The 56807-nt window shown below is 66.7% G+C and carries 55 protein-coding genes and 3 pseudogenes (2 of these 58 only partly in view); 32 read left to right on the top strand and 26 right to left on the bottom strand.

Features of this window, described 5'->3' with window-relative positions:
- On the top strand, window positions 1-931 hold the 3' portion of the coding sequence (locus tag SLQ33_RS22140; RefSeq protein WP_319456032.1) for a thiolase family protein. It extends 215 nt beyond the left edge of the window; 931 of the gene's 1146 nt are visible here — the last part of the coding sequence; its start codon lies off the left edge, out of view; the stop codon is at window positions 929-931.
- Between the two features lie 57 nt (window positions 932-988).
- Window positions 989-1897, top strand: coding sequence for an enoyl-CoA hydratase (locus SLQ33_RS22145; RefSeq protein ID WP_319456033.1), 909 nt, complete (start codon window positions 989-991; stop codon window positions 1895-1897).
- Between the two features lie 86 nt (window positions 1898-1983).
- On the opposite strand, the gene SLQ33_RS22150 is transcribed toward SLQ33_RS22145, so the two are convergent.
- Together SLQ33_RS22150 and SLQ33_RS22155 are read right to left on the bottom strand one after the other, a co-directional pair.
- Window positions 1984-3585, bottom strand: coding sequence for an FAD-dependent oxidoreductase (locus SLQ33_RS22150; RefSeq protein WP_319456034.1), 1602 nt, complete (start codon window positions 3583-3585; stop codon window positions 1984-1986).
- 17 nt (window positions 3586-3602) lie between these two features.
- Complete coding sequence (locus SLQ33_RS22155) at window positions 3603-4328, bottom strand: IclR family transcriptional regulator (protein ID WP_319456035.1); 726 nt, start codon at window positions 4326-4328, stop codon at window positions 3603-3605.
- Between the two features lie 119 nt (window positions 4329-4447).
- Here SLQ33_RS22155 and SLQ33_RS22160 point away from each other — a divergent pair, with 119 nt between their 5' ends.
- Genes SLQ33_RS22160 through SLQ33_RS22195 form a run of 8 tightly spaced genes read left to right on the top strand, consistent with a single transcriptional unit; the run spans window position 4448 to window position 13340 of the window.
- Window positions 4448-5311 (top strand): alpha/beta hydrolase, encoded by an 864-nt coding sequence (locus tag SLQ33_RS22160; protein WP_319456036.1) that lies wholly within the window; start codon window positions 4448-4450, stop codon window positions 5309-5311.
- A gap of 1 nt (window position 5312) precedes the next feature.
- Window positions 5313-7001, top strand: coding sequence for a bifunctional 3-(3-hydroxy-phenyl)propionate/3-hydroxycinnamic acid hydroxylase (locus SLQ33_RS22165; protein WP_319456037.1), 1689 nt, complete (start codon window positions 5313-5315; stop codon window positions 6999-7001).
- Window positions 6949-7866, top strand: a complete 918-nt coding sequence (locus tag SLQ33_RS22170; RefSeq protein WP_319456242.1) for a 3-carboxyethylcatechol 2,3-dioxygenase — start codon at window positions 6949-6951, stop codon at window positions 7864-7866. The genes SLQ33_RS22165 and SLQ33_RS22170 overlap by 53 nt, the downstream gene beginning before the upstream one ends.
- Window positions 7863-9623, top strand: a complete 1761-nt coding sequence (locus tag SLQ33_RS22175; RefSeq protein WP_319456038.1) for an FAD-binding protein — start codon at window positions 7863-7865, stop codon at window positions 9621-9623. The genes SLQ33_RS22170 and SLQ33_RS22175 overlap by 4 nt, the downstream gene beginning before the upstream one ends.
- Window positions 9624-9625: 2 nt before the next feature.
- On the top strand, window positions 9626-10948 hold the full coding sequence (locus SLQ33_RS22180; RefSeq protein WP_319456039.1) for an LLM class flavin-dependent oxidoreductase: 1323 nt from the start codon (window positions 9626-9628) through the stop codon (window positions 10946-10948).
- Between the two features lie 4 nt (window positions 10949-10952).
- Window positions 10953-11780, top strand: coding sequence for a coniferyl-alcohol dehydrogenase (locus SLQ33_RS22185; RefSeq protein WP_319456040.1), 828 nt, complete (start codon window positions 10953-10955; stop codon window positions 11778-11780).
- A complete protein-coding gene (locus SLQ33_RS22190; protein WP_413467704.1) occupies window positions 11777-12760 on the top strand; it encodes a cyclase family protein in 984 nt (327 codons plus the stop codon). Before SLQ33_RS22185 ends, SLQ33_RS22190 begins: the two co-directional genes overlap by 4 nt.
- 7 nt (window positions 12761-12767) lie before the next feature.
- Complete coding sequence (locus tag SLQ33_RS22195; RefSeq protein ID WP_319456042.1) at window positions 12768-13340, top strand: NADPH-dependent FMN reductase; 573 nt, start codon at window positions 12768-12770, stop codon at window positions 13338-13340.
- A 3-nt stretch (window positions 13341-13343) separates the two neighbouring features.
- On the opposite strand, the gene SLQ33_RS22200 is transcribed toward SLQ33_RS22195, so the two are convergent.
- Together SLQ33_RS22200 and SLQ33_RS22205 are read right to left on the bottom strand one after the other, a co-directional pair.
- The gene (locus tag SLQ33_RS22200) at window positions 13344-14069 is read right to left on the bottom strand and encodes an alpha/beta fold hydrolase (protein ID WP_319456243.1); all 726 of its coding nucleotides are present in this window, start codon (window positions 14067-14069) and stop codon (window positions 13344-13346) included.
- Window positions 14069-14824, bottom strand: a complete 756-nt coding sequence (locus tag SLQ33_RS22205; RefSeq protein ID WP_319456043.1) for an SDR family oxidoreductase — start codon at window positions 14822-14824, stop codon at window positions 14069-14071. Before SLQ33_RS22205 ends, SLQ33_RS22200 begins: the two co-directional genes overlap by 1 nt.
- A 125-nt stretch (window positions 14825-14949) precedes the next feature.
- On the opposite strand from SLQ33_RS22205, the gene SLQ33_RS22210 reads away from it, so the two are divergent.
- The gene (locus SLQ33_RS22210; protein WP_319456044.1) at window positions 14950-15780 is read left to right on the top strand and encodes an alpha/beta hydrolase; all 831 of its coding nucleotides are present in this window, start codon (window positions 14950-14952) and stop codon (window positions 15778-15780) included.
- Complete coding sequence (locus SLQ33_RS22215) at window positions 15777-16601, top strand: SDR family oxidoreductase (protein ID WP_319456045.1); 825 nt, start codon at window positions 15777-15779, stop codon at window positions 16599-16601. The genes SLQ33_RS22210 and SLQ33_RS22215 overlap by 4 nt, the downstream gene beginning before the upstream one ends.
- Window positions 16602-16608: 7 nt before the next feature.
- Here SLQ33_RS22215 and SLQ33_RS22220 read toward each other — a convergent pair whose 3' ends face one another.
- Window positions 16609-17088 carry a helix-turn-helix domain-containing protein gene (locus tag SLQ33_RS22220; protein ID WP_319456046.1) on the bottom strand — a complete coding sequence of 160 codons (480 nt, stop codon included), beginning with the start codon at window positions 17086-17088 and terminating at the stop codon, window positions 16609-16611.
- 96 nt (window positions 17089-17184) lie between these two features.
- Here SLQ33_RS22220 and SLQ33_RS22225 point away from each other — a divergent pair, with 96 nt between their 5' ends.
- From SLQ33_RS22225 to SLQ33_RS22265, 9 genes are all read left to right on the top strand, one after another.
- Window positions 17185-17664 (top strand): tautomerase family protein, encoded by a 480-nt coding sequence (locus SLQ33_RS22225; RefSeq protein ID WP_319456047.1) that lies wholly within the window; start codon window positions 17185-17187, stop codon window positions 17662-17664.
- An 83-nt stretch (window positions 17665-17747) separates the two neighbouring features.
- Window positions 17748-18419: a TetR/AcrR family transcriptional regulator gene (locus SLQ33_RS22230; RefSeq protein ID WP_319456048.1), complete on the top strand. Its 672-nt coding sequence runs from the start codon at window positions 17748-17750 to the stop codon at window positions 18417-18419.
- On the top strand, window positions 18416-18610 hold the full coding sequence (locus tag SLQ33_RS22235) for a ferredoxin (RefSeq protein WP_319456049.1): 195 nt from the start codon (window positions 18416-18418) through the stop codon (window positions 18608-18610). The genes SLQ33_RS22230 and SLQ33_RS22235 overlap by 4 nt, the downstream gene beginning before the upstream one ends.
- A gap of 10 nt (window positions 18611-18620) precedes the next feature.
- A complete protein-coding gene (locus tag SLQ33_RS22240; protein WP_319456050.1) occupies window positions 18621-19856 on the top strand; it encodes a cytochrome P450 in 1236 nt (411 codons plus the stop codon).
- 50 nt (window positions 19857-19906) lie between these two features.
- The gene (locus SLQ33_RS22245; RefSeq protein WP_319456051.1) at window positions 19907-21088 is read left to right on the top strand and encodes an amidohydrolase family protein; all 1182 of its coding nucleotides are present in this window, start codon (window positions 19907-19909) and stop codon (window positions 21086-21088) included.
- A 62-nt stretch (window positions 21089-21150) separates the two neighbouring features.
- Window positions 21151-22326: a M24 family metallopeptidase gene (locus SLQ33_RS22250; RefSeq protein WP_413467705.1), complete on the top strand. Its 1176-nt coding sequence runs from the start codon at window positions 21151-21153 to the stop codon at window positions 22324-22326.
- A complete protein-coding gene (locus tag SLQ33_RS22255) occupies window positions 22326-23468 on the top strand; it encodes a M24 family metallopeptidase (RefSeq protein WP_319456053.1) in 1143 nt (380 codons plus the stop codon). The genes SLQ33_RS22250 and SLQ33_RS22255 overlap by 1 nt, the downstream gene beginning before the upstream one ends.
- A 10-nt stretch (window positions 23469-23478) precedes the next feature.
- Window positions 23479-24441: an enoyl-CoA hydratase/isomerase family protein gene (locus SLQ33_RS22260; protein WP_319456054.1), complete on the top strand. Its 963-nt coding sequence runs from the start codon at window positions 23479-23481 to the stop codon at window positions 24439-24441.
- 3 nt (window positions 24442-24444) lie between these two features.
- Window positions 24445-26874, top strand: a complete 2430-nt coding sequence (locus tag SLQ33_RS22265) for a CaiB/BaiF CoA transferase family protein (RefSeq protein WP_413467697.1) — start codon at window positions 24445-24447, stop codon at window positions 26872-26874.
- Here SLQ33_RS22265 and SLQ33_RS22270 read toward each other — a convergent pair.
- From SLQ33_RS22270 to SLQ33_RS22315, 10 genes and pseudogenes are all read right to left on the bottom strand, one after another.
- Window positions 26871-28013, bottom strand: coding sequence for an amidohydrolase family protein (locus tag SLQ33_RS22270; protein WP_319456055.1), 1143 nt, complete (start codon window positions 28011-28013; stop codon window positions 26871-26873). The two genes, SLQ33_RS22265 and SLQ33_RS22270, sit on opposite strands and share 4 nt — an antisense overlap.
- Before the next feature lie 146 nt (window positions 28014-28159).
- Window positions 28160-28544 (bottom strand): annotated as a pseudogene (locus SLQ33_RS22275) (VapC toxin family PIN domain ribonuclease).
- A gap of 97 nt (window positions 28545-28641) precedes the next feature.
- Window positions 28642-28794: pseudogene (locus SLQ33_RS22280) on the bottom strand (type II toxin-antitoxin system VapB family antitoxin); the annotation flags it as partial.
- Between the two features lie 132 nt (window positions 28795-28926).
- Window positions 28927-30258: pseudogene (locus tag SLQ33_RS22285) on the bottom strand (AMP-binding protein); the annotation flags it as partial.
- Between the two features lie 84 nt (window positions 30259-30342).
- Complete coding sequence (locus SLQ33_RS22290; protein WP_413467698.1) at window positions 30343-31239, bottom strand: mycofactocin-coupled SDR family oxidoreductase; 897 nt, start codon at window positions 31237-31239, stop codon at window positions 30343-30345.
- 72 nt (window positions 31240-31311) lie between these two features.
- A complete protein-coding gene (locus SLQ33_RS22295) occupies window positions 31312-32112 on the bottom strand; it encodes an acyl-CoA thioesterase (protein ID WP_319456057.1) in 801 nt (266 codons plus the stop codon).
- Between the two features lie 49 nt (window positions 32113-32161).
- Window positions 32162-32878, bottom strand: coding sequence for a TetR/AcrR family transcriptional regulator (locus SLQ33_RS22300; protein WP_319456058.1), 717 nt, complete (start codon window positions 32876-32878; stop codon window positions 32162-32164).
- 206 nt (window positions 32879-33084) lie between these two features.
- The gene (locus SLQ33_RS22305; RefSeq protein WP_319456059.1) at window positions 33085-34248 is read right to left on the bottom strand and encodes a sulfotransferase; all 1164 of its coding nucleotides are present in this window, start codon (window positions 34246-34248) and stop codon (window positions 33085-33087) included.
- An 8-nt stretch (window positions 34249-34256) separates the two neighbouring features.
- Entirely contained in the window at window positions 34257-35288 is a 1032-nt protein-coding gene (locus tag SLQ33_RS22310; RefSeq protein WP_319456060.1) for an NADPH:quinone oxidoreductase family protein, read from the bottom strand.
- Window positions 35289-35359: 71 nt separating this feature from the next.
- Window positions 35360-36001 carry a TetR family transcriptional regulator gene (locus SLQ33_RS22315; protein WP_319456061.1) on the bottom strand — a complete coding sequence of 214 codons (642 nt, stop codon included), beginning with the start codon at window positions 35999-36001 and terminating at the stop codon, window positions 35360-35362.
- Window positions 36002-36036: 35 nt separating this feature from the next.
- On the opposite strand from SLQ33_RS22315, the gene SLQ33_RS22320 reads away from it, so the two are divergent.
- Window positions 36037-36885, top strand: a complete 849-nt coding sequence (locus SLQ33_RS22320) for a ferritin-like domain-containing protein (RefSeq protein WP_319456062.1) — start codon at window positions 36037-36039, stop codon at window positions 36883-36885.
- A 23-nt stretch (window positions 36886-36908) separates the two neighbouring features.
- Here SLQ33_RS22320 and SLQ33_RS22325 read toward each other — a convergent pair whose 3' ends face one another.
- Genes SLQ33_RS22325 through SLQ33_RS22355 form a run of 7 tightly spaced genes read right to left on the bottom strand, consistent with a single transcriptional unit; the run spans window position 36909 to window position 42675 of the window.
- Entirely contained in the window at window positions 36909-37724 is an 816-nt protein-coding gene (locus SLQ33_RS22325; RefSeq protein WP_319456063.1) for an acyl-CoA dehydrogenase family protein, read from the bottom strand.
- A gap of 2 nt (window positions 37725-37726) precedes the next feature.
- The gene (locus SLQ33_RS22330) at window positions 37727-38860 is read right to left on the bottom strand and encodes an acyl-CoA dehydrogenase family protein (RefSeq protein ID WP_319456064.1); all 1134 of its coding nucleotides are present in this window, start codon (window positions 38858-38860) and stop codon (window positions 37727-37729) included.
- Window positions 38857-39291 carry a nuclear transport factor 2 family protein gene (locus SLQ33_RS22335; RefSeq protein ID WP_319456065.1) on the bottom strand — a complete coding sequence of 145 codons (435 nt, stop codon included), beginning with the start codon at window positions 39289-39291 and terminating at the stop codon, window positions 38857-38859. Before SLQ33_RS22335 ends, SLQ33_RS22330 begins: the two co-directional genes overlap by 4 nt.
- Window positions 39272-40495, bottom strand: a complete 1224-nt coding sequence (locus SLQ33_RS22340) for a metal-dependent hydrolase family protein (RefSeq protein ID WP_319456066.1) — start codon at window positions 40493-40495, stop codon at window positions 39272-39274. Before SLQ33_RS22340 ends, SLQ33_RS22335 begins: the two co-directional genes overlap by 20 nt.
- Before the next feature lie 2 nt (window positions 40496-40497).
- On the bottom strand, window positions 40498-40827 hold the full coding sequence (locus tag SLQ33_RS22345) for a hypothetical protein (RefSeq protein ID WP_319456067.1): 330 nt from the start codon (window positions 40825-40827) through the stop codon (window positions 40498-40500).
- Window positions 40820-42145, bottom strand: coding sequence for an aromatic ring-hydroxylating dioxygenase subunit alpha (locus SLQ33_RS22350; protein ID WP_319456068.1), 1326 nt, complete (start codon window positions 42143-42145; stop codon window positions 40820-40822). Before SLQ33_RS22350 ends, SLQ33_RS22345 begins: the two co-directional genes overlap by 8 nt.
- A gap of 2 nt (window positions 42146-42147) precedes the next feature.
- Complete coding sequence (locus SLQ33_RS22355; protein WP_319456069.1) at window positions 42148-42675, bottom strand: carboxymuconolactone decarboxylase family protein; 528 nt, start codon at window positions 42673-42675, stop codon at window positions 42148-42150.
- A 294-nt stretch (window positions 42676-42969) separates the two neighbouring features.
- Between SLQ33_RS22355 and SLQ33_RS22360 the strand changes: the two genes are divergently transcribed.
- The 9 genes from SLQ33_RS22360 (at window position 42970) to SLQ33_RS22400 (ending at window position 52031) form a co-directional block, all read left to right on the top strand.
- On the top strand, window positions 42970-44262 hold the full coding sequence (locus SLQ33_RS22360) for an amidohydrolase family protein (protein ID WP_319456070.1): 1293 nt from the start codon (window positions 42970-42972) through the stop codon (window positions 44260-44262).
- Window positions 44263-44373: 111 nt separating this feature from the next.
- Window positions 44374-45540: an acyl-CoA dehydrogenase family protein gene (locus SLQ33_RS22365; RefSeq protein ID WP_319456245.1), complete on the top strand. Its 1167-nt coding sequence runs from the start codon at window positions 44374-44376 to the stop codon at window positions 45538-45540.
- A complete protein-coding gene (locus SLQ33_RS22370) occupies window positions 45540-46343 on the top strand; it encodes an SDR family NAD(P)-dependent oxidoreductase (RefSeq protein ID WP_319456071.1) in 804 nt (267 codons plus the stop codon). Before SLQ33_RS22365 ends, SLQ33_RS22370 begins: the two co-directional genes overlap by 1 nt.
- Window positions 46340-47566: a CaiB/BaiF CoA-transferase family protein gene (locus SLQ33_RS22375; RefSeq protein WP_319456072.1), complete on the top strand. Its 1227-nt coding sequence runs from the start codon at window positions 46340-46342 to the stop codon at window positions 47564-47566. The genes SLQ33_RS22370 and SLQ33_RS22375 overlap by 4 nt, the downstream gene beginning before the upstream one ends.
- Window positions 47563-48375, top strand: a complete 813-nt coding sequence (locus tag SLQ33_RS22380; protein ID WP_319456073.1) for an enoyl-CoA hydratase/isomerase family protein — start codon at window positions 47563-47565, stop codon at window positions 48373-48375. The genes SLQ33_RS22375 and SLQ33_RS22380 overlap by 4 nt, the downstream gene beginning before the upstream one ends.
- Entirely contained in the window at window positions 48375-49520 is a 1146-nt protein-coding gene (locus SLQ33_RS22385; RefSeq protein ID WP_319456074.1) for a thiolase family protein, read from the top strand. The genes SLQ33_RS22380 and SLQ33_RS22385 overlap by 1 nt, the downstream gene beginning before the upstream one ends.
- Window positions 49521-49546: 26 nt before the next feature.
- Window positions 49547-50695, top strand: a complete 1149-nt coding sequence (locus SLQ33_RS22390) for an acyl-CoA dehydrogenase family protein (protein ID WP_319456075.1) — start codon at window positions 49547-49549, stop codon at window positions 50693-50695.
- A gap of 191 nt (window positions 50696-50886) precedes the next feature.
- Window positions 50887-51525, top strand: coding sequence for a TetR/AcrR family transcriptional regulator (locus tag SLQ33_RS22395; protein ID WP_319456076.1), 639 nt, complete (start codon window positions 50887-50889; stop codon window positions 51523-51525).
- A complete protein-coding gene (locus tag SLQ33_RS22400; RefSeq protein ID WP_319456077.1) occupies window positions 51522-52031 on the top strand; it encodes a hypothetical protein in 510 nt (169 codons plus the stop codon). The genes SLQ33_RS22395 and SLQ33_RS22400 overlap by 4 nt, the downstream gene beginning before the upstream one ends.
- Here the strand turns inward: SLQ33_RS22400 and SLQ33_RS22405 are convergent.
- From SLQ33_RS22405 to SLQ33_RS22420, 4 genes are read right to left on the bottom strand one after another with little or no spacing between them, the layout of a single operon-like run.
- Window positions 52024-52989: an NADPH:quinone oxidoreductase family protein gene (locus tag SLQ33_RS22405; protein ID WP_319456078.1), complete on the bottom strand. Its 966-nt coding sequence runs from the start codon at window positions 52987-52989 to the stop codon at window positions 52024-52026. The genes SLQ33_RS22400 and SLQ33_RS22405 overlap by 8 nt on opposite strands.
- Before the next feature lie 6 nt (window positions 52990-52995).
- Window positions 52996-53982: a phosphotransferase family protein gene (locus SLQ33_RS22410; protein WP_413467706.1), complete on the bottom strand. Its 987-nt coding sequence runs from the start codon at window positions 53980-53982 to the stop codon at window positions 52996-52998.
- Window positions 53983-54020: 38 nt separating this feature from the next.
- Entirely contained in the window at window positions 54021-55319 is a 1299-nt protein-coding gene (locus SLQ33_RS22415) for an acyl-CoA dehydrogenase family protein (RefSeq protein ID WP_319456080.1), read from the bottom strand.
- Window positions 55320-55334: 15 nt separating this feature from the next.
- The gene (locus tag SLQ33_RS22420; protein WP_319456081.1) at window positions 55335-55991 is read right to left on the bottom strand and encodes a TetR/AcrR family transcriptional regulator; all 657 of its coding nucleotides are present in this window, start codon (window positions 55989-55991) and stop codon (window positions 55335-55337) included.
- A 275-nt stretch (window positions 55992-56266) separates the two neighbouring features.
- On the opposite strand from SLQ33_RS22420, the gene SLQ33_RS22425 reads away from it, so the two are divergent.
- Window positions 56267-56807: the 5' portion of a cytochrome P450 gene (locus SLQ33_RS22425; RefSeq protein WP_319456082.1), read on the top strand. 761 nt of this gene lie beyond the right edge of the window; 541 of the gene's 1302 nt are visible here — the first part of the coding sequence; the start codon lies at window positions 56267-56269; its stop codon lies off the right edge, out of view.

Below are 56807 nucleotides of genomic sequence, written 5' to 3' on the forward strand. Positions count from 1 at the left end.
CAACGTCTTCAATGCCTGTGCCACTTCGGCAAGCGCCATCCAGCAGACCGCCGACACGATCCGGCTGGGCAAGTACGACATCGGCATCGCGATCGGACTGGACAAGCATCCGCGCGGCGCCTTCACCGACGACCCCGCCAAGCTGGCGCTGCCACAGTGGTACGCCGAGAACGGCCAGTTCGTCACCACGAAGTTCTTCGGCATCAAGGCCAACCACTACCTGCACGAGCACGGCATCTCCGAGGAGACGCTCGCCCGGGTAGCCAACAAGAACTTCCGCAACGGTGTGCTGAATCCGAATGCGTTCCGCCGCAAGGAAATTTCCGTCGACGACATCATGGCGTCGCCGGTGCTGAACTACCCGCTACGGCAGTTCATGTTCTGTGCGCCCGACGAGGGCGCGGCCGCCGTCATCATGTGCCGCGGCGACCTCGCCCACAAGTACACGAAGACTCCAGTCTTCGTACGGGCCACCGAGATTCGCACCCGCCGCTTCGGCGCCTACGAGGTGCATGCCACGTCGGCGCCACTCGAAACGGACACGTCGCCCACGGTGTACGCGGCGAAGGCGGCCTACGAGGTGGCCGGCATCGGACCCGAGGACGTCGACATCGCGCAGTTGCAGGACACCGACGCAGGCGCCGAGGTCATCCACATGGCCGAGACCGGTCTGTGCGCTGACGGCGACCAGGAGAAGCTGCTGGCCGATGGTGCCACCGAGATCGGCGGCGAGCTGCCGATCAACACTGACGGCGGGCTGATCGCCAACGGCGAGCCCATCGGCGCGTCCGGCCTTCGGCAGATGCACGAACTGGTCCGCCAACTCCGCGGCGAGGCCGGCGACCGCCAGGTTCCGAACAGCCCGCGCGTCGGATTGGCGCAGGTCTACGGCGCGCCGGGCACCGCGTCGGCGACCATCCTGTCGCTGTAATCACCGCGGCAGTACCCGCTGCGGTAATGCCATTCTCATGGGAATAGAGTGCGATTCATGGCTGACTTTCGCTTCGTGACGTACGAGACCCTCGACGAGGGCACGATCGCCCGCATCATGCTGAACCGACCGAACCAGCGCAACGCCCAGCAACGCGGCCTGCTCGTCGAGTTGAACGAGGCCTTCCTCAAGGCGGAGGCCGACGACAACGTCCGCGTCGTCATCCTCGGTGGCAACGGGCCGATGTTCTCCTCGGGTCACGACCTGGGGTCGAAAGACATGATGGCGGAGTACACGCCCGGCCCGGATCAGCACCCGAGCTTCCGCGAGAACGGCGCGACGCGCGAGGGTGCCGAGAAGCTCATCCTCCAGGAGTGGCACTACTTCTTCGAGAACACCCGCCGGTGGCGCAACCTGCGCAAGATCACCGTCGCGCAGGTGCACGGCGACGTCTACGCCGCCGCGCTGATGCTGATGTGGGCGTGCGACCTGATCGTCGCCGCCGACAACACCACCTTCGCCGACGTCGTCGGCACCCGGCTGGGCATGTGCGGCGTCGAGTACTTCGCTCATCCGTGGGAGTTCGGGGCGCGAAAGACCAAGGAGCTCATGCTCACCGGCGACTCGCTGTCGGTGGAGGAGGCGCACGCGCTCGGCATGGTCTCCAAGATCTTCCCCGCCGACGAGCTGGCCGACAAGACCCTGGAGTTCGCCCGTCGCATCGCCAAGGTGCCCACGATGGCCGCGCTGCTGATCAAGGAGTCGGTCAACCAGACGCAGGACAACCAGGGCTTCTACAACTCGCTCAACGCGTGCTTCACCATGCACCAGCTGAACCATGCCCATTGGGCCTGGGTCCATCAAGGTGGCTTCCCGGTGGCGAATGAGACCGACGGGCTTCCGAACTGGCGCGAGGCGCCGCCGGTGGTGCCCGCCGTCAAGGACAAGGTCCGCGCCGACGACTAGGTGCTCCTCGCGTTGAGGTAGCGCCTACGTGGCAGAAGTGCGAGTAGGGCTATCTGTGAGCGCTATGTCAACGGAGGACGACGGCGTCAGGACTTCGTGACGGCCAGTCCGGCGCGGTAGCCGAACACCATTGCGGGGCCCAGGGTTCCGCCCGCTCCGCCGTATGCCTTGCCGGTCACGCCGGCCATCGCATTGCCCACGGCGTAGAGCCCCGGGATCGGATCGCCGCTGACGTGCAGCACGCGACCGTCGGCATCGGTGCGCGGCCCGCCCTTGGTGCCCATTGCGCCGACGGTGACCGGCACCGCGAAGTAGGGCGGCGTATCGATCGGGCCCAACGTCTGCAACGCCGGGGTGGCCGCCGAGGTGTCGCCCCAGTAGCCGTCGTAAGCGCTTGAGCCACGGCCGAAGTCGGGGTCGACCTCGTTCGCGACGCCGTGATTCCAGGCGGCGACGGTGCGGGTGAGCCCCTCGACGGCGATCCCGGTCTTCTCGCTCAGCTCGGCGAGATCGGCGGACTTGCAGTACCAGTCGGGCACCACTCCGTCGGGCTCGACGCCGAGGAAGCCGTACTTCTTCAGGTGCAGGGAGTCGAACACGATCCACGCCGGATCGTTGACGTACCCGAACCGCGGATCGAGGTGATGGAACGGGCCCGCCATCGAGTTGTACTCGCCCGCTTCGTTGAGGAACCGCTTGCCCGCGCGGTTGACGATGATGCTGCGCGGACGGGTGCGCTCGAGCCGCACGCTTCGGCTGCGCTGATGCCCGTCGATGGTGTCGCCGGGCAGCTGAACTATCGGCACCCACCACGCCTCGCCCATGTTGGCCAGGTCGGCGCCATGCGCCATCGCCATGCGCAGGCCGTCGCCGGTGTTGTTCGGCGGCGAGACAGGTCCGTGCATCGGCCCGCGAAGGTAGGCCTCCACCAGGGTCGGGTCCCACTCGAAGCCACCGGTGCCGAGGATCACGCCGTGGCGGGCACCCACGCGAATGTCCGTGCCGCCGTGGTCGATTCGTACCCCGACGATGCGCCCGTCGGACGCGATGAGCTCGACCGCGCGGGCCTCCGTCACGGGCGCGATGCCGTGGTCCAGCAAGCCCTTCAGCAGGCCAGCGATGAGCGCGGTGCCCGCGACGCAGTAGTCGCCGTCCATGTCGTCGACGGACGCGTGGATCCGCGCCCGCGTCTCGGCGTCGATGCCGACATTGCTGAAGTCCACCGGGAACGACGTGATGCGGTCGCTCCATTCGCCGAGCCGGGCGAGGTCGAACGGCTTCGCGTTGTGCGAGCGGCCACCGGTGGGCCTGCCGCCGGGAAGTTCCGGCTTGTAGTCCGGGAAGCCCGCGGCGATCTCGAACTGCAACTCGCTGTGCGCCTCGACGAAGTCGAGCATCTCCGGGCCGGTGCGCACGAACGTCTCGACGAGTGCGGTGTCCATGGCGCCGAGGGACTGTGCCTCGAGGTAGCGCATCGCATCCTCGACCGTCAGCTCGCCGTCGGGGGAGCGGTGATGCGCGGGGATCCAGACGATGCCTCCAGATACCGCCGTGGTCCCGCCGACCGTCGCGGCCTTCTCGTAGACCGCCACCGAGGCGCCGCCGACCGCGGCCGTCAGCGCCGCGGTGAGGCCCGCGCCACCCGTACCGAGTACGACGACGTCGACTTCGTTGTCCCAATCGGACACGCTCTCAATCCCTTTCGCTAGCCGAGTATGTCGGACAGCCGCTTGGCCGCCGTGATGACCGCGTCGCGGCCGTCGAGCAGCACGTCCTTGCGGTGTGAGATGAGGTTGATGCACGTGGGGGGTGACGGCGGCCTGCGGCGCACCGGCACCGCCAACCCATAGGTATCGGGCTCGACCTCGCCGTGCGTCATGACCCAGCCCTGCTCACGCGTGAGCGGAACCAGGTCCCGCTCACCGGGGCGCGGCGGCATGCTGGCCAGCAGGGCGATACCCGCCGAACCGCGCTCGAGCGGGTACCGGCTGCCCTCGTGGAACGACAGTTGGTAGAAGACCAGCGTCGGCACGATCACCGCGATGGCCACCTGCTGATCGCCCTCGGCGACGAGCAGGGAGACGGTGGCGCCGAGGTCGTCGGCGAGTGTGCGCAGGGTCGGCACGCTCAGTGCCCTCAGGTTGTTGTCGAACGACGCGCCGAGCACGGCCAAGGCGGCCGCCGGGCGGTACTTGCCGTCCTCGCCCTTCACGACGAACCGGTGCTGCGCGAGCGTGCCGAGGAGTCGGTAGGCGATGGTGCGGTGCACACCGATGTGGTCGGCCACCTGCTGCGCGGTGATCCCCGTCGGCGAGCTCGCGACGGCCTGCAGCGCCGTCAACCCCCTGGCCAGCGTCTGCGAGCCAGCCGACAGCCGCTCGACAGGCTCCGCGCCGCGGCCCGAGCCGGCGCCGTCCTTGACAGACGTCATCGTGAGAGCGATGCTCTATACATAGTGCACATTAGTGTGCGATATTAGCACACATCGATTGCACTTCAAGAGAATGAGATTTCCATCACCGGATACTCACTACCTCAGGAGGGGGCTTGATGCAGGAGCACGAGAGCGTCTGGAGTGACCTCCAGGGCGTCCCGTTCTCGCAGGGCTACCTCGACGCAGGGGGGGTGCGCACCCGCTACCTGCATGCGGGGGATACCGCGAACCCGACGCTGGTGCTGCTGCACGGGTCGGGGGGTCATGCCGAGGCATACGTCCGCAATCTCGAGTCCCACGCCGAGCACTTCTCGACCTGGTCGATCGACATGCTCGGCCACGGCTACACCGACAAGCCGGGCCATCCACTCGAGGTCGCCCACTACGTCGACCACCTGCTCGCCGTCTTCGACGCCATCGGTGCGCAGCGGGTGCTGTTGTCCGGCGAGTCGCTCGGCGGCTGGGTCGCCTCCAAGGCCGCCGCCGTGCACCCGGATCGCATCGAGCGCCTCGTGCTCAACACCGCGGGCGGCTCCCAGGCCGACCCGGAGGTGATGAAGCGGATCATCACGCTGTCGATGGCCGCGGTCGAGGATCCCACCTGGGAGACGGTGCAATCGCGGATCAAGTGGCTGATGGCCGACAAGTCCAAGGACTACGACGACATCGTCGCCAGCCGCCAGCGCATCTACCGCCAGCCGGGCTTCGTGGCGGCCATGCGCGACATCATGGCGCTGCAAGATCCGCAGATCCGGGCCCGCAACCTCATGTCGCCCGCCGACTACGGTGCGATCGCCGCGCCCACCCTGGTGCTGTGGACCAGCGACGACCCGACCGCCGACGTGAGCGAGGGCCGACGGATCTCCGAGATGATTCCCGGCGCTCGCTTCGAGGTGATGGAAGGCTGCGGACACTGGCCGCAGTACGAGGACGCCAAGACGTTCAACGCCCTGCACGTCGACTTCCTGCTGGGGCGCTGACGTGGAGATTGAGCTGGACGTCCTGATCGTCGGTGCGGGCCCTGTCGGGCTGACACTGGCGAACATCCTTGGCGCGCAAGGTGTTCGGACGCTGGTGGTCGACGAGCGTGAAACGCTCATCGACTACCCGCGCGGCGTCGGGCTCGACGACGAGGCACTGCGTGCGTTCCAGTCCATCGGACTCGTCGACCACGTGCTGCCCCACACCGTGCCCAACCAGATCCTGCGCTTCTTCGACGGCAATCGGCGCCTGCTCGCCGAAATGGCGCCGCCCGACGCGCGTTTCGGCTGGCCCAAGCGCAACGGCTTCGTCCAACCGATGGTCGACGCGGAACTGCTGCGCGGGCTGGAGCGCTTCGACTGCGTCGAGGTGCGCTGGAGCAGCCGCATGGAATCGTGCGCCGAGCACGCCGACGGCGTCAGCGTCGACGTCGTCGGGCCGTCCGGTGCCGAATCCATCGGTGCCCGCTACGTCGTGGGCTGCGACGGCGGCCGCAGCGCCACCCGTCGCCTGATGGGCGTGACCTTCGAGGGCACCACCTCGCCGACGCGCTGGCTGGTCATCGACGTCGCGACCGATCCGCTGGGACACCCCAACAGCGAAGTCGGCGCGGACCCTGCCCGGCCGTATGCGTCGATCTCGATCGCGCATGGAATTCGCCGGTTCGAGTTCATGATTCACGCCGACGAGACCGACGAGCAGGTCGAGCGGCCGGAGTTCATCGCCCGCATGCTGGCTCCGTTCGTGCCCCATCCCGACCGCGTCGACGTCATCCGTCACCGCGTCTACACCCACCACTCCCGGATCGCGGGCGCGTTCCGCAAGGGCCGCATGTTCCTCGCAGGCGACGCCGCTCACCTGATGCCGGTGTGGCAGGGCCAGGGCTACAACAGCGGCATCCGCGACTCGGCCAACCTCGGGTGGAAGCTCGCTGCGGTGGCCACCGGCAAGGCCGGCGACGGGCTGCTGGACACCTACGACGCCGAGCGGCGCAAGCACGCCAGGGCGATGATCGACCTGTCCACCATGGTTGGGCGCGTCATCTCACCGACCAACCGCAGGGTAGCTGCCTTGCGCGACAGGGTGATTCGCGGCGCTTCCGTCGTTCCGACGCTCAAGCGCTACATCCTGGAGATGCGCTTCAAGCCGATGCCGCGCTACGAACAGGGTGCGATCGCCCATGTCGAACCGCGCAGCGCCACCTCGCCGACGGGCACGCTGTTCATCCAGCCTCGCGTCGACACCCGGGAGGCACAGAACGTCCTGTTGGACGACGTCATCGGTCCCGGCTTCGCGGTGCTGAGTTGGAACAACAACCCCCGCCTGCTGCTGGGTGACGTCGCCTTCGCACGGTGGAAGGCGTTGGGGGCGAGCTTCATCGCCGCCCGCCCGTCGACACAGCTGCACTGGACGGGTCACGACGACCCGGAGGTCGTCATCGTTGGCGACCGGACCGGTGCACTCAAGGCGTGGTTCGACGGCCACGCCGAATCCGTGCTCTTCCTCCGGCCGGACCGGTGCATTGCCGGTGCGAGCATCGCCCAGCTCGCACCCGAACTGAGTGAGGCGTTGTTCGAGGTGCTCTGCATAGCGAAGGGAGGCAATGAATCCCATGAGTTCGATAGCCCTGTGCTGCATGTCGCACAGCCCGCTGCTAAATCTTCCGGGACCGTCACGGGAGCTTCTTGACGACATCGACGCGGCACTGGCCGGCGCACGCGACTTCGCGCGCGCCTTCGATCCGGAACTCGTCGTCATCTTCTCCCCGGACCACTACAACGGATTCTTCTACCGCACCATGCCGCCCTTCTGCATCGGAACCGCCGCGCAGGGCGTCGGCGACTACGGCTCGCATCGCGGACCGCTGAACGTGCCCGCCGACCTGGCCACCGCCTGCGCCCAGTCCGTCATGAATGCGGGCGTCGACGTCGCACTCTCGGCGAGCATGGACGTCGACCACGGCACCGTCCAACCGTTGCAGACGCTCTTCGGCGACCTCACGGAAATCCCGGTGATCCCGATCTTCATCAACTCGGTGGCCACTCCGCTCGGCCCCATCCGGCGGGCAAGGGCGCTCGGCGCCGCCGTCGGCGACTTCCTTGCGACGCTGAGCAAGCGGGTGCTGATCGTGGGATCCGGTGGGCTGTCGCACGATCCGCCCGTGCCGACGTTGGCCACTGCGCCCGCAGCGGCGTTGGGTCGCATCGTGCACGGCGAACCCATGACGACGGAGCAACGCGCTGCGCGGCAGACGGCGGTGATCGAGGCCGCAGAGCACTTCGCGCACGGCGAGGGGCCGCTGCGTCCGCTGAATCCGGACTGGGACCACGCCCTGCTCGAGCTCATCGACACCAACCGAGTCGCTGAGGTCGACGCGTGGTCGAACAAGTGGATCGCCGCCGAGGGTGGTAACTCGGCCCACGAGATCCGCACCTGGGTGGCGGCCTTTGCCGCGCTGGCAACGCAGGGCGCCTACGAGACCGGCACGCGGTACTACCGGGCTGCGCCGGAACTGATCGCCGGCTTCGCGGTGAGGACGGCGGTGCTCTCGTGACCGACAACGGCTTCGATCATGAGGTCGACGTGCTCGTCGTCGGGTCCGGCGGCGGCGGCATGACCGCAGCGCTGAAGGCCGACGCCGCAGGCCTCGACACATTGGTCGTCGAGAAGTCCGCTCAGTTCGGCGGTTCGACCGCGCTGTCCGGCGGAGGGATCTGGGTGCCCGGCGCACCGTCACAGCGCCGGGCCGGGTACACGCCGCCGCCCGACGGCGTCTTCGAGTACCTCAAGCGCATCACCGGTGGCCTGGTCAGCGATGCCCGGCTGCGCACGTACGTCGACGAGGCGCCGGAGATGATGGAGTTCCTCGAGAAGTCCAGTCCCTGGTTCGAATTCGTCTGGAAGCCGGGTTACGCCGACTACTACCCCGAACTGCCGGGCGGCTCCGAGCAGGGCAGCACCATCAACGTGCCAGCGATCGACCTGCGCAAGCTCGGTGACGAGGAGCGCAACCTGCTGACCCCGTTGGCGCTCGCGCCGAGGGGAATCTGGTTCGCGCCCAAGGATCTCCGGCTCTTCTACCAGGTACGGCAGAACTGGCGCGGCAAGGCCGTCCTGGTGAAACTCATCTGGCGGATGTTCCGTGCCCGCGTCTTCGGCGATCGGATGGCGGCCATCGGTCAGTCGTTGATGGCGCGGATGCGGCTGGCGCTGCGAGACCACGGCATCCCGCTGTGGCTGTCCGCGCCCATGACCGAGTTGCTCACCGACGTCGACGGAAACGTCATCGGCGCCGTCGTCGAACGAGACGGTGCCCCTACGCGTATCGGCGCGCGCCGCGGTGTCGTGCTCGCCACCGGAGGCTTCGATCACGACGTGGCCTGGCGCCGCGAGCACCTGCCCGAGCTCGAGAAGGATTGGAGCTTCGGCAATCCCGCTGCCACGGGCGACGGTATCCGGGCGGGTGAGAAGGTGGGTGCCTCCACCGACCTGCTCGACGAGGCGTGGTGGTTCCCCGCGATGTGCTGGCCCGACGGGCGGTTGCAGTTCATGCTCAACGAACGCATGATGCCGTCGCAGTTCGTGGTCAACGGCGCAGGCAAACGCTTCATCAACGAGGCGGCGCCGTACATGGACTTCGCGCACGCCATGATCGACGGCCAGCGCACCGGCGTCACCCACATTCCGTGCTGGCTGGTGACCGACATCCAGTCGTTCCATCGCTACGTGGTGGGCGGACACCTACCCATTCCGAAGATCCCCTTCGCGCCGGTTCCGACCGGCTGGAAGGTGCCCAAGGCGTGGCTGGACTCCGGGATCGTCAAGGAAGGCGCGACCTTCGAAGAACTCGGGATCAAGATAGACGTCCCGCCTGCCCAGCTGCGCCAGACCGCGGACCGCTTCAACGAGCTTGCCCGCAACGGGCACGACGACGACTTCAACCGCGGCGACAGCGCCTACGACAACTACTACGGCGACCCGACGCTGCCGAACCCGAACCTGCATCCGCTCGGCGCGGGGCCGTACTACGCGTTTCAGCTCATCCTCGGCGACCTGGGCACCTCGGGCGGGTTGCGCACCGACGAGCACGCCAGGGTGCTGCGTGACGACGACTCGGTGATCGGTGGCCTCTACGCGACGGGGAATGTCACCGCCGCCGTCATGGGCCGCAGCTACGCGGGCGCGGGCGCCACCATCGGACCCGCCATGACCTTCGGCTACGTCGCCGCCAAGCACCTTGCCGAAATCAGTGCAACCAACCAGACCAACAGCCCCACTACCGATTCCACGCTCAACACCCATCGGAGGTAAAGATGAAGATTTCCCTGTTCTACGAGTTCGCGCTGCCGCGGCCGTGGTCCGACGACGACGAGCACGAGCTCTTCCAGGACGGGCTCAAGGAGGTCGAACTCGCCGACAAGGCCGGCTTCTCCACGGTCTGGCTGACCGAGCACCACTTCCTCGAGGAGTACTGTCACTCGACCGCACCGGAGATGTTCCTGGCCGCGGCGAGCCAGCGCACCAAGGACATTCGGCTCGGGTTCGGCATCATGCACCTCCCGCCCGCCGTCAACCACCCAGCCCGTGTCGCCGAACGCATCTCGACACTCGACCTGCTATCCAATGGGCGCGTCGAGTTCGGCACCGGTGAGTCGTCGTCGGTCGGCGAGCTCGGTGGGTTCAACATCGACCCGGCCGACAAGCGCGCCCAGTGGGAGGAGGCGCTCGAGGTCGCCATCCGGTGCATGATCGAGGAGCCGTTCACCGGCTTCAAGGGTCAGCACATCGAGATGCCAGCCCGCAACGTGATCCCCAAGCCGTTGCAGCGCCCGCACCCGCCGGTCTGGGTGGCCTGCACCCGGCCGTCGTCGGTGCAGATGGCGGCCCAGAAGGCCATCGGTGCACTGAGTTTCGCCTACACCGGGCCCGGTCCGCTGAAGGATCGCGTGAACGGCTACTACACCGAACTCGAGGAGAAGGGGTCGCCCGTCACTCCCGTGATGAACCCCAACATCCTGGCCATCGGCGGCGACCTGTCGATGATGGTCGCCAAGACCGACGACGAGGCGGTCAAGCGGCTCGGTCTCGGCGGCGGGTTCTTCTCGTTCGGGATCATGCACTACTACATGACCGGCATGCACACGCCGGGCCGCACCGGCGTCTGGCAGCGCTACCTCGACGAGGTCGACGCCGACCCGACGCTGGCCTACGGTCCCGGCCGCGGCGCGATCGGCTCGCCGGACACCGTGCGCGAGTTCCTACGCGGTTACGAGGAGAGCGGTGTCGACGAGATCATCCTGCTGCTCAACCCGCGCAGCCACGAGGGCACGATGGAGTCCATCGAGTTGATGGGCAAGCACGTGCTGCCCGAGTTCATCGAACGCGACGAGAAGGCCGTCGCCGCCAAGAACAAGCGGCTCGAACCCGTCTTGGAGAAGCTCGAGAAGCGCCGCGAGGCGTCGCTGGCGCCGGAGTTCGACGAGAACTACTCGTTCGGCGGGCTGCCTACCGGCCAGGGTGGAAAATTCACCTCGAGCGAGATTCCCGAGGCGATGGCCGAGATCAACGAGGGCCGGGTGCAGGCCGCACAGTTGGAGAAGGAGCAGCGCGAGGCGGCGGAGAAGGCCGGAGCGTAATCCGGTGAGTCAGTTCGCCGAACTGCTCGACTACGCCGGTCGCCGCGTCGTGGTGACCGGGTGTGCATCGGGTATCGGTGCGGCACTCGTCGGCCAGCTGACTGGCCTCGGCGCCGAGGTGGTCGGGCTCGACGTGCGGCGACCGGCGTTCGAGCTCTACGACTTTCACCCGGTCGACCTGTCCGATCCGGCGTCCATCGACTCCGCGGTCGGCTCGATCGACGGCCAGGTCGACGCGCTGTTCAACGTGGCCGGAGTGTCGTCCGGCATCGGCGACCCGCTGTTGGTCGTGAAGATCGACTTCCTCGGCACGCGCCAGCTGACCGAGTCATTGGCCCCACGCATGCCCTCCGGGGCGGCGATCGCCAGCGTGTCGTCGCTGGCGGCCTCAAACTACGAGGCGAACGTCGCCGAGGTGGCCGGACTGCTCGCCACCCGTACCTTCGACGACGGCGTCAGATGGTGCGGGGAGCATCCCGACGCGCTGGCCGACGGGGGCTACCGGCTGGCCAAGGAAGCGATCATCCTGTACGGCATGAAGAGTGCCGTGCCACTGGGGGCGCGCGGAATCCGGATCAACTGCACGGGACCGGGCGTCACCGAGACGCCGATCCTCGACCAGCTGAGGACCAAGTACGGGCAGGCCTACCTCGACGACATCCCAAAACCCCTTGGGCGGGTGTCCAATCCCGATGAACAGGCCGCCGTGCTGGTGTTCCTCAACAGCCCGGCAGCCGGTTACATCACCGGTCAGGTGGTCTGGGTCGACGGTGGCAACATCGCGAGCCGGCTCGCCGCCACCATGGAAGGAGCCTCATCGTGGCCAGCATGAACGACTTTCGGCGCGTCGCCGACGACGTCCGAAACTGGGGTCGCTGGGGTGACGACGACGAACTCGGCACGCTGAACTTCATCACCGCCGAGAAGGTGGCTCAGGCAGCGAGTCTGGTCAAGCACGGCAAGGTCTTTCCGCTCGGCGTCGACTTCGGCTCGTCCGGACCGCAGGGCGCGTTCCACTACCGGCAGAATCCGATCCACGTGATGACGGTCGACGGCGGGGACGCCAACACGCTGCTGGAGTACGGCCCGAAGTGGCTGCAGAACCCGACGGCGGTTCAGCTGAGCGGGTACTCCGAAGCCGGACCGATGCGCTTCAACGACGATCTGATCATCATGCCTCTGCAGGCCGCGACGCAATGGGATGCGCTCTCCCACGTGTACTACGAGGAGAAGCTCTACAACGGGTTCCCGGCGAGTTCGGTGACCAGCCTCGGTGCGATCCATTGCGGGATCGACAAGGTGGGCGTCAAGGGCATCACCTCGCGCGGCGTGCTGCTCGACTTGGTGAAGCTGCGTGGTGTCGAGACCTACTGCGACGACGTCGCCGAGCCGATCACGCCTTCCGAACTTGATGCGGCGGCCAAGGCGCAGGGCGTCACCGTCACTCCCGGTGACATCGTGCTGATCCGAACGGGTTGGTGGGCACGGTTTCTCGAGACCGGCGACGGCGCCGAACCCGGCGCAGGGCTGGACTGGACGTGCGCGTCGTGGCTGCACGACCACCAGGTCGCGGCGGTGGCCGCAGACAACCTCATGGTCGAGAATCCGGTGTCAGGGGTGGACGGCACGATCCTGCCGATGCACATGCTGTGCCTGCGCGACATGGGCATGATGTTCGGTGAGTACTGGAACCTCACCGGGCTGGCCGAGGACTGCGCCGCCGATGGCAGCTATGAATTCCAGCTCGTGGCCCCACCGTTGAGCGTCACTGGCGGCGTCGGATCTCCACTCAACCCCATCGCGATCAAGTGAGCCCACTGTGACTGCTACCAAGACCCAACCCTTCATCGTCGGCGTCGGCGGCACCCTGCGGTCCAACTCGTCGACCGAACGCGCCCTGCGGCACTGCCTTTCGGCCGTCGAGCGCCAAGGCGGGCGCACGGCGCTGTTCTGTGGCGACGACATCGACCTGCCGATGTACAACCCGCACGAGGCCGATCGCACTGAGAAGGCGTCGGCGTTGGTCGCGGCGTTGCGGGACGCCGATGCCGTCGTGGTCGGCTCGCCCGGCTACCACGGCGGGGTGTCCGGCCTGGTGAAGAACGCGTTGGACTACATCGAGGATCTGCGTGGCGATTCGCGTGTGTACCTGGACAACACGCCATGGGGCTGCATCAGCTGCGCGTACGGATGGCAGGCGGCAGTGGGCACCCTCGGACAGTTGCGTGTCATCGGGCACGCGCTGCGCGCGTGGCCGACACCCCTTGGCGTGGCGATCAACTCGGCCGACCCGGTGTGGGACGAGACGGGGCAGTTGGTGGATGGCACCGTCTCGGGTCAGCTCGACATGCTCGCCACTCAGTTGCTCGCGGGTGCCGTGCGGGTGGCGTAGGGCTCAGGCGCCGACCCCGTCCGCGCGATCCGTGTGCTCTTGGACGAGCCGAGGGTAGCGGCCGCGGTCGGGGCGGAAGATGTCGTGCGGTGAGTCGTGAAACTCGACAAGGTGAGCGTGCGGGAATAGCCCCGCGTACCGCGCCCAATCTTCTTCGCGGACAAGGATGCTGTCGCCGCTACGTACGACGAGCAGCGGAAGTCCAAGCCCGGCAAGCTCATCCCAGAACGACCGTTTGTGAGCCGCCTGGAAGGTCTTGGTCCCGGCGTCGACGTCGATGCGCTCGCTCACGGGGGTTCCGCGCCAACGGCCGCTGAGCAGGCGGCGCGAGATGTCGGTCGTCAGGACCTTTTCCTCGGGGACGTAGTCGCCGATCGCGAGCGATCGAACGCGGTTGGGGTTGGCGAGCGCCCACGCGATTGCAGCAGACGTGCCGCGGCTGAACGTCACCACGTGGACCGGCCCATCGGTCACTGCGTCGACGACGGCGCCGACGTCTGTACTCAACGTCGCGAGGTCGTACCCGCTGGCCGGGCTGCTGCTTCGTCCGTGGCCCCTGACCTCGACGACTACCGTCCGACGCCCGAAGAGTGGCAGCACTTCGACGTAGTCGTCGGCGATGTCGGTCATGCCGGGCACGAAGACGATCGGCGCGCCGCGATCGTCACCACCCGAGTCGAGGTAGTGAATGCGGGCGTCGCCGTTGTGGACGTAGCGCGAGGTCGCCATCACGCGCCGAGCATCATCAACCCGCCGTCGACGGCCAGCAGTTGGCCCGTGATGAAGTGCGACCCGTCGCCGGCCAGGAACACCAGCAGTGGCCCGACGTCGTGTACGGGGTCGCCGAGTTTGCCGCCGATGGGGATGGTCAGCTGCATCTGCTGTTCGATGAGCGGCGCCAGATCGGGCCCGAGGAAGTCCCGAAGGCGTTGGGCACCAGGTGTTTCCACGGCAGGAGCGAGCGCGTTGACGGTGATACCCTGCGATGCCCAGCATTTGGCCGCCGACCGCGTCCACGATGCGACGGCGGACTTGGACGCCGCGTAAATCGCCGACATCGGGCTGCCCATGACACCTTCACTCGACCCGAAATTGATGATGCGCCCGCCACCGGTCTCGCCCATCACGGCGGCAGCCGCCTGGTTGGTCAGCACCGTCGAGGTGAAGTTGGTGTCCATCACGTGGCGTACGTCGTCGACGCCGATCTGGCCGGGCACGCCGGGGTGCCACAACCCGGCGGCGTGGACGAGCACGTCCAGTCCGTGCAGGGCCGCTACCGCGGAGCGGACCGTCTGGTCGACCGACGTCGGGTCGACGGCGTCGCACTGAAGCCAGGTGGTGTCGGAACGTTCCGGGGGAGGGGTGTGGTGAAACGTCGCCGCGACCCGGGCGCCGGCGGCGCTCAGCACCTGCACGGCGGCCGCTCCGATACCCGTCGCGCCGCCGGTGACCAGGACGCGCTTGCCGTTGAGTTGTGCGGTCATGTCCGAGACTGTACGGCCGCCCAGCTTCGTCGCCCGAGCGACGCTAGGAATTAAGCACTTTGGACAATCGGAGCAAATGGAGAGCGCGGTTCTCCGATTCCGAAAGTGCCAGTATCGTGCCTCACGTGGAGTTCGAGCGGAAGTCCGTCGTTGTCGACGGACTCGTCACCGGCTATCTGGCAGCGGGCGTCGGCGATCCCGTCGTGCTGCTGCACGGCGGCGAGTTCGGCGCGAGTGCAGACCTCGGGTGGGAGCGCACCATCGGCGCGCTGGCCGCGCACCACCGGGTGCTGGCCCCAGACATGTTGGGCTACGGGCACTCCGCGAAGGTCGTCGACTTCGTTGACGGAAGAGGCCTGCGCATCCGGCACGTCGCACACTTCTGCGAGGCGATGGGCGTCGACTCCGCGCACTTCGTCGGAAACTCGATGGGCGCCATCAACCTGCTCACCGACCTCGTGTCGGACGCGCCCGTACTGCCCGTCCGGACCCTCGCGCTGATCTGCGGTGGCGGCACGATCCAACGCAACGAACACGCGGAGGCGCTCTACGAATACGACGCCAGCGTCGAGGGCATGCGCCGCATCATCACCGCGCTGTTCTTCGACCCCGCCTATCCGGCGGACGACGACTACGTGCAGCGGCGGTACGCCTCGAGCACCGCCCCCGGGGCGTGGGAGGCGATCGCGGCGGCCAGGTTTCGGCGGCCAGGGCAGTCGCCGCCCGCGACACCGTCTGCCGAGCGTGCGTACCACCGCATCACGGTGCCGACGCTCGTAATCGAAGGGGGCGGCGACAAGTTGCTCCCCGCAGGCTGGGCGGCCGACATCGCGGGCCGTATCGCCGGTGCTCAGTCGGCGGTAGTGGATGCCGCAGGCCACTGCCCGCAACTCGAACAGCCCGAGGTCGTCAACGACCTGTTACTGCGCTTTCTCGAAGGGACGTCCACGTCATGAGTAATGAATTGGCAGGCAAGGTTGCGATCGTCACCGGCGGCGCGTCCGGCATCGGCCGGGGCGTCGTCGAGCGGTTCGCCGCCGAAGGGGCCAAGGTCGTGATCGCCGACGTGCAGGACGAGCTTGGCGAGAAACTGGCGGCGGACCTGGGTCCCGACGTGCACTTCCACCACACCGACGTCGGTGACCAGGAGCAGGTCGCCTCACTGGTCGACGCGGCAATCGAGCAGTTCGGTGGCCTGCACGTCATGGTCAACAACGCCGGACGGTCCAGTCCGTTGAAGAAGGGCCTGTTCGACGAGGACTTCGCCGAGTTCGACTCGGTTATGCGGGTGAACGTGCTCGGCGTGATGGCAGGTACCCGCGACGCCGCGCGGCACATGGCCGAGCACGGCGGAGGTTCGATCATCAACATGTCCTCGATTGGCGGGATCCTCGCCGGTGGCGGCGTCGCCAGCTATCGAGCCTCAAAGGCCGCGGTCATCCAGTTCACCAAGTCCGCGGCAATCGAGTTGGCGCAGTATGAGATACGGGTCAATTGCATTGCCCCGGGCAACATCCCGACGCCGCTGCTGCAATCCGCCGCCAGCGACGAGGACCGCGCTCGACTGGAGAAGTTCGAGGCGAGGATCCGCCAAACGATGCGGGACGACCGGCCTCTGAAGCGCGAGGGCACCCCCGGCGACGTCGCCGAGGCCGTGCTGTACTTCGCGACCGACCGGTCGCGTTACGTGACCGGCACCGTGTTGCCCGTCGACGGCGGCACCGTCGCGGGGAAGGTGCTGGCGCCGCGCAAGCCGACGCCGACGGCCGAAAAGTAGCGCGGCGCTAGCCCGTTCGCGCCGGATGGGCTCCCGGCCCTGGTACGGGTTGCGTGTCTCGCGCGCCAAGCTCGATGTGGTGATGGCTGCACCGAAGCACCAGCTCCGCTGGTTCGCCGCAATCGCGGTGCGTGATCGCGACCGGTGGTCCTGCAGGATCGGCCTCCCAGCGGTCACCCCACTGCATGAGCGCAACGATGGCGGGCAACAGGTCGAGTCCCTTGTCGGTGAGGCGGTACTCGTGGCGCTCCCGTTGGCTGGGCTCGCGATAGGGCACGCGCCGCATGACACCCGACTCGACGAGGGTGTTCAGCCGCTCGGTCAGTAGGTTCCGCGCGCAGCCCACCGAGGCCTGGAACTGCTCGAACCGTCGTGCGCCGTAGAAGGCCTCGCGCAAGACCAACAGCGTCCACTTCTCTCCGAGGATGTCGAGCGCCCGCTTGATCGAGCAATTGTCGGCGCTGTAGCTCAGCCGGTCGACGAACATGGCAATCACGCTATCAGAGTTTGACATTGCAACTCAGCTATATCTAGGCTGAGTTGTGAATCACAACGCATCATCCCACGGCGGAAGGTCCACGAAATGCCCATGCTCGATGCCTACATTCCCGACGGCGCGCTACCGGCCGACGTGGAGCGCGCGCTCCTCGGCACGCTCACCGATCTGCTGCTCCAGCACGAGGGGGCCGACCCACTAAACCCGGCGGCCCGGGCACTGGCGAAGGTCTGGCTACACCGGCCCACGGCGGTGCTGCACGCAGGCGAGCAGCCCGCGGCGCCGCACTATCGGGTGATTGCTTCGGTGCCCGAGGGGCAGTTCGACGACGAGCGCCGCGCCAGCATGGTCGCCGCGGTCACCGACGCGATACTGGCGGCCGAGGGCGGGCGCTATGACGCCGACCCGCTGCGTGTCTGGGTGTTCGCCAACGAGATCCCGGAGGGTACGTGGGGCGGCGGCGGACGGATTGCGCGGTTGGCCGACATTGCCGGCCTCGTGCTGGGTGACCCAGAGGCGGGCCGGGCCTACGCCGCGCGCCGCCTGGCCAGCCGGGCCGTCGGCTGAGCCGAACGTGAGTGACGGTGTGCCGACACCGCCATTTAAATCAATCGCTTGACTTAATTGGCCGCACGGCGTTGACTGTACCCGTGACCGCAGCCCGGCCATTGCGTACCGAACGCGCCAGCACCACGCGCGAGGCCATCCTGACCGCCGCCGAACGGCTCTACGCCGAGCACGGCGTCTATGCCGTGTCCAACCGGCAGGTCAGTGAGGCTGCGGGACAAGGGAACAACGCCGCCGTCGGCTACCACTTCGGCACCAAGACCGACCTCGTCCGGGCCATCGAGGAACGCCACCGCGCGCCGATCGAGGAGCACCGCGAGCGGCTGGTCGCCGACACCGACGCCGACACCGACATGCGCGGGTGGGTGTCCTGCCTGGTGCGCCCACTGACCGACCACCTCGCCGATCTCGGCAATCCCACCTGGTACGCGCGCTTCGCCGCCCAAGCCATGACCGACCCGGCTTACCACGGCTTCGTGGTCAAGGACGCGCTCAGTTCTCCGTCGCTCGTCCAGGTCGTCGACGGCATCAACCGATGCCTGCCCGACCTGCCGCTCGACGTCCGGTTCGACCGCAACATCATGGCCCGCAACCTGCTGATGCACAGCTGTGCGGACCGCGAGCGCGCGCTCGCCAAGGGGGCCGGCGTGGCGTCCCGCACGTCGTGGCAGGCCGCGGGTACCGGCCTGATCGACGCGATCGTTGGCATGTGGCTGGCGCCGGTGACCACCCGCGGCCACGGTGGCGCGCAGTGAAGGTGACCGTCAACCAGGACAAGTGCGTGTCGTCCGGAATGTGCGTGATGAACGCCGCCGACGTGTTCGACCAGAACGACGACGACGGCGTCGTCGTGCTGTTGAACGCCGAACCCGGTCCCGAGTACGCCGAAAACACCCGCAAGGCCGCGGCCGCGTGCCCCGCCCTGGCGATCCACCTCGAAGAATGACGGAGTACTGATGTCAGAAACGCTTGCCGCCGAGAAGGTTTCGGCCGACGTACCCGAGTACCCGATGGAGCGGTCCCCGCGCTGCCCGTTCTCCCCGCCACTGCAGATGCTCGAGATGGGCCAGTCCAAGCCGCTTTCGCGGGTGCGGATCTGGAATGGCAGCACGCCGTGGCTGATCACGGGTCACGAAGTGGCACGGGCGCTCTTTGCCGACTCGCGTGTCAGCGTCGACGACCGGATAGAGGGTTTCCCACACTGGAACGAGCACATGCTTTCCACGGTCGAGAAGCGACCGCGCTCGGTGTTTACCTCCGACGCCGAGGAGCACACGCGGTTCCGGCGGATGCTCTCGAAGCCGTTCACGTTCAAGCGCGTTGAGGGCTTGCGCACGACCATCCAGGAGGTGACCGACGAGAGCATCGACGCGATCCTGGCCGGCCCGCAGCCTGCCGACATCATCGCCAAGCTCGCACTGCCGGTCCCCACCAAGGTGATCAGTGACATGCTCGGCGTCCCCTACGAGGACCACGAGTTCTTCCAGGAGCACGCCAACGCTGGGCTGGCTCGCTTCGCGGCCGCGGATGCCATGCAAAAGGGCGCGATGAGCCTGCACCAGTACCTCATCGACCTAGTCGAAAAGAAGCAGGCCAACCCGGCCGAGGACGCGGTCTCCGATCTCGCCGAGCGGGTCACCGCTGGCGAGATCAGCGTGAAGGAAGCTGCGCAGCTGGGTACCGGATTGCTGATCGCCGGCCACGAAACCACGGCGAACATGATCGGCATCGGCGTGCTGGCCCTGCTCGAAAACCCCGAACAGGCTGCACTGCTCCGTGATTCGGACGATCCGAAGTTCATTGCGAACGCCGCCGAGGAACTGATGCGCTACCTGTCGATCATCCAGAACGGGCAGCGCCGTGTCGCTACCGAGGACATCGAGATCGGTGGCGAGACCATCCGCGCCGGCGAGGGCATCATCATCGACCTGGCACCCGCCAACTGGGACCCCGCTGCGTACCCAAATCCCGACAAGCTGGACTTCACCAGGGATGCGGGCCAGGAACTCGGCTTCGGCTACGGCCGCCATCAGTGTGTCGGGCAACAGCTCGCCCGCGCCGAACTTCAGATCGTGTTCCAGACGCTGCTGCGCCGTATCCCGACCTTGAAACTGGCGATCCCGTTCGACGAAGTCCCGTTCAAACACGACCGGCTCGCCTACGGCGTCTACGAACTTCCGGTGACTTGGTAGTCACCACCAGACCTACAGTCCTGCACCACAGCCCGATTGGAGTGCCACAGATGTCAACCCCAACCAAAGCCCAAGGCGCACTTGCGTATCCCCCCGAAGGGTGGGGCGCGCCCAAGGACCGCCAAGGGCACGCCCAAGGCACCGTCGTTGGACTTCCGGCAGGAACCGAGGTGTTCTCGGCCGACAACCACATCTCCGTCGCCGACGACATCTTCTTCGAACGCTTCCCCGACGACCTCAAGGGGCAGGCGCCCCGAATCTGGTACGAGGACGGCGCCTACATGGTCGGGGTGAACGGCCGGTCCTTCGTGGCGGGTGACTTCGGCCGCGTACTCATGCAGTACGACGACCTCGCTGGGGCCGCCACCAACAACATCGAGGCCCGCATTCGCGAGCTCGCCGAGGATGGCGTCCAGCGGGAGCTGGCCTTCCCCAACGCGGTCCTGGCCCTCTTCCACTACCCGGACAAGGCCCTGCGCGAACGGGTGTTCCGCATCTACAACGAATACATGGCCGAGCTGCAGGAGCGCAGCAACGGCCACTTCTACGGCGTCGGACTGATCAACTGGTGGGACGCCAAGGGCGCCCGGAGCACGTTGGCGGAGTTGAAGTCGCTCGGGCTCAAGACGTTCCTGCTGCCGCTGAACCCCGGCAAGGACGACGAGGGCAACATCTACGACTACGGCAGCGCGTCGATGGATGCGGTGTGGGACGAGATCGAGGAGGCCGGTCTGCCGGTCACCCACCACATCGGCGAGACGCCGCCGAAGACGCCCTGCGAGAACAACAGCGTCGTCGTCGGCATGATGATCAACGTCGACTCGTTCCGCGAACAGTTCGCCAAGTACGTCTTCTCCGGCATCCTCGACCGGCACCCGAAGTTGCGGATCGGCTGGTTCGAGGGCGGAATCGCTTGGGTACCAACGGCGCTGCAGGACGCCGAACACCTGTTTGCGTCCTACCGGCACATGTTCAACCACCAGTTGGAGCACGATGTCCGCTACTACTGGGACAACCACATGAGTGCGTCGTTCATGGTGGATCCGCTGGGCCTTCGGCTCATCGACCAGATCGGCGTCGACAGGGTGATGTGGTCCTCGGACTACCCGCACAACGAGAGCACCTTCGGCTACTCCGAGAAGTCGCTGGCGTCCGTCGTCGAGGCGGTCGGACCCGAGGACGCGGTCAAGATCGTCAGCACCAACATCAAGAAGTTCCTGGGTATCTCGTGACCGCGACATTCGCAGCGGGGTCGTCGCTGCTCGACATCCCCGACCTCCCGGACCGGACCAGGATGTACCGCGAATGTGGGGCCCGGCTGCGAGCCTCCATGAAGGAGAAGGGCGTCGACGCAGTCGTCCTGCTCGGCAACGGCAACGTCGTCTACGCGACCGGCGCGAGTTGGCCGCTGCTCGACGCGGGCCTTTCCCACGTGGAACGCCCGGTGGCGATCGTGCTCGCCGACGACGAGCACCCGCACCTGTTCATGCCGTTCCGCGAAGGCAGCGCCTTCGAGTCGGAGCTTCCCGACGACCACGTCCACGGTCCGCTCTATCTCGAGTTCGACGAGGGTGTCGAGCATTTCGCGAAGGTGCTGTCCGGCCTGGTGCCGTCGGGCGGGACCGTCGCGGTCGACGAACTGACCGGAGCGATGCGGCGGGCGGCGGGCCGACTGTTCCCCGCGGGCCCGCCGTCGGACGCGGCGTTGGTGGTCGGCCCGGCCAAGCTGGTCAAGACCGTCGACCAGATCGCGTGCATCCGCAAGGCGTGTCGCATCACCGAGCAGGCGGTCACCGACGTGCAGAAGTCGCTCGCGTCGGGCGTGCGGCAGATCGACCTGTCGGCCGCATTCGTGCGGCGGGCATTCGAGCTTGGCGCCACGGCCAACATGCTCGAGGCCATCTGGCAGGTAATGCCCACCACCAGGGACAGCGGCGGGGTCTGGACCACCACCGGCGATCTGGCGCTGCCGCTGTTGACGACGGAGAAGGAACTCGCCAAGGGCGACGTGCTGTGGACCGACGTCAGCATCACCTACGAGGGGTACTGCTCGGACTTCGGGCGGACCTGGGTGGTCGGCGAGGAACCGTCGCCCCGGCAGCAGGCGCAGTTCGCCAAGTGGCGCGACATCCTCGACGCGGTGCTGGCGGTGACGAAGGCGGGCGCATCCTGCGGTGACCTTGCCCGCGCGGCCATCGCGGCCAACGGCGGCAAGAAGCCGTGGCTGCCGCACTTCTACCTGGGCCACGGCATCGGCACCAACGCGGCCGAAATGCCCATGATCGGAACCGATCTGGGCCAGGAGTTCGACGACAACTTCGTCTTCCCGGCGGGCATGGTGCTCGTACTCGAGCCGGTCGTCTGGGAGGACGGCACCGGCGGATATCGCAGCGAGGAGATCGTGGTCATCACCGAGGACGGTCATCAGTCCATCACCGACTACCCCTACTCACCGTATGGAGCGTCGTAATGGTTGAACAGATCCTGCCCGACGACCTTGCACTGCGCACCGGCCGACGTGAGCGTGCGCTCGCGCAGATGGAGGCAGCAGACCTCGACATCCTCGTGCTCGGCCGCCAGGCCAACGTCCGGTACGTCACCGGGGCTCCGCAGCTATGGGTGGCGGGCACGCGTCCGTTTGCACCGATCTGTGTGCTGGTGCGGGCCAGCGGGGAGATCCACCTCAACAGCAGCTGGGACGAGGGCATCCCCGAGGAGATCGGGCACGACCACCTCTACGGACTGGCGTGGAACCCGATGACGAACATCGACGTGCTCAAGCAGATCGCGGGCGCCTCGACGGCTCGACGCGTCGGAACCGACGCCATGTCACCCTCATTCGACCAACTGCTGCCGATCGCCTTCCCCAATGCGGAGCTCGTCGACGGCGAGGTCGCGATGCGGGCGGCGAGGCGCACCAAGACCGCTGAAGAGATCCGCGTGCTCCGCGGTGCGCTCACCGTCGCCGAGATCGGGCTGGCCGCAGCGGTTTCCGAGCTCGCGCTGGGTACCACGGAGCAAGCGCTGACCGGCGTGATGCTGGAGGCGATGGCCGCAGGCGGCGTCAGCACTTCCGCCACTCAGGACGGAGCCTGGGTGACCTCCCGCGAGCATTCGTGGCGGGTGGGACGGCGTGACGTCCGAGTTCAGGACGGCGATTTGGTGGCGTTCGCCTCTGGCGCGCTTGCCGACGGCTACGTGGGCGAGGTCGCTCGCACCTGGCCCGTGGGTGAGGTCAGCGGAGCCGACGCGCTGTACCGACGCTCGAATGACCTGTGGGAGCGGCTCGTTGACGCGTGCCGGCCGGGCGCGCCCGCAACTGACCTGTTCACCGCGTACGAGGCCGCGGGCGAGTCGCTGCCACCGATGCCGGTGGCGCACGGGCTCGGGCTTGGCTTCGACCCGCCGGTGATATCCCCGGACCTGCCGCAGACGTCCGCAGGGGAGGTGCTCGACCCAGGCATGGTGTTGGCCGTCACGGCGTACGTGTGGGAGCCCGGCGTCGGCGCGGTGTTCAGCCGCGACGCCGTGCTGATCACCGACGACGGACCCGAGGTGTTGACGAAGAGCGTGACCCCGTTCCACGGCAGCGCTGCCGTCGGAACCAACTGAGAGCGCGGGTATGTCGAAGAAGCCGAAGAAGCGGCCGTCGGCCGAGGAGATCATCCGCTACGAGAAGGACCCGAAGACCAAGATCGCGACGATTACGTTCGATCGGCCCGACTTCCTCAACGCGCCGACGTCGGACGCACGGTTGCGCTACGCGGACCTGATTCGCGCATCCAGCGTCGACAACGACGTCAAGGTGGTCGTGATCCGCGGCGTCGGAGACAACCTCGGCAGCGGGGCCGACCTTCCAGAGTTCATGGAGGGCAACGACGATCCGGAGCTTCGGCTGCGGGAGCTCAAGGTCGAGGGCATGGGCGTCGAGTATCCGCCGAAGGGGTCGTTCCGCAACGGCGCGACGATCAGCGGGTGGTACGCCAACGTGCAGGCAGGCAACCGGCCACTGCAGGAGCTCAAGAAGATCAGCATCGTCGAAGCCAAGGGGTACTGCTACGGCTGGCACTTCTACCAGTGCGCCGACGCCGATCTGGTGATCTCGTCCGACGACGCGCTGTTCGGCCACCCGTCGTTCCGCTACTACGGCTGGGGTCCGCGCATGTGGACCTGGGTTCAGATGATGGGGTTGCGCAAGTTCCAGGAGATGGTCTTCACCGGAAGGCCCTTCACCGCCGAGGACATGGAGAAGTGCAACTTCCTCAACAAGGTGGTGTCCCGCGACGAACTCGAAGCCGAGACCCAGAAGTACGCCTTGGCGTGCGCACGCAACCGACCGGTCGACACCGTCTACATGCAGAAGCTCTTCTTCGAGGTGTACAAGCAGCACCAGGGCGAGTACATGGGCAGCCTGTTGTCGGCGTTCTTCGAGTCGATGGGCAGCGGCGTGACCAACGACGACGACCACGACCTGGACATGCACGAAGCCATCGGCAGCGGCCTGGCCGCTGCGGTGAACGCCAACGACGACAAGTTCCCTCCCGACTTCAGGCTCAGCAAGAAGAACCGGGCGAAGAAGGACTAGCTGGTGACCGAGCATCCGCTCGACGGGTACGTCGTCATCGATCTTTCGAGTGGGATCGCCGGGGCGTACGCCACGAAGCTCCTTGCCGACGGCGGCGCGGACGTCGTCAAAGTCGAAGCACCGGACGGTGATCCGCTGCGCCGCTGGTCGGCGTCGGGCGCGCCGATCGAACCGGACGACGATGGCGCGCTCTTCGCCTTCCTGGCGTGCTCGAAGCGCAGTGTCGTCGTCGACCCCACCGTTGCGGCGGACGTCGAGTCGCTCGAGCGGCTGTTGGCGTCGGCCGACGCGGTCGTCTGGTCGCGTGGCTCGGCCGTCGCCGAACTCGCCACAATGGCACCTGACGAGCTTCACCGTCGGCACCCGCAGCTCATCGTCACCGCCATCACGCCGTTCGGCCTCGAGGGTTCGTGGCACGACCGACCTGCGACCGAGTTCACGCTTCAAGCGTGGTCCGGCGGTGCCATCGGCATCGGGCGCGGCACGCAGGACCGCGCGCCGGTGCACGTCGGCGGCCAGGTGGGGGACTGGGTGTCTGGTGCGTATGCGGCCGCCATGACGTTGGCGTTCCGCGCCAGGGCCCTTCGCGACGGGCATGGGGAACTCATCGACCTGTCGATGCTGGAATGCCAAATCCTTTGTCTCACGTATTATCCCGTGACGTACTTCGAGACGCTGGACCGCCCGTGGCGCACCGAGCGCAAGCCAACGGTGCCGGGCGTGGCTCAGGCGCAGGACGGTCTGGTGGCGCTCGGATGCGGCACTGCCCAGCAGTGGCACGACCTCTGCGCGATGTCGGGCCACGACGAATGGATCGACGAGGGTACAGAACTCACCATCACCGAGCAGGCAAACCTCCACGCCGAGGAGCTCTACGAGTGGCTGCGCGACCAGAAGGTCGACGACGTCCGCGAGCTCGCATCGGCGTTCCGGATCCCGAACTCGCCAGTGGGCAACGGCGAGAACGTGACTGCCATGGATCACTTCGTCGAGCGGGGGGCGTTCGTCCGCAATCCGCGCGACGGGTTCGTCCAGCCCAACCACCCGTACCGGCTGAGCGGCGTCACGCTGCGCGCCCCGACACCCGCCCCCCGACTCGGCGAGCACACCGCGATCGTGCGCGCCGGTCCGCCCAAGCCGGCGCCCGTCAATCCGGCTGGCCGAGATCGGTTGCCGTTCAGCGGGCTTCGCGTGCTCGACATGACGACCTTCTGGGCGGGACCGTCGTGCACCCACGCGCTGGCGATGCTCGGCGCCGAACTGATCCACTTGGAGTCCACACCGCGCCCGGACGGCACCCGGCTCATCGCGGGCATCCCCGCCACCGAGGATCTGTGGTGGGAGCGCTCACCGATCTTCTCGGCACTCAACACCAACAAGAAGAGCGTGACGCTCGACTTCCAGACCGAGCGCGGCCGCGAACTACTGCGCGCGCTGATCGCGACGTGCGACGTCGTGGTCGAGAACTTCACGCCGCGCGTCATCGACCAGTTGGGGTTGGACTTCGACACCGTGCGGGGGCTGCGCGACGACATCGTCATGGTGCGCATGCCGGGCTTCGGTCTCGACGGGCCGTGGAAGGACAATCCGGCGTTCGCCTACATCATCGAGGACGCGTCCGGATTGAGTTGGCTGACGGGCTATCCCGACCGCAGCCCCTACGAGCCCTATTCGGTAGGTGACCCCAACGCCGGCGTCCACGCGCTCAACGCGCTGCTCCTTGCGCTCGAGCATCGGCGGCAGACCGGCCACGGTGTGCTCGTCGAAGCGGCCATGGTCGACGCGGCACTCAACATCGCCGCGGAGCAGGTGATCGAGTACTCCGCCTACGGAACCCTGCTGCAGCGCAACGGAAACCGTGGGCCCACTGCGGCACCGCAGAACGTCTACCAGTGCGCGGGCGTCGACGAGTTCGGCAGGCCCGACTGCTGGGTGGCGATCGCGGTGGCGACCGACGCGCAGTGGGTCGCGCTGCGCGACGGCATCGGCGGGCCGGACTGGGCACGCGACGAGCGGCTCGCGCGTGTCGACGGGCGGCGGGCGGCGCACGACTTGATCGATGAGCGGCTCGCGCAGTGGTGTGCTCAGCGCACCGGTGACGAGATCGTCGAAATACTCTGGCCCGCAGGTGTTCCCGTGGCCAAGGTGATGCAGCCGCACCGACAGACCGAACTAGCGCCGCTGCGCGAGCGACGCTTCTTCGAGCACGTCGGCCACCCCGTGAACATCGCCGCGCCGCACAGCACGCTGCCCGTCCGGTTGGCCAGTGGACCGTCGACCTTTCACCGGGAGCCAGCGCCACTGCTCGGCGAGCACAATAGCGAAGTGCTTGGCGCGCTTGGCGTGACCGACGACGAGCTCGCCGCGCTCGAGGCGGACGGCGTGATCGGCACTGCGCCCGCGCTGGGTGGCCGACGCAAGGCCGCCCGTTAGAAGACTCTGACCTGACCTTCGAGCGCGGGGACGGTGTCGGGCAGCTTGTAGGTCTCGATCCCGTTGCGGAACATGATGGTTTCGCGGGCGTGCTCGGGTAGGTGCTTGACCAGCCAGCGCGGGTCGTCGAACGTCCAGTGCGGGTAATCCGAGGAGAACAGCAGGATCTTCTCGCACTCCATCCACTCGAAGGCCCGCATCAGCTCGGTCTTGTCCTCCGGGTAGTCCAGGGGCTGGGTGGTGAACTTGATGTGGTCCTTTACGTACTCGCTGGGCTTGCGCTTGATGTCCATCCACGACTTGCGCTTGGCGTAGATGGCGTCCATGCGCCACATCAGCGGCAGGATCCAGGTGAAGGCGTGCTCGACGAAGACGATCCGCAGCGTGGGGAAGCGGTCGAAGACCCCGTCGAAGATCAGGCTCATCACCTGATTGGCCGCCAAAAGCGAGTAGGTGGTCATGAAGTCGTGGTTGTAGCTGGGCAACCCGACCGGCGGGATGGGCAGTTCCTCGAAGTGGCTGCGCGAGAGGTGGCAGCTGACCGTGATGTCGTGTTTCGTGGCGGCCGCCCAGACCGGGTTGTACACGGGGTCGCCCCACGACGGCCGTCGCTCCGCCTTGATGAGGATCTGTGCCATGTAGGGGTGCCCGGCCCACTTCTCGATCTCCGCGGCGGCCGCGTCGGGCGCTTCGATGGACACGCAGATGGAACCGCGCCAGCGTTGGTGCCAGTTGTTGTGACTGTCGAGCCAGTGGTTGGCCTGCCAATCGTTGAGCGCCTGACTCATCGCTTGGTCCGCCTCGGCCAGGCGTGCGGGATAGGCGCCCGGTTCGAGGATCGCGATGTCGGAGCCGGCCTCCATGATCAGCTGCCTGAAGGCCAGGTCCGGGTCGCTGCCAGGGAACTGGCCGTCGGCGGGGAAGGTGTCGGCGCGCATGGCGTAGGAGTGTGCGTAGTCGGGTGCGTCGTAGTAGATCAGGTCCCCGTACGGATGGGTGCCGAAGTACTTGCTGCGCCAAGGCTCGGGGATGTACTGGCTCAACTCCCCGCTTCGTGGGGTGGGGTGGACGTCGGAGTCGACGCAACGCACGGCGACGTGTTCGGCGGCGGGCGTGCGTGCTGTGGTTGTGACGGTCATCGTGGGCTCCCGATCGCAGGGCACTACCTCTAGTTGTACGCGCGCCGTTGGGCCAGAACCAGCGATCACGCCGAAATCGCGGACAGCAACCCGTCGACGGCTCGAACACCTACGGAGGCCCAAATGCCGCCGACCTGGAGGAAGCGCTACTGGTCGGCGCTGAGGACGCGCCGCGCTCTGACGTCGGGAAGGTGGCGCTGTGCGAGTTCGTAGTCGGCGTCGTCATGGAGGACTACTAGGCCTCTGGCTGCGGCTGTGCCGCAGATCAGCAGATCGACAACCGACAAGGCACGCACCGCACCAGCGCCAGCGAGCCGGTGCTGCGCCGCATCCATCCACCGCCACACGGATTTCGGCACTGGCACATCGGGGTAGACGTCACGAAACATCTCGTTCATCTGATCGAACTCGTCCGCATTCCGCGCCGATCGGCGGAACTCGGCTCGTTGTGGTTCGCACGATCCGACGGCGCCGCTGAGAAGCGAGGAGTTCCAGGCCTCGGTGAGCTCCGGTTGTCGTTGGAGCCGCCAGACCGCGGAGGAATCCACCAGCAGGTGGATCAAGTCCCGACGGCCTTCTCGTCGGCCCGCGCGGCGAGCCAGCCCTCGTAGTCCCAGCCCTTCGCCTGCTCGCGGGACCGGGCCAGCGCCTCGATGCGCCGGAACCGCTCGACGTAATCGCGCATCGCGAGGTTCACGGCTTCCTTCTTGGTGTGTACCCCGGCGATCCGCATGATCTCGGCCAGCGCTTCGTCGTCGAGGTCGATCTGTGTCACCGACACGACAGCCTCCTCATGTTGGTAATGTTTAGATGGAGCATACATCACCAACATATTGGGGGCCTGGCTTGTTGGGCCGCCACCACCGACCTCAAGCAGCCCTAATTCGTGTCAATCGTCGCTGCGACTCGACTGCTCGTCGTCGCGGCCCACCACGAACAGCCGGCCGGCCGTGTCGAGTCGGCCCATGTCGCCCGTCGCCGTGAAGCCGTCGAACAGCGTTGCGCTGCGGACGAAGATCTGGCCAACCTCGCCGACCGGAACCTCACGGCGGTCCGCGTCGAGGATGCGCACCTCGGTGCCGGCTGCTGGCCGGCCCGCGGTGTCCGGCGCCGCGCGGAGATCGGCCGGAGTGGCAGTGGCGATCAACCCCGCCTCGGTCGTGTTGTAGTTGTTGTAGACCACGTCGCCGAACTCGTCCATGAACGCCGTCACGACGTCCGGCCGCATCCCCGAGCCGGACGCGGTGACGAAACGCAGTGCCCGACAGGGGTACCGGCGCCTGGTCGCGTCGGGCAGCGCCATGATCCGGTCGAACATGACGGGGACGACCACCAACCCGGTGGCCCGATGCCGGTCGACGAGCTCCAGGGTGGCCTCCGGGTCGAATTGTCGACGGGTCACGATCGTGGTCGCCATGAACGCGGCGAAGCTCAGCTGCGAATAGCCCCACGCGTGGAACATCGGGGCGGCGATCACGGTGACTTCCTCGGCGCGCCAAGGGATGCGGTCAAGGATTCCCTTGAGCTCGGCCGCCCCGCCGCCGGACGTCGACCTGGCGCCCTTCGGCGTGCCGGTGGTGCCCGCCGTGAGCAGCACGAACTTGCCCTTGCGGTGGGCGCGTGTGGGGCGTCGACCGGTATGCGCCGCGATCAGCGCATCGGTGGTGAGTTGGTCACTGGGGACGGATGATTCCGTCCAGCCGAGCACGCGGGTAGTGTCGGGTCGCTCGGCAAGGGCGCGGTCGACGACGTCGGTGAACTCCTCGTCGTACACGACCACGTCGACCTGCTCGCGGGCAACGACCTCGGCCAGCGCCGGGCCCGCGAACGAGCTGTCGAGCAGCAGCACGTCGACGCCGAGCCGGTCCGCGGCGGTCAGCGTCGTCACGAACCCCCGGTGGTTGCGGCACATGATCCCGATGTTGCGCGGCGGCACCGGCGGGCAGGAGCGCAGCGACTCGGAGGATGTCACGGGTAGCGCCTGCAGCCCCGCCGCAAGGGCATCGGCCCGCTCGTCGAGCTGCTTCCACGTCAGGCTGCCGATTTCGTCGACGAGACCAGGCCGGTCCGGACACCGCTGCGCGGCGATGGCGAAGCCAAGGGTCACCGAGCTGCTGCCGCGTGCCGCCGCGATCATCCGAAGGTACTTGTCGGGTCGCAGCGGAGCGAGCACTCCGGCGCGCACCAGCGTGCTCAGGGTGGCGGACAGTTCCCCGAATCCGATTGCCAGCGAACGTGATTCCATGACTCAGCCAGGGCTCGCGTCGGATCGGAGGACCTCGTCGTCGCTCATGAGGTCGAGTGTGGCAGCCCGCCGGGCGGGCCGCAGTTACTTCAGGCAGCTGCCGCCGTCGACCGGAAGCGCGACCCCGGTGATGTAGCGGGCCTCGTCGGAGGCCAGGAACAGCACGGCGTTCGCGACGTCCTCGGGCTCGACCCAGCCGATCGGCAGCGTGTGCATCAGCTGGCCGACCACCTTCATGTCGTCGGGACCCGGGTTCTCCAGATCGGGGCGGAACAACTTCATGGTGCCCTCGTTCATGAACAGCGGGGTGTTCACGTTGGTGGGACACACCGAGTTGACCCGGATGTTCTGCGCGCCGAGCTCGACGGCGAACGTGCGCATCAGCCCGATGACGCCGTGCTTGGCGGCGACGTAGTGGCCAGTGTGCGGGTAGGCCTTCAACCCGCCGACGGAGCTGGTCAGGATGATCGATCCGCCCCTGCCGCCCGCGAGGATGTGAGGGACGCCCGCCTTGACGGTCTTCCAGACCCCGCCCAGGTTGGTGTCGATCATGTCGGTCCAGTCGCCCTCGCTGGTCTTGTCCAGCGTCTGGCCGCCGTTGCCGATGCCAGCGTTGGCAACGATGATGTCGAGTCTGCCGAACTGCTCCACGCCCGCGTCGACGGCGGCCTTGAGCGCGTCGTAGTCGCGGACGTCGACCTCGGCGGTGTAGATACGGCGGTCGAGATTCTTGACCAGGTCGGCGGTCTCGGCCAGATCCTCAGGCGTCGACAGCGGAATCCGAACGCTGTCGATCTGCTTGCAGATGTCGACCGCGATGATGTCGGCGCCCTCCTGGGCGAGGCGCACCGCGTGTGCGCGACCTTGACCACGCGCCGCTCCGCTGACGAATGCGACCTTGCCTTCTACGCGACCCACTGTTGCTCCTCGTTTCGCAATGTTGCTGTGCACTTGCTCAGCAGCCTGACACTCAGGTGCCATTGTGTCAACGACCGCAGGGTGACCGGGGCGTTTGTACTGTCCGCTTAGAAGCGGATTCCACGACGCTTCAGGTCAGTTCGCGATGCGGAGTAGCGCCTCCTGCGCGTACGACGCGACAAGGGTGCCGTCGGCGGTGAGCAGGTCGCCCCGGCCGAAGCAGCGACCGTGAGCCAGTATCGGGCTGTGCTGGCGCAGCAGCAGCCACTGGTCGGTGGTGAACGGCCGATGGAACCAGATGGTGTGGCCCGTCACCGCCGAGGTGAACTGCGTGCCGTTGCCGGTCTGGCTGAGTCCCTCCATGGGCCGCACCGCGGTACCGATGAGGGTGAGGTCGGTGGCGTACGCGGCCAGCGCTTGCGCGAGCTCGGGATCGACCGCCGGCGTCTTCATCCAGACCTCGCACTCGGCAGGCCCGGTGGTGGTCGCGTTCAGATCGACGATCGACCGGGTCTCCCACGGGATGAGGTCGAGACCGACGACGTCGTCGGGCCCGAGTGGGACGCCGACAGGCGCGCTGCTCTGCAGCGCGGGTCCGTCCTCGGCGACGTGCATCGAGACCGACGCCGTGCCGATCGGGCCCTTGCTCTGTGAGGCGGTCATCGACAGCGTGGCGAAGGAGCGCCCCTCGTGGTGCAGCGTCACGTCGTACTCGACGGGCTCGTCGGCACGGCCTTCGCGGGGAAACAGCGCGTGAAGCGACTTGACCGTCTTCTCCGGACACACCGAAGTGGCCGCCCGAATGAACTGGGCGAGCAGCTGGCCGCCGAACACCCGGTGGTATTGAAGCCGTTGATTTCGGCCGGTGAAGTGGTTCCCCGACCGCGAGTCGCCGATGTCCAAGCACCCGAGCAGGTCGGACCAGAGCTCGGACACGCGCTCAGTGTAAGCGAAGTTCTACCGCCCTGAGAATGTAATTCTCAGGCTATTCGGCGGCGAATCCATGGGCGCAGAACTCCCACACCTCGTCGGCCGAAATCGGTTTGACGGTGGCATCGTCGGAGCCACTGGACTGTGCGACGAACATCACCGTCTGCATGGTCATGGCCGCCATGCGCTTCGGGTTGATTCCCGCGCGCAACACGCCGGCCTCGGAGGCCTGCTCCATCAGCTCGGTGAGCAGTGCGACCAGCGGCGCGTGCGCGATCTTGACCTCGGATGGATGCGAGACCAGCAGGCGCGGCGCGAAATCCGTGAAGAGCGGCCGCTTCGCGGTGGGGTCAGGGCGCGACGACTCGAAGAGCAGCGAAATGGCGACCTTCACCCGCTCCAGCGGATCGGACTGACTGGCCGTCGCGGCGCGGATCTGATCGGCGGATCGGCTGAGCGCGTCCTCGAACAGTGCCAACAACAGCTCGTGCTTGCCGTCGAACTGCAGGTAGAAGCTGCGCAGCGACTGCCGCGAACGGTCGACGACCTCTTGGACCGTGAAGTCGGTGGTGCCCTTTTCGATGATGATGGCCTGGGCGGCGTCGAGGAACCGCTGCACGCGCTGAGCAGCGCGAAGCTTGGCGGTCTTGATCGAGCGTTCGACCGCGCGCTGCTTCCAGGCGGGCTCTTCGCTCGCGCTGGTCACCGGCTCCTCGGATGCGGGCCGTGCTGGAAGAACATGGATGAACTGTACCGGAGAATGCCTGGGCATTGTGCTCCTAGACCCCCTCGCGGCCGCCGTGTCTGAGATTGTAACTTTCTCATGGCGAGAATAGTATTCTCGTTCGTGGCTTTATAACAGCCTTACCTGGAAAGTCCGCGTCTCAGTAGCCTAATCGAGCTTACGTTGGACAGCGATTTCGGCGCGCGTACCCGCACTCAGTGGGTAACCGCGCCCAAACCACACGATGGCACCCGTCAGACGGTGCTCACCTCGGCCGGGATGTCGTAGCGGGCGACGTAGTCCGCGAATCGGTCGCGGAGCTCGTCGGCCCGTAGCCCGTAGTCCTCGAGCCGGTACCCGTGGGTGCCGAAGCGCCCCTTGGGGTTGGCGTCGACGCATGCCGAGATGGCCGCACGCGCCCGGTCGTCGAACTCCCGGTGGCACGCGCCGTAGATGGTCTCGACAGTGCGCAGTGGGTCGCCGACGAGATCCGCGTACTGCACGTCGATGATCCGATGCTCGGGATGCGCCAGCCGGAAGGCCTCGATGCGATCGACGAACTCCGCGAGCAACCCCGTCCAGTGTTCGGCGATGTAGGCGGTGTGGTCGGCGTCGCTGAAGGTGCCGGTGAGCGTGGAGATGAGACTGCACGCCGACGCGCAGAGCACGGTGGGATCGCGGTGCAGGAGCACCAGTCGGGCATCCGGATACACGGCGGTCAAGGCCTCCAGCGCGATGGCGTGGTTGGGGCTCTTCAGGGTCCACGCGCCGCGCCTGCCGCCGCTCTGCAGCACCTGCAGCACCGTGCGGTGGTACTCGTACGCCGAGCGGTAGTCGGCCCCGAGCAGCCATTCGCCGTAACCGGGCACGTTGGCCATCGCCTCCCAGGTGAGACTCTTGAAGTCCTGACCGAGCAGGGTGATGCACTCGGTGGGTCCCTCGGCGTCCTCGTGATGGACGATCCTCATCCGCGGATTCAGCGACTCGAGCATGCCGATGGCGTCGTTGGCGGCGTCGACCCGTGGGCCGGCCCGGTACGTCTCGGCCGACGGCGGCGGCACGCTGTCGGCGGCCTCCCAACGCAACAGCGCCCGATTACCGGGATCCTGGTCGAGCAACTGGCTCAGGAACGTCGTCCCCGCACGGAACATGCCGATGACCACCAGCGGCGCCTCGATGCGCTCGGCGTTGATCGCGGGATTCTGGCACACCCAGTCGTAGACCCGCAGCCGGTTAGCCAGCCCGCCGATCACGTTCTGCTCCAACGCAAAACGGCCGATGTCGTTGAGCTGCGCCTGCGCGTCGACCGAGGCGCACAGGACGGTGAGTCCCTCGACGAAGTCGTCGGGCCCGAAGTCGTCGCAACCCGCGAGTTCGACTGCGGCCGCCATCAATTCGTCGGCGTTCAAGTCGGGCATCGGCGGTGTTACCCGCGCGCGATCGTCACGACGGTGCGGCCCGTTGTCTGCCGCTGTTCGTGGGCGTGCAGAGCTTCGCCGACCTGATCCATCGTGATCTGGCGGCCGATTACGGGGCGGATGGCGCCGGAGGCCACGAGTTCGAGCAGTGCGTCGTGGACTTCGCGACCGACCTCCGCGGGGAACATGTTGAGCCCGAACCTGCGGAAGTCGACGGGCAGTTCGCCGTATCCGAGGATCACGCCGAGCACCGAGATGTTGCCCATCGACACCTTGCGAAGCGGACGGCCGGTCAGCCCCGACTGTGGGTCGTCGTTGAAGCCAACGGGCACGTAACGCCCTTCGCGCGCCATGCACGTCCAGATGGTTTCGGTCTGCTCACCGCCGACGAGGTCGACGGCCACGTCGGCGCCGCGTCCATCGGTGCGGGCGTTCACTTCGTCGAAGAGGTCGGCGGCGGTGTGATCGATGGCCGACGCGCCGAGTTCTTCACATAGCCGCCCCTTTTCGGGACCGCCTGCGATTGCGATGACGTTGGCGCCCGCGGCGACTCCGAGTTGGATGACGGCCGTGCCGACCGCGCTCGCCCCGCCGACGACCAGCAGGGTCTCGCCCGGGATCAGCCTGGCGCGACGATGCAGTGCGAGGTAACCGACGTGAAACGGCAGCGTGAATGCTGCGGCCGAGGCGTCGTCCAAGTCTGGGGGAGCGTCGAAGGTGCCCGTTGCCGGCGCGATCGCGAACTCGGCCAGCCCGCCGAGGGATTGCTTGGCCATCGCGACCACCCGGCGGCCAACCCATTCGGTGGCGCCCTCGCCCGCCTCGTCGACGACGCCGCAGACGTCCATGCCGAGCGTGAAGGGGACCTGCCCCATGACGCTTGCGACGGTGCCGCGGCAGCGGGCGATGTCGCCGAAGTTCAGTGACGCGGCGGACACGGCGATGCGCACTTCGCCGGGGCCGACCTCGGGGGGCGGAACATCTTGTACTTCAAGCGCTTCCGTCGGATCACCATGGCGTACGACGCGAACAGCCTTCACCCGTCGGCCTCCTGCCGGTCTGCGCGCAACGATGTGCGCAGCGGTCACTGTAATAAGCAGGGGTGCTTATGTCAACGATCGGCGGGCGAGGCCATTGCAGCCGCCGCCATCGTCACCAGGTTGCGCACGAACGGTTCGTGGTCGAGCTGTGGACGGCCCCGCTTGCCGCGCCGTTCCAGTACCCGCGCGCGGTCGGCGATGGCGCGCAAGACGAACATCACCAACAGCGAGAAGCGCTCGGTGCGAAGGGCATCGGTGAGCAACGGGGTCCGCTCGGTGAGTAGTGCGAACACCTCGTTCCCGCCCGTGCGCGCAAGCACGTCCTGCAGCTCCGCGCTGTACTGGGCCCTGTCCTCACCGGTCAGTTCGGCGATGATCAGCAGGCAGCAGCGGCCTCTCCAGCCGCTGTCGGCCAGTTCCGCGGCGGGCCGCACGATGGCCTCGAGCACGGGTTCGAGCTCGTCGTCGGGCGTGCGTGCGGCCACGTCGAGTAGTTCGCCTTCGCGGCGAGCCAGGAACGCCGCGTGTCGGTCGATGACGGCGCAGAGAATGCCGTCACGCGAGCCGAAGTGGTAACTGAGCGCGGTCCGGTTGCGTTGACCGGCCTGACGCGTGATGTCGATCAGCGACGCGTTGAACACCCCGTCACTGGCGAATGCCCGGGCCGCGCTGTCGAGCAGCTTGGCCTTGGTCTTCGACGCGTCGGGTGGCACGCGTCAGATCCTAGGTCCGTGGCTATGCTGCAGACGTGGATCGCCGCCGCTTCCTGGCCGCCGCAGGTGTGACCGGCGTCGGTCTGGGTGCGACGGCGGCGGCAAGCTCCGAGGCCATGGCGGCGCCCGGCGGCTCCGACGCCGCGACAATGAACTTCCTCCTGAACCTCGAATACCTTCAGAGCGAGTTCTATTCGCGCGCGACCACCGGCACGGGGCTTCCGGACGACCTCATCGGCGGGGTCGGTGTTGTCGGTCCGATAACCGGCGGTCGAGCAATGACGTTTGGCGACCCCACTCTTGAGACGTTCGCGCACGCGTTCGCCTTCGACGAGCGTTGCCACGTTGAGTTGCTCCGGGACTCGCTCGGCCCGGCGGTGGTCGCACGGCCTGCCATGGACTTCGATACGGGCTTCACCGCTCTGACGTTGGCGGCCGGGCTCACCCAACCGGGTGAACCTTTCGACGCTTTCGCCGATGATCAGTCGTTCTTGTTGAGCGCCTACGTGATCGAGGACGTCGGGGTAACTGCGTACAGGGGTGCCATCTCGTCGCTCGCCAACAGGGAGTATGTCGACACCGCCGCAGGCATCCTCGGTGTCGAGGCCTACCAGGCTGGGTTCGTCAGGACCGCACTGTTCACCATGGGCCTGCAACGATCGGCCGATTCCATCTCGGCGGCCCGCGGCCGGCTCAGTGGGGGAGCCGACGAGGGCTTCGACATCGGCATGGCCATCAGCTTCGCTCCAGCGGACGATGCCGCGATGGTGTTCGCGCGAAGCCCGGGTCAGGTGCTCAACGTGCTGTACGTGAACCCCGGGGTGGCACGGTTCGGAGGTTTCTATCCCGCTGGCGTCAACGGGGAACTCGCCACCAGCGGCTGAGTCAGGCCCAGTCCGAGCTGGATTCAGAGCTGCGCCAGGCGCGGCACGGACCCGCGGGCCCGAAGTCCCGCTCCGGCCTTCCGGGTGAGTTCCCGTGAGCTGCCGAGCAATCCGTCGAGCACCAGGGCTCGTTCGACGTGGTGGTGCAGCTCGTGTTCGGCGGTGAAGCCGATGCCGCCAAGCACCTGCTGGCAGTGCCTGGCCGCGGTCAGCGCGGCCTTGCCCGCGGCGGCCTTGGCCAGCAGCGCGGTCAGATCGGGGTTGTCATCACCGGGCAGGGTCAGCGTCGCCTCGGCGCCCTCGATGGCCACCAGCGTCTCCGCCAGCCGGTGGCGGACCGCCTGGAATGACGCGATCGGCTTGCCGAACTGGACCCGGTCCAACGCATGCTGGCGAGCCAGGGTCAGCATCGCCCTGGCCGAACCGACCAGCCACCAGGCCACCGCGCGGCGGGCGTCGGGCAGTCGTAGGTGCCCGCCTTCCGCGACGCGGTACAGCGGTAGCCGGCCAAGGGTCGAGCTCTCGTCCTGTCGTGCGTAGTCCCACACCACCCAGCCTCCGCCGGCGTATGGCAGCGCGGGGGTCGAGCCCTCCTCCCGGCCGGCGGTCAGAAGCACCACGTCGTTGACTACCGAGGCGTGCGAACCCGTTTCGCCAAGGAGCCGGAACACCAGCGGTATCGCCAGCTCGGACATGTCGGTCAGCATCTCGGCCCAGCCCAGCTCGGCCAGCGCTGTGTCGAGCTCGGCACCGCAGGTCGACTGCATGGTCTTGCGCAGGGTGTCCTCGAGCATCGCGAGTGACTCGGCGTCCATCGTTGCCTCTGATTGGTCGGTCATCGTCACTCCTTCCCGAGGTCCAACAGGCGCCGCGCAATGATGTTGCGCTGCACTTCAGCCGTGCCGCCGTAGATCGTGGACGCGCGCGAATAGAGGAACTCGGTGCGCCAGGCGGTGTCGTCGAGTTCGATGGTTCCCGGCAGCAGGTCGCGTGCGGTGTCGTAGAGCTGCTGCTCGGCGCTCGCGAGCAAGACCTTGTCGATCGAGGTGTCCGCACCCAGCTTCTGACCGTCGGCCAATCGGAGTTGCGTGGCGCGCGATCGGCAACGCAGCGTGTGCAGAGCCAGATACGCCGCACCCATCTCAGAGTCCATCTCGTTGTGGCTGGCCTGGCCGGCGTCCCTGGCCTCGTTGACCAGCGCGTCGAATCGCGAGTACAGGTAGGCGATGCGCTGCCAGAAGCACGTCGAGCGTTCGTAGGGCAGCAGGTCCATCGCGAGTTGCCAACCGTCGCCGGGGTTTCCGAGCATGCGGTCGGCGGGCACGACGACGTCGTCGAAGTACACCTCGCAGAACTCGTCGACGCCGTGCATCGTGCGCAGCGGCCGCACGTCGATGCCAGGGCTGTCGATGTCGACGAAGAAGGCGGTGATGCCGGCATGGCCGGGCCCGGTCCTGGTGAGCAGAATGCACCGCGTCGCGTACTGGGCGAAGCTGGTCCACACCTTCTGGCCGTTGATGACCCATGTGTCGCCACGTTGTTCGGCGCGGGTGGTCAGCGACGCCAGGTCGCTGCCCGAGCCGGGCTCCGAGAAGCCCTGGCACCAGGTTTCCTTGCCGGACAACAACAGCGGCACCATTTCGGCGGCGAGTTCCGGGCGGGCGTAGTCGATCATCGTCGGGGTGAGCACCTCGAGCATCGAGTACGGTCCGGGGTCGTCGAGTCTGCGTCCGACGACCTCCTCGCCGACGATCGCACGCAGGATCATCGGTCCACCGAGCCCGCCCGCGGATTCCGGCCAGCCCCAACGCATCCAGCCCGCGTCGTAGAGCGCACCGAGTACGCGTGCGTGCTGCGCGTGATGCGCATCGAGCGAGTGGTCGTCGGCCGGCGGGGTCAGGTCGTGCTCGTCGAGCCACGCCACCAACTGCGACCGGAACTCTGCGACGGTCGGAACGTCGGTGAACGTGCTCATCCCGCTTCGGGCCTCCCGATCGCGTGCGGACGACCGGAGTCGTGGTCACCATTGCGCCGGATGAACGTCATCGCGCGCGTCTTCAGCCGCCAGCCGTCGGCGGTGCGGACGTAGGTGTCCTTGTAGTACCCGATGCGCATGTCGTGCTTGGAGTGCTCGACGAAGATCAGGGGTTGCGTGCCCGTCGCGCTGTCGGGATCGTCACCGCTGAGGTCGACGAGCGACGTGCCGGTCATGAACAGCCCGCTGGGCGCCGCCGCCACGAGCTCGGGGAAGCGGGCCAGGGTGTAGGTCGACCCGAACGCGCTGTACGTACCGTCCGGGGTGAACACCGTGACGAGTCCATCGACGTCGCCCTGGGTGATGGTGACCGCGTACTTCGCGAGGAGCTGCTGGATCTCGACGAGATCGTCAGTTCGTGTGGGTGTCATTCTTGAAGACCTTACCGCCCTTCATTACAAAGTTAACCCTCTGTGTAACGCTGATGTCCACCAGTGGATCGCCCGGCACCGCGATGACGTCCGCCACCTGCCCTACGTCCAATCGGCCGCGGTCGGTGACGTTGATGAGCTCGGCCGCCACGACGGTCGCCGAACGCAGCACCGCCGCCGGCGGCATGCCCCAGTCGACCAGCGTCACCAGTTCATCGGCGTTCTTGCCGTGCGGGATGGCGGGTGCATCGGTCCCGACGGCGATCTTCACGCCAGCCTCGTAGGCGGCCTTGATGGACGTCTTGGCCTTCGGGAACATCTCGGCGGCCTTGTCCTGCAACTCCTTCGGCGCGCGCGACACGTCCATCGCCTCGGCGAGTCGCCGGGTGGTGACCAGGAACCGATCATTGTCGACCAGCATCTGGATGGCCTCGTCGTCCATCAGGAAGCCGTGCTCGATGCAGTCGATGCCACACGCAACGGCGTGCTTGACGGCCTCGGCGCCATGCGTGTGCGCGGCCACCCGCAGCCCGCGCCGGTGCGCCTCGTCGACGATCGCCCGTAGCTCCTCGTCCGAATAGTGTTGTGCGCCAGCTTCTCCGGTCAGCGACATCACGCCACCCGAAACGCACACCTTGATCAGCTGTGCGCCATGTTTGATCTGGTAGCGCACCGCCTTGCGGATCTCGTCGACCCCATTGGCGATGCCCTCCTCGACCGTGAGCTCGAGGACGCCTGGCATGAAGGCGGCGAACATGGTGGGATCGAGATGTCCGCCGGTCGGCGTAATGGCATGGCCCGCAGGGACTATCCGCGGCCCTTCGATCCAGCCCGCGTCGATCGCCTTGCCCAGCGCGACGTCCAAGAGGTATCCACCGGTCTTGACGAACAGTCCGAGGTTGCGCACGGTCGTGAAGCCCGCGCGCAGCGTGCGGCGGGCGTTGCCCACGGCACGCAGCACCCTCGTCGGCGGATCGTCCTGCACCTGAGACAGGCCGGGGTTTTCCCCGCGCCCGCCCATGAGCAGGTTGACCTCCATGTCCATCAGGCCGGGCAGCAGGATCGAGTCGCCGAGATCGATGACCTCCCCTTCGGGCGAACCACCGATGCCGACGATCCGGTCGTCTTCGATCTTCAGAATTCCTGGCCGGACGATTTCGCCGGCGTCGACGTCGAGTAGACCCGCTGCTTTGAGGGTCAGCACTGTTAGACCACCGGCTCCTTGATGAGTTGGATGTAGGCGGCGCCGCTGTCGAGCACGCGGGGCTGCTTCCACACTTCGATCGGGAAGCTCACCATGACGATGGACTGGCCCAGATGCACCAGCGCCTTGGCGTCCTCCGGCATCCCCTCGAGCGGGAAACGGGCGTCCACGTAGACCATGATGTCCTCGAGCCGGGCCATGCCGGCGTCATACAGCTCCTGCATCTCCGCCATCGTAGAGTTCAGGCGCTTCGAGTAGCGCTCTTCCTCGGTGGCCAGGCACCAGTCGGCGAACGGCTCCAGGTCGGCGAATTCCTCGGGCAACTTAGACATGCGCGGCATCCTTCTCATCCGTGGCAGCGGCGTGCTTTCCGTTGGCAGACCCGTTGGCCTTGTACCGATCCACGTACTGGTGGGCGGTCATGTGCAGGTGGCGCAGCAGGATCTCCTGATCACACAGCGGGAAGTCCTTGACGACCCTGGTGCCGATCTGCGTCTGAGTCGCCTCCAACGTGTTGGCGTCCTGGAACGCGTACTCCTTGAACGTCACCGCGGCCAGTTCCTGCGACAGCCGCTCGCGCAGGTTCTTCGGCGGCACGAAGTACAGGTCGGCCTCGAAGATGTGCTTGTTCACCGCGGTGGGCCAGTAGTTGTAGGTGAGGTACCAGCCCGGCGCCCAGAACAGCAGCGTGAAGTTGGGGAAGAACTCGAAAGAGTCGGTGCCCCAGGTCTTGTGGCGGCCGGGGTTGATGGCTGGCGGGAGTTCGTCGGGCAGGATGCCCTTGATGTCCGGCCGGTCCCACGGTCCGAACAGCCCGCTGTGCAGGATCTGCTCGATGGGCTTGACCATGTTGATGTCCTTGGGCGGCGACATGCCGCCCCAGGACGACACCATGGAGTGGTCGCCCTTGATGTCGTAGGCCAGCGCCTCGAAGCCGAACTTGGCCAACTTCTCGGCCTCCTCCTTCTCTGCCTGCTTCATGTGCAGGATCGGCGCGTGATAGAACTCCGTGAACGCGTCGATGAACAGCTTCCAGTTGGCGTTGACCTCCGAGCGGTAGCTGTAGTGCTCGGTCATCTCGTGGTAGGGGTAGCCCTCGAGGCCCTTCCCGAAGTCGCCGAGGTACTCGCGCAGCGGCTCCGCGTCGTCATCGAAGTTGACGAAGATAAAGCCCTCCCACACCTCGCAGCGCACCGGTACCAACCCGTAGTCGGCCTTGTCGACGTCGAAGAACTCACCCTCCTGCTGGATGTAGGTCAGATCACCCTTGAGCGAGTAGCGCCACGCGTGGTACTTGCAGGTGAACTGCCGGCAGGTGCCCGACACCTCCTCGCCGGGGTAATCGGCCCACACCAGCTTGTTGCCGCGGTGGCGGCAGAAGTTGTAGAAGGAGCGAATCTGCTCACCGTCGTTGACGATGATGATCGACACCCCCGGTCCGACCGACGGCATCTCGCGCGTGACGTAGTTGCCCTTCTTGGGGATCAGCTCGACCCGCCCCATCTGGAGCCAGGTCTTCTTGAAGATCGCCTGCTGCTCGAGCAGCCACTGCTCGGGGTCGACCGAATCCGTGTAGTCGACTGGAGCGGTGCCGAGCTCGGGCCAGTGTTCGGTCCAGCTGCCCTCATCGGGTTTGGGGAAAAAGGCCACTTTCAGTTCTCCTTCTTGGGTTCTACGCCGAACGTATTGAGGGCCATCGCCAGCATGTGATAGCCGCCGATGGTGAAGACGAAGTCCATGAGCTCGCGCTTGTTCATGCGTTCGCCGAGCGCGGCCCAGGTTGCGTCTGAGATGCGGGTCTGCTCGACGAGCTCGTCCACCGCGGTGAGCACGACGCGGTCGAACTCGTCGGCGGCTTCGCCACGCTGAAGTGCGGCGATGTCGTCCTCGGACAGTCCCGCCTGCTTGCCGATCGCGGTGTGTTCGTTCCACTCGTACGCGCACGACGCGAGGTGGGCGACCCGCAGCACGGCCAGTTCGCGCAGCCGCGGCGACAGCGTGGATCGCGTCAGTAGATAGAAGCTGAAGCCGAGGTAGGACCGCGTCAGGTCGGGGTGGTTCACGAACGTCGCGATCGCGTTACCCGCAGCTGTCGGATTCCTACGTTCCTCGGGCATCAGCCGCAGCGCGCCGAGGACGGCGTCATCCCACTCTGCGGCGGGCAACGGGGCTACGCGCACGGCTTCCTCACTCTCGGAACGTCGGAGCCTCTCGGCTGTGAGAATCATATTCTCATATTCGACCAATAGATTTCCACTTCTTGCGCGAATCGTCAATGGAAGAGTCCTGATGAAGGCCGTGTTCGGGGCCTCGGTACCCGCTCGCCATGATCAAAGATGCTGGTTCAAGCGCCTTTGACTGGCTTCTGGACGTTGATTCTCGTAAGGTGAGAGGCTAGTTTCCCTAAGTAGAGAACATGGTCGGAACTAGGCTGGTTCCCAAGGGTGTCAAGAGTTGATACGAAAGGAACGTCTGTGAACAAGGACGACATGATTCTGGTCAGCGTCGATGACCACATCGTCGAACCGCCTGACATGTTCAAGAACCACCTGCCGAAGAAGTACCTGGACGACGCGCCGCGGCTGGTGCACAACCCGGATGGTTCGGACACCTGGCAGTTCCGCGACATCGTCATCCCGAACGTCGCGCTCAACGCCGTCGCGGGTCGGCCGAAGGAGGAGTACGGCATCGAGCCTCAGGGGCTCGACGAGATCCGCCCCGGGTGCTACAAGGTCGACGAGCGCGTCAAGGACATGAACGCGGGCGGCATTCTGGGTTCGATGTGCTTCCCGTCGTTCCCGGGTTTCGCGGGCCGGCTGTTCGCCACCGAGGACCACGAGTTCTCGCTTGCGTTGGTGCAGGCCTACAACGACTGGCACGTCGAGGAGTGGTGCGGGGCCTATCCGGCGCGCTTCATTCCGATGACGTTGCCGGTGATCTGGGACGCCGAGGCGTGTGCGACGGAGGTGCGGCGCAACGCCAAGCGGGGCGTGCACTCACTGACGTTCAGCGAGAACCCATCCGCGATGGGCTATCCGAGCTTCCACGACGACTACTGGACGCCGCTGTGGGAGGCGCTCGTCGACACCGACACCGTGCTGAACGTGCACATCGGGTCCTCGGGCCGGCTTGCCATTACCGCGCCGGATGCGCCGATGGACGTGATGATCACGTTGCAGCCGATGAACATCGTGCAGGCCGCGGCGGATCTGTTGTGGTCCAAGCCGATCAAGAAGTACAAGGATTTGAAGATCGGGCTGTCCGAGGGTGGCACCGGGTGGATCCCGTACTTCCTCGACCGCGCCGATCGCACCTACGAGATGCACTCCACGTGGACCGGTCAGGACTTCGGCAAGCAGAAGCCCAGCGAGGTGTTCCGGGATCACTTCCTGACCTGTTTCATCTCCGACCCGGTCGGGGTGGAGCTGCGCGACCAGATCGGGACCGACAACATCTGCTGGGAGGCGGACTACCCGCACAGCGACTCGATGTGGCCGGATGCGCCCGAGGAACTGGACGCGGTCCTCAAGAAGTACAACGTGCCGGACGCCGATATCAACAAGATGACTTACGAGAATGCGATGAGGTGGTACCACTTCGATCCGTTCAAGTACATCCCGAAGGAGCAGGCCACCATCGGTGCGCTGCGTAAGTCCGCCGAGGGTCATGACGTGTCGATCCAGGCCTTGAGCAAGCACGACCATGCCAAGGGTGACTTGTCTGCGTTCGTCGCGAGTGCCAAGGAACTCACGGGCAACAAGGACTGAACTAGCCCGAAGGCCGACAGTGCGCCGGTGCGGTGCGTCCGTCAACGCACCGGCGCATTCGGCTGTGTGTCAACGATTTTCGACGTGTAGGAGTGAGCAGTGTCCAGTGGGATGAGCTTCGAGCTGAGCGAGGATCAGGAACTGATCCGACAGTCCGTCGCTGAACTGGCGGGCAAGTTCGATGACCACTACTGGATGGAGCACGACCTCAACCACGAGTTCCCGCGGGAGTTCTACGACGCCATCGCCTCCGGCGGCTGGCTCGGGATGACCATCCCCGAGCAGTATGGAGGCCACGGGCTCGGCATCACGGAGGCGACGATCCTGGCCGAAGAGGTCGCGCGGTCGGGTGGCGGGATGAACGCCGCCAGCGCAATCCATCTGTCGATCTTCGGCATGCAGCCCGTGGTGGTGTACGGCTCCGACGAGATGAAGGCAGAGACTCTGCCCCGAATCGTCAACGGTGACCTGCACGTCTGCTTCGGCGTCACCGAACCCGGTGCGGGGCTTGATACGTCGCGGATCACTACGTTCGCCAAGCGGGATGGTGACCATTACGTGGTCAACGGGCGCAAGGTGTGGATCTCCAAAGCCCTTGAGTCCGAGAAGATCCTGCTGCTCACCCGCACCACGCCGTACGACGAGGTGACCAAGAAGACGGACGGGCTGTCGCTGTTCCTCACCGATCTCGACCGCGATCACGTCGATATCCGGCCGATCAAGAAGATGGGCCGCAACGCCGTCAGCTCCAACGAGTTGTTCATCGACGACCTGCGGGTGCCCGTCGAGCACCGAATCGGCGACGAGGGCAAGGGATTCAGCTACATCTTGCACGGCCTGAACCCGGAACGGATGCTCATCGCCGCCGAGGCGCTGGGCATCGGCCGGGTGGCGTTGGACCGGGCGGTGAAGTACGCCAACGAGCGCGTCGTGTTCGACCGGCCCATCGGCATGAACCAGGGCATTCAGTTCCCGCTGGCGGACTCGCTGGCCCGCTTGGACGCCGCCGAGCTCATCCTGCGCAAGGCCACCTGGCTCTACGACAACGGAAAGCCGTGTGGCCGGGAGGCCAACATGGCCAAGTACCTCTGTGCGGACGCCGGATTCGACGCCGCCGACCGTGCGCTGCAGACCCACGGCGGCATGGGCTACTCGGAGGAGTACAACATCTCCCGCTTCTTCCGCGAGTCACGCTTGATGAAGATCGCACCGGTGAGCCAGGAGATGATCCTGAACTTCTTGGGCTCACACGTGCTCGGACTCCCGAGGAGCTACTGATGAGCGACAGTCCCACCCCCCGAGTCGCTTCGCTCCAGCCCCGCCGGTATTTCGATCTGACCGGCCGTGCCGCGATGGTCACCGGCGCCGGCGCGGGCGGAGGCATCGGAGCCGCCGTCGCCTCTGCGCTCGCCCAGGCGGGCGCCGCAGTGCTCGTCACGGACATCGACGCCGCGGCGGCTTCCGCAGTGGCAGAACGCATCCGCACCGAGGGTGGCAAGGCTGACAGCTGCGTACTGGACGTCAGCGACCGTGCCGACGCCGAGGCTGCCGCCGCCCAAGCTGCCGGCCTCGGTGGGGGAGCACTGCACATCCTGGTCAACAACGCGGGCGTGACGGCGCCCGCCATGTTCCCGAAGCTGACGGACGAGACGTTCCGACTCACGTTCGACATCCACGTCATGGGCACCTTCCACTGCACGCAGGCCGCGTTGCCGCACATGCCGACCGATGGCACCGGCCGGATCATCAACGTGACGTCGGCGGCGGGGCTCACTGGAACGCTGGGGCAGGTCAACTACTCGGCCGCCAAGGCAGGACTGATCGGGTTCACCAAGTCGCTGGCACGCGAGCTCGCGTCCAAGAACATCATGGTGAATGCCCTTGCGCCGCTTGCCGCGACACCCATGACGGAGACCATCCGCACCAACGAGAAGTTCGCGGCGAACATGATGCAGCGAATTCCGTTGAAGCGGTGGGCCGGACCGGAAGAGGTCGCGGGCGCGTTCGTCTTCATGGCCTCCGATGCCGCCTCGTACATCACGGGCCAGGTACTGCCCGTCGACGGTGGAATGGTGATGTGACGGGCGGAGCCGCCGCACCGCTCGCCGGTATCACCGTCGTCGCCATGGAGCAGGCGGTGGCCGCTCCGATGTGCACCAGGGTGCTCGCCGACTTCGGGGCACGGGTGATCAAGGTGGAGAACCCCAAGGGCGGTGACTTCGCCCGCGACTACGACGACGTGGTCAACGGTCCCGGTGGCCTCGCGGCCCACTTCGTGTGGTGCAACCGTGGCAAGGAATCAGTCACCTTGAACACCAAGTCCCCGGCGGGCCTCGAACTACTGCACCGGCTGCTCGACCGGGCCGACGCGTTCGTGTCGAACCTCGCGCCCGGCTCCACGGCCCGCATGGGCATCGCTTCCGCAGACCTCGCCGAGCGCCACCCCAACGTCATCCCGGTCGAGATCGACGGGTACGGGCCTGGCGGCCCCATCTCGCACAAGCGTGCGTACGACCTTCTGGTGCAAGCGGAGTCGGGATCGTGTGCCATCACCGGATATCCGGGGATGCCTGCCAAGCCAGGGCCCGCGATGGCCGACTTCACCACCGGGCTGTACGCGGCGATCTCGATCCTGGCGCTGCTGTTCGCCAGGGGCGCCCGTCCCGTGGGGACCGCGGCACCGTCCGTCGAACTGAGCCTGTTCGACGTGATGACCGACGTCATGGGCTACGCGCTGACCTACACTCAGCACTCCGGCATCGATCAGCAGCCGCTTGGAGTCGGGTCTCCTGCGGTCGCGCCGTACGGTGCGTTCCCGACGCGCGACGGCCAGACCGTGGTGCTCGGCACCACCAACGACCGCGAGTGGCAACGGGTGGCAAGGGAGATCATCGATCGACCGGACCTGGCCGACGATCCCCGCTTCGCGACCAACCCCGACCGCTGCGCGCACCGTGACGAGCTTGACCAGGCGATCGGATCCTGGTGTGCCCAGCATGATCTCGCGGACATCCAGAAGACGGCCGACGCGGCAGGCATCGGCAACTCGCGCTACAACGTGCCAAGCGAGGTGGTGGTGCACCCGCAACTGACCGCCCGTGACCGGTGGCGCACCGTCAGCACGTCGGCGGGAGACATCCAGGCGTTGCGGCCGCCACCGGTGATCCGCGACTTCGAGCAGCCGATGGGCGCCGTGCCAGGCCTGGGTGAGCACACCGACGCCGTGCTTGGCGAATTGGGGCTCACCGCAGCCGAACTCGCCCGGTTGCGCGCCGACGGAGTGATCGGGCCGGCGTACACGTGAGCAATGAGCAGGTGTTGATCACGTCGGACCGCGACGGCGTACGCACGTTGACGCTCAACAGACCGGAGCGCAAGAACGCCCTCGACGCGCAGCTGTGGGTCGAGTTGGCCGACGCGTTGCGCGCCACCAAACGCGACCGCGACGTGCGCGCGCTGGTGCTCACCGGTGCGGGCGGCGCGTTCTGTTCTGGCGCCGACATCTCGGTGCCGGAGGACATCCATCCGCGCTACAAGCTGGAGCGGCTCACCGACGTCGCGTTGGCGCTGCACGAACTCGCCGTGCCGACCGTCGCGAAGGTCACCGGCATCGCCGTCGGCGCCGGATGGAATCTGGCCCTGGGCTGCGACCTGGTCGTGGCGACGCCCGAGTCGCGGTTCTGCCAAATCTTCAGCAAGCGTGGGCTGTCCGTCGACCTCGGTGGGTCGTGGCTGCTGCCCAAGCTCGTCGGACTGCAGCAGGCCAAGCGGCTGGTGCTGCTCGCCGACATGATCCACGCCGAGGAGGCGCACCAGCTCGGGCTCGTCACCTGGGTGAAGCCCGTCGACGAGATCGACGCGTTCGTCGACGACCTCGCGTCCCGGCTGGCGGCGGGTCCGCCCTTCGCGCTGGCCCAGAGCAAGGCGCTGCTGAACGACGGCGCCAACGCCACGCTGCGTGAAGCGCTGGCCAACGAAGCCCGGGCGCAGCCGGGTAACTTCGCGACGGCAGACTCGGGGGAGGCCTACGCGGCGTTCGCCGCGAAACGGGACGCGGAGTTCACTGGGGCTTGGGCAGTTCCCAGGGCCGAGCAAGGCAAGGAGCAGAAGTAATGCGGGAAACCGTCATCGTCGGAGCCGTGCGCACCCCGGTCGGAAAGCGCAACGGCGGATTGTCCGATCAGCATGCGGCCGACCTGTCGGCGCTCGTGCTCAACGAGCTCGTCGAACGCACCAACGTCGATCCCGACGTCATCGATGACGTGATCTGGGGTTGCGTCTCGCAGGTCGGTGACCAGTCGAGCAACATCGGCCGCTACTCGGTGCTCGCCGCAGGCTGGCCCGAGCACATCCCCGGAATCACGGTGAACCGGGCGTGCGGGTCGAGCCAGCAGGCGCTCGACTTCGCCGTGCAGGCCGTGATGTCCGGGCAGCAGGACATCGTGGTGGCCGGAGGCGTCGAGGTGATGAGCCGGGTGCCATTGGGCTCGGCGCGTTCGACGGGCCAGCCGTACGGACCCAAAGCCCTTGCCCGCTATGAGGGTTTCTCGTTCAACCAGGGCATCTCGGCGGAATTGATCGCGCAGAAGTGGAACTTCTCGCGCACGCGCGTCGACGAGTACTCCGCGCAGTCGCACGAGCGCGCGGCCGCCGCCCAGGACGCGGGTGCGTTCACCGAGCAGATCATGCCGGTCTTCGTCGATGGTGGCGTCATCACGGATGACGAGGGGATCCGCAGGGGGACCACCGTCGAGAAGTTGGCCGGGCTCAAGCCGGCATTCACCGAGGACGGCGTGATCCACGCGGGCAACTCGTCGCAGATCTCCGATGGCGCGGCGGCCCTGCTGGTGATGACCGCGGAGAACGCAGTGCAGCTTGGCTTGACCCCGCTTGTGCGGTATCGCGCGGGAGCGGTCACGGGCGCGGACCCGGTGCTGATGCTGACGGGGCCGATCCCCGCAACCGAGAAGGTGTTGCACAAGGCCGGCGTCGCGCTCGACGAGATCGGTGTGTTCGAGGTCAACGAGGCGTTCGCGCCGGTACCGCTGGCCTGGCTGGCGGAGACGGGGGCCGACGAGGCCAAGCTCAACCCGCTCGGGGGCGCCATCGCGCTGGGTCACCCGCTTGGCGCGTCCGGCGCCGTGTTGATGACGCGGATGATTCATCACATGCGGGACAACGGCATTCGCTATGGGCTGCAGACCATGTGCGAGGGCGGCGGCACGGCCAACGCCACGCTCGTCGAACTCATCGAATAGCGAATCGTAGAGAAGAAGGAGGCGCCGTGCGCCGCGACCTGTTCACCGAGGATCACGAGGCATTCCGCGAGTTGGCGCGGGACTTCGTCGAGAAGGAAGTGGTTCCGCACTATCCCGAGTGGGAGAAGGGCGGCCGCATGCCCCGCGAGGTGTTCGAGCAGATGGGCTCGCTCGGCATGCTCGGCATGGCCATCGGTGAGGAGTACGGCGGTGGCGGAGAGCCGGACTATCGCTTCAACGTCGTCATGCAGGAGGAGGCGGCGCGCGCGCTGGTCACGCTGTCGACGGTGCGGACGCAACTCGAGGTCATCCTGCCGTACTTCCTTCACTACGCGAACGCCGAGCAACGCAAGCGCTGGTTCCCGGGCCTGGCCGCGGGCACGCTGCTGACCGCGGTGGCGATGACGGAGCCGGGGACTGGTTCGGATCTGGCCGGCATGCGTACCACCGCGGTGCGCGATGGCGACGGCTGGATCGTCAACGGCGCCAAGACGTTCATCACCGGCGGCATGCAGGCCGACCTGGTGATCGTCGTCGCGCGCACGGCCACCGACCCCGACAATCGCCGAAAGGGATTGACGCTCTTGGTCGTCGAGGACGGCATGCCCGGCTTCACTCGCGGACGCGAACTGGACAAGATGGGCTGCAAGGTGCAGGACACCGCCGAGTTGTCGTTCGTCGACGTCCGGGTACCGGCGGCCAACGTGCTGGGCGAGGAGGGCGAGGCGTTCGGTTACCTCGGGCACAACCTCTCGCAGGAACGGCTGACCGTGGCGGTCGGGTCGGTGGCGCAGGCGCGTTCCGCCATCGCGGTGGCGATCGACTACACCAAGGACCGCAAGGCCTTTGGGCAAACCGTGGCGTCGTTCCAGAACACCAAGTTCGAACTCGCCGCCTGCTCGACGGACGTGGAGGCCGGCCAGGCGATGCTGGACCGCGCCATCATGCTGCACGTCGACGGCGAGCTGTCCGGGGCGGACGCCGCACGGGTCAAGCTGTTCTGCACCGAGATGCAGCAGCGGGTGGTGGACCGGTGCCTGCAACTGTTCGGCGGGTACGGCTACATGATGGAGTACCCGATCGCCCGGCTCTACACCGATGCCCGGGTGGCGCGCATCTACGCAGGCACCAGTGAGGTCATGAAGGTGATGATCGCGAAGTCGCTCGGTCTCTAGCTCCCCTCCTCCCGCGATTTCGGCGTGTTTACCGTCGCTGGGCGAGCGAATTCACGCCGAAATCGCCGTTGACCAGCGGACCTGACGGCCGTCAAGAACTTTGTTCACTGAGACCCTTGTCACACGGCGCAAACCTACCTACTGTGTGTTCACTAGGTTGGTTGGAACGAATGGAATCGGTGACGAGTTCAGTGGCAGACACACGGCCTTACGCGACGCTGCTCGCCAAGGGCGAGGACCGCAAGGTGCGGATTCTCGACGTCGCGGAGCGGCTGCTCGCACGCCACGGGTGGCGCAACACGTCGTTGGCGCAGATCGCGAAGGAGGCCGGAGTCAGCCCGGCCGGGCTGCTGCACCACTTCGAATCCAAGGAACAGCTGCTCAACGCGGTGCTCGACGCACGCGACACCGACGACGACATCCACGCCGACCGCAGCGGAGATCTGGTCACCGAGATCTGCCGGGTGGCCGAACGCTTCCATCGTGCCCCCGAACTCGTCGGCACCTTCACCGTGTTGCTGATCGAGAACATCGCGCCCGACGCCCCTCTCCACGACCGGCTGCTCACCAGGCAGCGCGAGGCCGCCCTGATCGTCGCAGGGCTGATCGAGCGCGGTCAGCAGGCAGGGCGCTACCGCACAGACTTCGACCCGGCCATCAAGGCCATCGAGATACTCGCCTTCGTCAATGGAATGGAGACCGCATGGTTACTCGATCCTTCGATTCCCCTCGCCGAGGTGTTCAAGGGGTACGGCGAAACGCTCGCCCGCGACTTCGCGCCACAGCCGGAAGCGACGTCGGGACCGGCGTCGGAACGAGCCCTGACATGAGGTACCGGCTCGACGTCGTGGCACGCAGCGTGCCCGAGGTCGTCAAGTTCGCGGGCGGCTGGCTCGTCGACCGGGTGATGGCCGGGTGGGACGTCACCGTGCTCATCTCCGCGGGCGAAGACGTGCGGCCCCTCGAGATCCTCGGCGTCGAAATCTACGACCTGGAGGCCGCGCTCGAGGAAGGTGCCGACCGCCCCCACCCGCAGACCGTGGCCGTGGCCGCCGACCTCTTCGCGACCGACGAACGGGTGCGCCGGGGTGTGCTGTTCGCGCTAGAACAGGGCATGACCGAGGTGACGCTGTGGGGTGACCACTGGCCGGAGGAGCTCGGAAGCAGCATCGGTTCGGTGCACCACCACCTCAGTGGGGCCGCCCGTGCCTTCAAGGCGCAGGCGCTCGCCGCCGCGGCCGATCCGGACCTGCAGGTCGTAGGCGACACCGAGACGTTCCGCTGTGGCCTTGCCGCGCTGCCTTCGGTCGCCGCGGACCTGACGCCCGCTAGCTGAGGTCGATCAGCACCTTGCCGATCGCTTTCCCGTCGGCGACGAGGCGCAGCGCCTTGGCCGTCTCGGACAACGGGTACGTCGCGCAGACGTGGGGTGCCACGCGGCCGGACACCAGAAGCTCACGCAGCTCGGTCTCGTTGCGCTCGAACTCCCCGACGGGGACGTCCTGGAACTGAAAGCCGAGCACGTGGATTCCCTTGACGAGTACCAGATTCAGGGGAATGCGCGGGATCACGCCCGACGCGTAGCCGACGGTGACGAAGCGGCCGCCACGGCGTAGCGACCGCAAGGCCGGCTCGGAAAGCTCGCCGCCGACCGGGTCGACGACGATGTCCGCCCCGTCGGGTAGCGCACTCTTCAATTCGGTTCGGAGCTCGACTGCTTTGTGGTTGATCAGCCGCATTGCGCCGTAACTGGCTGCCACGTCCAGCTTTTCGGTCGACGACGCGACGGCGGTGACGTTGGCTCCCAGTGCGACGCCGAGCTGCACCGCCGCCAGCCCGACGCCGCCACCCGCGCCAAGCACGACGAGTTCGTCGCCCGACTTCAGCTGAACAGTTGAGCGCAGCGTGTGATAGGCGGTGCGATGGGCGACCCCGAACGCGGCCGCGGTGGGCGCGTCGACGCCTTCGGGGATAGGCGCCAGGCTCGCCGCACCAACCACGACTCTTTCGGCGAACGCACCGAACATCCCAGTTCCTGTTACCCGGTCGCCGACTGCGAAACCCGTTGCCTCATCGCCGACTTCGTCGACGACGCCCGCGAACTCGCTGCCCGGCACGAACGGCGGCGGGACGTTCAGCTGGTACTGATTGGCCACCAGCAGCACGTCGGGGAAGTTGACCGCCGCAGCCTGCACCCGCACGCCGACTTGTCCGGGTGCCGCCGCGGGCACCGGATGCTCCGTCACGCGGATGACCTCCGGCGGCCCATACTCGGGGCAGACCGCAGCGTGCATCGGCGGCTAGCCCCGGTAGTCCGTGGTCTCGGCGAGTTCCGCGGCGGACGCCATCAGGTCGGTGACGACCGGTCCGAAGGCCAGCAGCTTCTCGTCGTTGCCCGCACGCTGGAAACCCTGCTCCAGCACGATCGCCAGCTTCCACTTGGCCAGCACTAGGTAGTAGTCCAAGTCGTCGACCTGTCGCCCGGACACCTCGGCGTAGTGCGCGACCACCTGGTCGCGCGTTGGCATTCCGCGCATGTCGACGTAGCTCATCTCGCCGGACGCACCGTCGTCGCTGGGCCAGGATTGCACCATCCAGCCCAGGTCGAGCTTCGGGTCGCCGACGGTGCCCATCTCCCAGTCGACGATGGCCGCCAACTGGGCAGGCGCGCCGTGCCGGTACATGACGTTGGCGAACTGATAGTCGCCATGCATCAGGCCAGGGATGAAGTCGAGCGGCTTGTGCGCGCGCAGCCAGTCGGTGGCCGCTTGCAGCCCGGGCAGGTCGCGGTTCTTGATCCGCTCGAGAAAGCCGATCCACCGGTCGACCTGACGTTCGTGGAAGCCGTCCGGGCGGCCAAGGTCGGCCAGCCCCTTGGCCTTCCAGTCCACCTTCGACAGCAGTGCGATGCCCTCGGCCAGTTGATAACTCAGCCCCGGGCGGGTGTCGAGCTCGCTCTGAAACGGCTCGGCCCACTTCCCATGCTGATCCATCGGCGACCAGCCGTCGACGAAGCCCATCAGATAGAACGGGCGGCCGAGTACGCTCGCGTCGTCGCACACGCCGATCGCCTCGGTGTGCGGCACCTCGGTGCCGTCGAGCGCCTCGATGATGCGCCACTCGCGCAGGATGCCCTTGTCGCGGTCGGGGGGTGCGCCTGGCGGTGGCATGCGGATGACGCAGCGCGCGTCGCCGCGGACGAGTTCGTAGATGACGTTCTGCGTGCCGCCGGACAGGAAGCGTGCCGCCAGGGGTTCGCCCTTGCCCGGCAGCGCCGCGCCGTCCATCCACTCGGCGAGCCGCGCGGTATCCAGTTCCGGTTCGCTCACTGGTTGCCCACCTCGAGCTCGAGGAACTCGGCAAACCTGGCCTTTGCGGCGTCGCGCTTTCGGGGCAGCCACTCCGACGGCCAGACGTCGTCAGTGGCCTTGTAGTCGCGCAGCACCTGCTTGGCGACCGTCGTCTTGTGCACCTCGGTGGGCCCGTCGGCCAGCCCCATCACGGCGGCGCCGGTGACCATCCCAAGGAACGGCATCTCGTTGGTGACGCCTAACGCGCCGTGCACTTGCATTGCCCGCCAGGCGATGTCGTGAAGAACCGTTGGCATGACGACCTTGGCCGTGGCGATGTCCTTGCGAACCTTCTTGTAGTCGTTGTACTTGTCGATCTCCCACGCGGTGTACAGCACGAAGAGCCGGAACTGCTTGAGTTGGGCGTACGAGTCCGCGATGTAGCCCTGCACGGTCTGCTTGTCTGCGAGCAGGCTGCCTGCCGTCGTCCGGCTCAGCACGCGCTCGCACATCATGTCGATCGCCTTCTGGGCCAAGCCGATGGTGCGCATCGCGTGGTGGATTCGCCCGCCGCCGAGCCGGGTCTGCGCGATGACGAAGGCCTGCCCCTCGCCACCCAGCAGCGCCGAATTCGGCACGCGCACATTGTCGTAGTGGATCAGCGCGTGGCTGCCCTCGTTGTCGCGCTCGCCGTGCAGCCCGACATTGCGCACGATATCGACCCCGGGGGTGTCGGTGGGCAGCAGGAACATCGACATGCCTTGGTAGGCACTGACGTCGGGGTTGGTCACCACCATGACGATCAGGAACGACGCGGTATTGGCGTTGGAGGAGAAGTACTTCCAGCCGTTGATCACCCAATCGTCGCCGTCACGCGTGGCGCTGGTGGTGAACTGCGTGGGGTCCGCGCCGCCCTGCGGCTCGGTCATCGAGTAGCTGGAGAACAGTTCGCCGTCGAGCAGCGGCCGCAGGTAGCGCTCCTTCTGCTCGGGCGTGCCGTAGTGCGCGATGATCTCCGCGTTGCCGGTGTCGGGGGCTTGACAGCCAAAGATGATCGGCGCCCACTGTGAGCGGCCGAGGATCTCGTTGAGCAGTGCGAGTTTCAGCTGGCCGTACCCCTGCCCGCCGAGCTCGGGTCCGAGATGCGTTGCCCACAGCCCCTTTTGACGCACCTGCTCCTTGAGCGGGTCGACCACCTTGCGTCGCGTCTCTGTCAATGGGGTGAACTGCAGGTGCGGCCAGATCAGGTCGAGCGGCTCGACCTCGTCTCGCACGAATGCATCCGCCCAGTCCAGCAACTCCTGGTACTGCGGGTCGGTCTCGAAATCCCACATGCGGCCTCCTTGCCGTTACTGGCGTGGTTGTTGTGCATATCCATTGATCAAGGTGCAGATGTCCGCCGTGACGACGTCGGCGAACGAGCGGTCGCCGAACGCGCCTGCCGCCCAGTGCCGGGCGCCCTCACTCACGAAGGTCTGCGCGAGGTAGGCGAGGTGTGCGACGTCGACACCGTCGGCGAGCTTGCCGTCGACTTGAGCCCGCGTGCAGAGTTCGGTGAACATGTCGGCGTCGACGTCGGGGGGAGTGCCCTCGGCGAGGATGCGGTGCTCGTGGCGGTAGCCCTCGAGGATGGTTTCGATGACGAGTTCTCTGGGGTTGCGCGCCATCGACTGCTCGAACGTCGTCAGCGCGGCGGCGATGACGGCCTCGATCTCGTACGGCTTGGCCAGCAGGTGGTGGATGGTGCGGTGCGCCGAGATCGTGGACATGACGCCGACCTCGAAGAGCACGTCCTCCTTGCGGGGAAAGTAGAAGTAGAAGAGCGCCTTGGAAACGCCCGCCGCGGTGCAGATGTCTGCCACGGTGGTGGTGGCGTAGCCGTTGGTGCGCCACAGTGCCATCGCGGCCTGAACCAGCATGCGCTTGGTCTCGGTCGACCTGGCCCGCTGAAAGGACGCCCTCCGCTGACCACGGTCAGCAGCTTTGGTGTCGTCGGCGGCACGCATAAGGGCACCTTAGCGGAGTGCGAGTTAGTTGACCAGAGTAAAACTAACTTGGACGGACCCGAGTATTGCCGGTGGTACCGAGATTCGAGCCGGGCGAGCGACGGCCCGCGAGAATGCAATTCTCCAAGATCGGCAGGCTTTGGCTCGATCACATGCGTTGAGCAGAGTGATTACCCTCTCGCCCTCGTTGACGCCGAAGGAGCGCTATGGAAATGTAATACTCAACTATGAGAGGCACATTCTCATTGGGTGTGGCGTCAGGGATGGAGTTGTAGATGGCGATCGACCCCGCCGGCATCGACTGGTTCAGGGACCCGCGGCTGGTTGACGACCCGTATCCGTACTTCAACGCGCTGCGCGACAAGTGCCCGGTCGAGCCCGAGGACCACTACGGCGTCACCATGGTGACCGGCTGGGAGGAAGCCGTCGCGGTCTACAACGACGAGAAGACGTTCTCCTCGTGTACCTCGGTGACCGGACCGTTTCCCGGCTTCCCGGTGCCACTCGAGGGTGACGACGTCACCGACTTGATCGAGAAGCACCGCGACGAGTTGCCGTTCAGCGATCAGCTGCCCACCTTGGACCCGCCAGTCCACACCAACCATCGCTCGCTGATGATGCGGCTGATCACTCCGAAGCGCCTCAAGGAGAACGAGGACGCCATGTGGGAGCTCGCCGACGGGGTGCTCGATGAGTTCCTCGCGCCGGGCAAGGGGGAGTTCATCAAGGGTTTCGCGAGCCCGTTCACGCTGTTGGTGATCGCCGATCTGCTCGGCATCCCGCCCGAGGACCGCACCGCGTTCGTCGACGGCATCG

The organism is Mycobacterium sp. RTGN6 (genome assembly GCF_033804605.1).
Lineage (GTDB): Bacteria > Actinomycetota > Actinomycetes > Mycobacteriales > Mycobacteriaceae > Mycobacterium.

Bases quoted from the DNA above. Each gene is read 5' to 3' on its own strand.
- SLQ33_RS22145 (WP_319456033.1), top strand. From the start codon at position 989: ATGGCTGACTTTCGCTTCGTGACGTACGAGACCCTCGACGAGGGCACG.
- SLQ33_RS22155 (WP_319456035.1), bottom strand. From the start codon at position 4,328: ATGACGTCTGTCAAGGACGGCGCCGGCTCGGGCCGCGGCGCGGAGCCT.
- SLQ33_RS22160 (WP_319456036.1), top strand. From the start codon at position 4,448: ATGCAGGAGCACGAGAGCGTCTGGAGTGACCTCCAGGGCGTCCCGTTC.
- SLQ33_RS22170 (WP_319456242.1), top strand. From the start codon at position 6,949: ATGTCGCACAGCCCGCTGCTAAATCTTCCGGGACCGTCACGGGAGCTT.
- SLQ33_RS22180 (WP_319456039.1), top strand. From the start codon at position 9,626: ATGAAGATTTCCCTGTTCTACGAGTTCGCGCTGCCGCGGCCGTGGTCC.
- SLQ33_RS22190 (WP_413467704.1), top strand. From the start codon at position 11,777: ATGAACGACTTTCGGCGCGTCGCCGACGACGTCCGAAACTGGGGTCGC.
- SLQ33_RS22200 (WP_319456243.1), bottom strand. From the start codon at position 14,069: ATGGCGACCTCGCGCTACGTCCACAACGGCGACGCCCGCATTCACTAC.
- SLQ33_RS22205 (WP_319456043.1), bottom strand. From the start codon at position 14,824: ATGACCGCACAACTCAACGGCAAGCGCGTCCTGGTCACCGGCGGCGCG.
- SLQ33_RS22215 (WP_319456045.1), top strand. From the start codon at position 15,777: ATGAGTAATGAATTGGCAGGCAAGGTTGCGATCGTCACCGGCGGCGCG.
- SLQ33_RS22220 (WP_319456046.1), bottom strand. From the start codon at position 17,088: ATGTTCGTCGACCGGCTGAGCTACAGCGCCGACAATTGCTCGATCAAG.
- SLQ33_RS22225 (WP_319456047.1), top strand. From the start codon at position 17,185: ATGCCCATGCTCGATGCCTACATTCCCGACGGCGCGCTACCGGCCGAC.
- SLQ33_RS22240 (WP_319456050.1), top strand. From the start codon at position 18,621: ATGTCAGAAACGCTTGCCGCCGAGAAGGTTTCGGCCGACGTACCCGAG.
- SLQ33_RS22245 (WP_319456051.1), top strand. From the start codon at position 19,907: ATGTCAACCCCAACCAAAGCCCAAGGCGCACTTGCGTATCCCCCCGAA.
- SLQ33_RS22250 (WP_413467705.1), top strand. From the start codon at position 21,151: ATGTACCGCGAATGTGGGGCCCGGCTGCGAGCCTCCATGAAGGAGAAG.
- SLQ33_RS22255 (WP_319456053.1), top strand. From the start codon at position 22,326: ATGGTTGAACAGATCCTGCCCGACGACCTTGCACTGCGCACCGGCCGA.
- SLQ33_RS22260 (WP_319456054.1), top strand. From the start codon at position 23,479: ATGTCGAAGAAGCCGAAGAAGCGGCCGTCGGCCGAGGAGATCATCCGC.
- SLQ33_RS22270 (WP_319456055.1), bottom strand. From the start codon at position 28,013: ATGACCGTCACAACCACAGCACGCACGCCCGCCGCCGAACACGTCGCC.
- SLQ33_RS22290 (WP_413467698.1), bottom strand. From the start codon at position 31,239: ATGGCACCTGAGTGTCAGGCTGCTGAGCAAGTGCACAGCAACATTGCG.
- SLQ33_RS22300 (WP_319456058.1), bottom strand. From the start codon at position 32,878: ATGCCCAGGCATTCTCCGGTACAGTTCATCCATGTTCTTCCAGCACGG.
- SLQ33_RS22305 (WP_319456059.1), bottom strand. From the start codon at position 34,248: ATGCCCGACTTGAACGCCGACGAATTGATGGCGGCCGCAGTCGAACTC.
- SLQ33_RS22325 (WP_319456063.1), bottom strand. From the start codon at position 37,724: ATGACCGACCAATCAGAGGCAACGATGGACGCCGAGTCACTCGCGATG.
- SLQ33_RS22330 (WP_319456064.1), bottom strand. From the start codon at position 38,860: ATGAGCACGTTCACCGACGTTCCGACCGTCGCAGAGTTCCGGTCGCAG.
- SLQ33_RS22335 (WP_319456065.1), bottom strand. From the start codon at position 39,291: ATGACACCCACACGAACTGACGATCTCGTCGAGATCCAGCAGCTCCTC.
- SLQ33_RS22345 (WP_319456067.1), bottom strand. From the start codon at position 40,827: ATGTCTAAGTTGCCCGAGGAATTCGCCGACCTGGAGCCGTTCGCCGAC.
- SLQ33_RS22365 (WP_319456245.1), top strand. From the start codon at position 44,374: ATGAGCTTCGAGCTGAGCGAGGATCAGGAACTGATCCGACAGTCCGTC.
- SLQ33_RS22370 (WP_319456071.1), top strand. From the start codon at position 45,540: ATGAGCGACAGTCCCACCCCCCGAGTCGCTTCGCTCCAGCCCCGCCGG.
- SLQ33_RS22385 (WP_319456074.1), top strand. From the start codon at position 48,375: ATGCGGGAAACCGTCATCGTCGGAGCCGTGCGCACCCCGGTCGGAAAG.
- SLQ33_RS22400 (WP_319456077.1), top strand. From the start codon at position 51,522: ATGAGGTACCGGCTCGACGTCGTGGCACGCAGCGTGCCCGAGGTCGTC.
- SLQ33_RS22405 (WP_319456078.1), bottom strand. From the start codon at position 52,989: ATGCACGCTGCGGTCTGCCCCGAGTATGGGCCGCCGGAGGTCATCCGC.
- SLQ33_RS22410 (WP_413467706.1), bottom strand. From the start codon at position 53,982: ATGGACGGCGCGGCGCTGCCGGGCAAGGGCGAACCCCTGGCGGCACGC.
- SLQ33_RS22415 (WP_319456080.1), bottom strand. From the start codon at position 55,319: ATGTGGGATTTCGAGACCGACCCGCAGTACCAGGAGTTGCTGGACTGG.
- SLQ33_RS22420 (WP_319456081.1), bottom strand. From the start codon at position 55,991: ATGCGTGCCGCCGACGACACCAAAGCTGCTGACCGTGGTCAGCGGAGG.